41 protein-coding genes, 1 pseudogene and 1 riboswitch are annotated in these 57,671 nt (G+C 73.1%); of the genes and pseudogenes, 26 read left to right on the top strand and 16 right to left on the bottom strand.

Features of this window, described 5'->3' with window-relative positions; all coding sequences use genetic code 11:
- The first annotated feature begins 99 nt into the window (after positions 1–99).
- Together ACS04_RS21305 and ACS04_RS21310 are read left to right on the top strand one after the other, a co-directional pair.
- The gene (locus ACS04_RS21305; RefSeq protein ID WP_048478290.1) at positions 100–3,870 is read left to right on the top strand and encodes a S8 family peptidase; all 3,771 of its coding nucleotides are present in this window, start codon (positions 100–102) and stop codon (positions 3,868–3,870) included.
- A gap of 104 nt (positions 3,871–3,974) precedes the next feature.
- On the top strand, positions 3,975–5,651 hold the full coding sequence (locus ACS04_RS21310) for a protein phosphatase 2C domain-containing protein (protein ID WP_048478291.1): 1,677 nt from the start codon (positions 3,975–3,977) through the stop codon (positions 5,649–5,651).
- Between the two features lie 105 nt (positions 5,652–5,756).
- Here ACS04_RS21310 and ACS04_RS21315 read toward each other — a convergent pair whose 3' ends face one another.
- On the bottom strand, positions 5,757–5,978 hold the full coding sequence (locus ACS04_RS21315; protein WP_048478292.1) for a hypothetical protein: 222 nt from the start codon (positions 5,976–5,978) through the stop codon (positions 5,757–5,759).
- A gap of 18 nt (positions 5,979–5,996) precedes the next feature.
- On the opposite strand from ACS04_RS21315, the gene ACS04_RS39475 reads away from it, so the two are divergent.
- Positions 5,997–6,320 (top strand): thiamine pyrophosphate-dependent enzyme, encoded by a 324-nt coding sequence (locus ACS04_RS39475; RefSeq protein WP_107438661.1) that lies wholly within the window; start codon positions 5,997–5,999, stop codon positions 6,318–6,320.
- Between the two features lie 579 nt (positions 6,321–6,899).
- A complete protein-coding gene (locus ACS04_RS21325) occupies positions 6,900–7,250 on the top strand; it encodes an ATP-binding protein (protein WP_048478399.1) in 351 nt (116 codons plus the stop codon).
- Positions 7,251–7,286: 36 nt separating this feature from the next.
- On the opposite strand, the gene ACS04_RS21330 is transcribed toward ACS04_RS21325, so the two are convergent.
- Both ACS04_RS21330 and ACS04_RS21335 read right to left on the bottom strand, forming a co-directional pair.
- Positions 7,287–8,348 carry a DUF2637 domain-containing protein gene (locus ACS04_RS21330; protein ID WP_048478294.1) on the bottom strand — a complete coding sequence of 354 codons (1,062 nt, stop codon included), beginning with the start codon at positions 8,346–8,348 and terminating at the stop codon, positions 7,287–7,289.
- Positions 8,349–8,551: 203 nt separating this feature from the next.
- Positions 8,552–9,403 (bottom strand): (2Fe-2S)-binding protein, encoded by an 852-nt coding sequence (locus ACS04_RS21335; protein WP_048478295.1) that lies wholly within the window; start codon positions 9,401–9,403, stop codon positions 8,552–8,554.
- Positions 9,404–9,517: 114 nt separating this feature from the next.
- On the opposite strand from ACS04_RS21335, the gene ACS04_RS21340 reads away from it, so the two are divergent.
- On the top strand, positions 9,518–10,213 hold the full coding sequence (locus ACS04_RS21340; protein WP_398024744.1) for a GntR family transcriptional regulator: 696 nt from the start codon (positions 9,518–9,520) through the stop codon (positions 10,211–10,213).
- Between the two features lie 81 nt (positions 10,214–10,294).
- On the opposite strand, the gene ACS04_RS21345 is transcribed toward ACS04_RS21340, so the two are convergent.
- Together ACS04_RS21345 and ACS04_RS21350 are read right to left on the bottom strand one after the other, a co-directional pair.
- Positions 10,295–11,083: a hypothetical protein gene (locus ACS04_RS21345; protein WP_048478297.1), complete on the bottom strand. Its 789-nt coding sequence runs from the start codon at positions 11,081–11,083 to the stop codon at positions 10,295–10,297.
- A 176-nt stretch (positions 11,084–11,259) separates the two neighbouring features.
- Complete coding sequence (locus ACS04_RS21350; RefSeq protein ID WP_048478298.1) at positions 11,260–12,939, bottom strand: PucR family transcriptional regulator; 1,680 nt, start codon at positions 12,937–12,939, stop codon at positions 11,260–11,262.
- A 254-nt stretch (positions 12,940–13,193) separates the two neighbouring features.
- Between ACS04_RS21350 and ACS04_RS21355 the strand changes: the two genes are divergently transcribed.
- From ACS04_RS21355 to ACS04_RS21380, 6 genes are all read left to right on the top strand, one after another.
- Positions 13,194–14,090 (top strand): FAD binding domain-containing protein, encoded by an 897-nt coding sequence (locus ACS04_RS21355; RefSeq protein ID WP_048478299.1) that lies wholly within the window; start codon positions 13,194–13,196, stop codon positions 14,088–14,090.
- Between the two features lie 2 nt (positions 14,091–14,092).
- Positions 14,093–14,701 (top strand): (2Fe-2S)-binding protein, encoded by a 609-nt coding sequence (locus ACS04_RS21360; RefSeq protein WP_048478300.1) that lies wholly within the window; start codon positions 14,093–14,095, stop codon positions 14,699–14,701.
- A 2-nt stretch (positions 14,702–14,703) separates the two neighbouring features.
- Positions 14,704–17,109 (top strand): xanthine dehydrogenase subunit D, encoded by a 2,406-nt coding sequence (gene pucD, locus ACS04_RS21365; protein WP_048478301.1) that lies wholly within the window; start codon positions 14,704–14,706, stop codon positions 17,107–17,109.
- Between the two features lie 379 nt (positions 17,110–17,488).
- Entirely contained in the window at positions 17,489–18,952 is a 1,464-nt protein-coding gene (locus tag ACS04_RS21370; protein ID WP_048478302.1) for an NCS2 family permease, read from the top strand.
- Between the two features lie 74 nt (positions 18,953–19,026).
- On the top strand, positions 19,027–20,190 hold the full coding sequence (locus ACS04_RS21375; protein WP_048478303.1) for an XdhC family protein: 1,164 nt from the start codon (positions 19,027–19,029) through the stop codon (positions 20,188–20,190).
- A 104-nt stretch (positions 20,191–20,294) separates the two neighbouring features.
- Positions 20,295–21,593: a YncE family protein gene (locus tag ACS04_RS21380; protein ID WP_048478304.1), complete on the top strand. Its 1,299-nt coding sequence runs from the start codon at positions 20,295–20,297 to the stop codon at positions 21,591–21,593.
- Between the two features lie 113 nt (positions 21,594–21,706).
- Here the strand turns inward: ACS04_RS21380 and ACS04_RS21385 are convergent, their stop codons facing one another.
- Together ACS04_RS21385 and cobN are read right to left on the bottom strand one after the other, a co-directional pair.
- Complete coding sequence (locus ACS04_RS21385) at positions 21,707–23,938, bottom strand: terpene synthase family protein (RefSeq protein ID WP_048478305.1); 2,232 nt, start codon at positions 23,936–23,938, stop codon at positions 21,707–21,709.
- A 362-nt stretch (positions 23,939–24,300) separates the two neighbouring features.
- Complete coding sequence (gene cobN / locus ACS04_RS21390; RefSeq protein ID WP_048478306.1) at positions 24,301–27,909, bottom strand: cobaltochelatase subunit CobN; 3,609 nt, start codon at positions 27,907–27,909, stop codon at positions 24,301–24,303.
- Positions 27,910–27,962: 53 nt separating this feature from the next.
- Positions 27,963–28,040, bottom strand: a riboswitch (cobalamin riboswitch).
- A gap of 178 nt (positions 28,041–28,218) precedes the next feature.
- Between cobN and cobG the strand changes: the two genes are divergently transcribed.
- Genes cobG through ACS04_RS21405 form a run of 3 tightly spaced genes read left to right on the top strand, consistent with a single transcriptional unit; the run spans position 28,219 to position 31,729 of the window.
- Positions 28,219–29,571 (top strand): precorrin-3B synthase, encoded by a 1,353-nt coding sequence (gene cobG, locus ACS04_RS21395; protein WP_048478400.1) that lies wholly within the window; start codon positions 28,219–28,221, stop codon positions 29,569–29,571.
- Positions 29,568–30,215: a precorrin-8X methylmutase gene (locus ACS04_RS21400; RefSeq protein WP_048478307.1), complete on the top strand. Its 648-nt coding sequence runs from the start codon at positions 29,568–29,570 to the stop codon at positions 30,213–30,215. Before cobG ends, ACS04_RS21400 begins: the two co-directional genes overlap by 4 nt.
- Positions 30,212–31,729 (top strand): precorrin-2 C(20)-methyltransferase, encoded by a 1,518-nt coding sequence (locus ACS04_RS21405; RefSeq protein WP_048478308.1) that lies wholly within the window; start codon positions 30,212–30,214, stop codon positions 31,727–31,729. Before ACS04_RS21400 ends, ACS04_RS21405 begins: the two co-directional genes overlap by 4 nt.
- Positions 31,730–31,892: 163 nt before the next feature.
- Here the strand turns inward: ACS04_RS21405 and ACS04_RS21410 are convergent, their stop codons facing one another.
- The 3 genes from ACS04_RS21410 to ACS04_RS21420 are packed head-to-tail and all read right to left on the bottom strand — an operon-like array spanning position 31,893 to position 34,697.
- The gene (locus ACS04_RS21410; RefSeq protein WP_048478309.1) at positions 31,893–32,663 is read right to left on the bottom strand and encodes a cobalt-precorrin-6A reductase; all 771 of its coding nucleotides are present in this window, start codon (positions 32,661–32,663) and stop codon (positions 31,893–31,895) included.
- The gene (gene cobM, locus ACS04_RS21415) at positions 32,653–33,402 is read right to left on the bottom strand and encodes a precorrin-4 C(11)-methyltransferase (RefSeq protein WP_048478310.1); all 750 of its coding nucleotides are present in this window, start codon (positions 33,400–33,402) and stop codon (positions 32,653–32,655) included. The genes ACS04_RS21410 and cobM overlap by 11 nt, the downstream gene beginning before the upstream one ends.
- Positions 33,399–34,697 (bottom strand): bifunctional cobalt-precorrin-7 (C(5))-methyltransferase/cobalt-precorrin-6B (C(15))-methyltransferase, encoded by a 1,299-nt coding sequence (locus tag ACS04_RS21420; protein WP_048478311.1) that lies wholly within the window; start codon positions 34,695–34,697, stop codon positions 33,399–33,401. Before ACS04_RS21420 ends, cobM begins: the two co-directional genes overlap by 4 nt.
- Before the next feature lie 169 nt (positions 34,698–34,866).
- Between ACS04_RS21420 and ACS04_RS21425 the strand changes: the two genes are divergently transcribed.
- Both ACS04_RS21425 and ACS04_RS21430 read left to right on the top strand, forming a co-directional pair.
- A complete protein-coding gene (locus ACS04_RS21425; protein ID WP_048478312.1) occupies positions 34,867–35,799 on the top strand; it encodes an oxidoreductase in 933 nt (310 codons plus the stop codon).
- 130 nt (positions 35,800–35,929) lie between these two features.
- Positions 35,930–37,345 (top strand): NAD(P)/FAD-dependent oxidoreductase, encoded by a 1,416-nt coding sequence (locus ACS04_RS21430; RefSeq protein ID WP_063839287.1) that lies wholly within the window; start codon positions 35,930–35,932, stop codon positions 37,343–37,345.
- A gap of 52 nt (positions 37,346–37,397) precedes the next feature.
- Here the strand turns inward: ACS04_RS21430 and ACS04_RS21435 are convergent, their stop codons facing one another.
- Positions 37,398–38,477 carry a trypsin-like serine peptidase gene (locus tag ACS04_RS21435; RefSeq protein WP_048478313.1) on the bottom strand — a complete coding sequence of 360 codons (1,080 nt, stop codon included), beginning with the start codon at positions 38,475–38,477 and terminating at the stop codon, positions 37,398–37,400.
- A 226-nt stretch (positions 38,478–38,703) separates the two neighbouring features.
- Between ACS04_RS21435 and ACS04_RS21440 the strand changes: the two genes are divergently transcribed.
- The 10 genes from ACS04_RS21440 to ACS04_RS21485 all read left to right on the top strand — a co-directional run bounded on the left by ACS04_RS21440 (position 38,704) and on the right by ACS04_RS21485 (position 51,578).
- Positions 38,704–39,771, top strand: a complete 1,068-nt coding sequence (locus ACS04_RS21440) for a phosphatidylinositol-specific phospholipase C domain-containing protein (RefSeq protein ID WP_048478314.1) — start codon at positions 38,704–38,706, stop codon at positions 39,769–39,771.
- Positions 39,772–39,818: 47 nt separating this feature from the next.
- Positions 39,819–40,883 (top strand): tRNA (adenosine(37)-N6)-threonylcarbamoyltransferase complex transferase subunit TsaD, encoded by a 1,065-nt coding sequence (tsaD, locus tag ACS04_RS21445; protein WP_048478315.1) that lies wholly within the window; start codon positions 39,819–39,821, stop codon positions 40,881–40,883.
- 113 nt (positions 40,884–40,996) lie between these two features.
- The gene (locus tag ACS04_RS21450; protein ID WP_048478316.1) at positions 40,997–41,665 is read left to right on the top strand and encodes an O-methyltransferase; all 669 of its coding nucleotides are present in this window, start codon (positions 40,997–40,999) and stop codon (positions 41,663–41,665) included.
- A 49-nt stretch (positions 41,666–41,714) separates the two neighbouring features.
- Positions 41,715–42,500: a tyrosine-protein phosphatase gene (locus ACS04_RS21455; protein WP_048478317.1), complete on the top strand. Its 786-nt coding sequence runs from the start codon at positions 41,715–41,717 to the stop codon at positions 42,498–42,500.
- A gap of 129 nt (positions 42,501–42,629) precedes the next feature.
- Positions 42,630–43,466 carry a S1 family peptidase gene (locus ACS04_RS21460; RefSeq protein ID WP_048478318.1) on the top strand — a complete coding sequence of 279 codons (837 nt, stop codon included), beginning with the start codon at positions 42,630–42,632 and terminating at the stop codon, positions 43,464–43,466.
- Positions 43,467–43,629: 163 nt separating this feature from the next.
- Positions 43,630–44,229, top strand: a complete 600-nt coding sequence (locus ACS04_RS21465; protein WP_245236483.1) for a DUF421 domain-containing protein — start codon at positions 43,630–43,632, stop codon at positions 44,227–44,229.
- Between the two features lie 74 nt (positions 44,230–44,303).
- Positions 44,304–49,001 carry a HEAT repeat domain-containing protein gene (locus ACS04_RS21470; protein ID WP_048478319.1) on the top strand — a complete coding sequence of 1,566 codons (4,698 nt, stop codon included), beginning with the start codon at positions 44,304–44,306 and terminating at the stop codon, positions 48,999–49,001.
- 86 nt (positions 49,002–49,087) lie between these two features.
- Complete coding sequence (locus ACS04_RS21475) at positions 49,088–50,584, top strand: serine/threonine-protein kinase (protein ID WP_048478403.1); 1,497 nt, start codon at positions 49,088–49,090, stop codon at positions 50,582–50,584.
- A 35-nt stretch (positions 50,585–50,619) separates the two neighbouring features.
- Positions 50,620–50,853 (top strand): hypothetical protein, encoded by a 234-nt coding sequence (locus ACS04_RS21480; RefSeq protein WP_048478320.1) that lies wholly within the window; start codon positions 50,620–50,622, stop codon positions 50,851–50,853.
- Between the two features lie 89 nt (positions 50,854–50,942).
- Complete coding sequence (locus ACS04_RS21485; protein ID WP_048478321.1) at positions 50,943–51,578, top strand: VOC family protein; 636 nt, start codon at positions 50,943–50,945, stop codon at positions 51,576–51,578.
- Between the two features lie 211 nt (positions 51,579–51,789).
- Here ACS04_RS21485 and ACS04_RS21490 read toward each other — a convergent pair.
- The 5 genes and pseudogenes from ACS04_RS21490 to ACS04_RS21510 all read right to left on the bottom strand — a co-directional run.
- Positions 51,790–51,975: pseudogene (locus tag ACS04_RS21490) on the bottom strand (CorA family divalent cation transporter); the annotation flags it as partial.
- Positions 51,976–52,197: 222 nt separating this feature from the next.
- A complete protein-coding gene (locus tag ACS04_RS21495) occupies positions 52,198–53,403 on the bottom strand; it encodes a serine/threonine-protein kinase (RefSeq protein ID WP_053080875.1) in 1,206 nt (401 codons plus the stop codon).
- 113 nt (positions 53,404–53,516) lie between these two features.
- Complete coding sequence (locus tag ACS04_RS21500; protein WP_158977385.1) at positions 53,517–54,368, bottom strand: hypothetical protein; 852 nt, start codon at positions 54,366–54,368, stop codon at positions 53,517–53,519.
- A 116-nt stretch (positions 54,369–54,484) separates the two neighbouring features.
- Entirely contained in the window at positions 54,485–55,606 is a 1,122-nt protein-coding gene (locus tag ACS04_RS21505; RefSeq protein WP_048478323.1) for a DUF3696 domain-containing protein, read from the bottom strand.
- Complete coding sequence (locus tag ACS04_RS21510; protein WP_048478324.1) at positions 55,599–56,780, bottom strand: DUF262 domain-containing protein; 1,182 nt, start codon at positions 56,778–56,780, stop codon at positions 55,599–55,601. The genes ACS04_RS21505 and ACS04_RS21510 overlap by 8 nt, the downstream gene beginning before the upstream one ends.
- Positions 56,781–57,671 lie beyond the last annotated feature (891 nt).

Genomic DNA, 57,671 nt, shown 5'->3' on the forward strand with positions numbered 1-57,671 from the left:
TGACGCCACCGCAGCACCAACATCCGCCGGTCAGAAGCCACTTGTGGGCAACTTTGCCGTGCAATGAAGCAGTTGGCCGGAATTCACCTGGGGAGAGCGATGCGCCCGATATCGCGTACGGCGGTGGGAGCCGCCGCCGCGGCCGTCCTGGCCGCCACCGCCATCGGCCAGTCGGCGGCACAGCCGATCGACGGAGTGCCCGGTGGAGCCGGGAAGAGACCGATCGCGGGCAGCGAAGCTGCCGGGAGACAGCCCACGGCGCCGGTCACCGTGACCCTGGTCACCGGCGACCGGATCCTGGTCTCCACCGACCCGGCCGGGCGCACCGCCGCCACCGCCATGCCGCGCGAGGACGGCTCGCAGCCGCTCGTACAGACCCGCCAGAACGGGGGCGACCTCTACGTCTACCCGCAGAGCGCGGTCGAGGCCCTCGCCGCCGGCACGGTCGACCAGGAACTCTTCAACGTCACCGGCCTGATCCGGCAGGGCTACGACGACGCCCGCGCCAAGAAGCTCCCCCTCATCGCGGTCTACGACGGCTCCCCGGACCTGGCGCGCAGCGCGCCTCCCACCCCGCGCGGAGCCGAGCGCACCCTCGTGCTCGCTTCCGTCGGAGCCGTCGCCCTCGCCGCCGACAAACAGCAGGCCGCCTCCTTCTGGGCCGACGTCACCGCCACCCGCTCCCGCGCCGCCGGCGGGCTGAAGAAACTGTGGCTCGACGGCAAGGTCCGGGCGAACCTGGAGCGTTCGACGAAGCAGGTGAACGCGCCCGCCGCCTGGGCGGCCGGCTACGACGGCAAGGGCACCAAGGTCGCCGTCCTCGACACCGGCACCGACCTGGAGCACCCGGACCTCAAGGGCCGCGTCTCGGCGTCGAAGAACTTCACCGACTCCGACACCGACGCGGACCGCCAAGGCCACGGCACCCACACCATCTCCACCGTCGGCGGCTCCGGAGCCGAGAGCGGCGGCGCAAAGAAGGGCGTCGCGCCGGGCACCGCACTGCTCAGCGGCAAAGTGCTCAACGACCAGGGCTACGGCCTCGATTCGTGGATCATCGCCGGTATGGAGTGGGCCGTCGAGAGCAAGGCCGACGTGGTCTCCATGAGCCTCGGCGACCCCTCGCGGACCACCTGCGACGACCCGCTGTCGGCCGCCGCCGAGCGGCTCTCGCAGAGCAGCTCCACCCTCTTCGTGATCGCCGCCGGGAACACCGGCCCCGGCAACAACACCGTCTCCTCGCCCGGTTGCGCACCGAGCGTGCTCACCGTCGGCGCCGTCGACCGCGACGACACCACGGCCTCCTTCTCCAGCCGCGGCCCCGCCGGGCTCCACCACACCCTCAAGCCGGAGATCGCCGCCCCCGGGGTCGGGATCTCCGCCGCGGCCATGGGCGGCCGCGGGGTGTACGCCTACCAGTCCATGTCCGGCACCTCGATGGCCACCCCGCACGTCGCGGGCGCCGCCGCCATCGTCAAGCAGCGCCACCCCGACTGGACCGGCCGGCAGGTCAAGGCCGCCCTCGTCGGCTCGGCGAACCCCGGCGTCCCCGGGGACGTACGCCAGACCGGCGGCGGCCGCCTCGACGTCAAGGCGGCCGTCGACGCGACCGTGACGAGCGCCCCGGCCGTACAGGGCGGCTCGTACAGCTGGCCGCAGGACCGCAGCGACCGGACCAGCGCCGAGATCCCGTACACCAACACGGGCACCCGGCCCGTCACCCTGGACCTCGCCGTCGAGAAGGTCACCGGCAACGACGGTTCGGCCGTCCGCAGCCGGATCGCCGGCCTGGACCGCCGTACGGTGACCGTCCCGGCCGGCGCCACCGTCAAGGTGCCCCTCGCCCTCGACCCGGCGGCCCGGCTGGAACGCTCCCAGTACGGGGACGTCACCGGGCGCGTCATCGCCACGGCCGACGGAGTGCACCTCTCCACGCCCTTCTCGCTGTACGTGGAGCCCGAGACCGTCACCCTGCGGGTGAAACTGATCGACCGCGCGGGCAAGCCGGCCGCCGGACCCTCCTCCCTCGACGTCATCGGCACCGACGACGCCGGCGGGGAGCGCCGCTTCAACGACGGGGCCGCGGACCAGGTCTACCGGGTGCGCCCGGGCTCGTACTTCCTCTCCGCCTTCGTCGCCACCCCCGACGCCGGTGAGGGGGCCGTGCTGTACGACTCCCTCACCTACCTCGGCCGCCCCCAGACGGAGGTCAGGAAGGACACCGTGGTCGTGCTGGACGCCCGCAAGGCGGCCCGGCTCTCCCTCGCGACCGACCGGCCCACCGAGGCCCGCGACACCACCCTCGCCTTCTCCCGCTATTGGGACCGGTCCTGGCTGCACGCGGGCACGGCGATGGGAGGGCGGACGATCCGCGGGTACTACGCCTCGGTGGAAGGCCGGGCGCACGAGGGCGAGTTCGAGTTCGGCAGCTACTGGCGGGCGGCCGCTCCGCTGATCTCCGAACTGAAGGTCGCGGGCGGCCCGGCCCTGCACCCGATCACCGCCTCCACGGGCAGCGACAACCTCGACGGGTCGGGCAGCGCGCCCCTGGTCGACGCGGGTGCCGGTACGCCCGGGGAGCTCGCGGCCGCGGGCGTCAAGGGCGCGATCGTCCTGGTCAAGACGGTGGACGGCGCGCTGTACGAGGTCGCGGACCACGCCAGGGCGGCCGGCGCCAAGGCCGTGCTCGCCCACCGCGAAGCCCCCGGCCGCTTCACGGGCTTCACCGGCTACGCGGGCGGCTCCCTCCCGGCGCTGACCATCGAACGGGGGGAGGCGCAGGCACTGCTCGCCCGCCTCGCCGCGGGCAAGGTCACGCTGAACTGGACGGGCAGCGCGAAGAGCCCGTACGTCTACAACCTGGCCCAGGTGGAGAGGGGCGAGGTGCGGGGGGAGCGGACCTACCGGGTGCGCGACCGCGACCTCGGCTCGGTGGAGTCGGTCTACCACTCGATGGGCGTGGCCGCCGACTTCATCGACCTCACCGGCGCCTACCGGCCGCACGGCAACGCCGTGTACTTCGGCGGCATCGACACCGTCCCCGTCCCCGGCAAGCGCACCGAGTTCTACTCGGCCGGGGACACGGCCTGGGACCACGTGGTCTCCAGCAGCTTCCCCTGGGGCGAGTTCATGACCGACCACCAGCGCACCTACGCCAAGGGAACCCAGCGCACCGAGAGTTGGTACGACGGGGTCATCGGGCCGGTAGCCGGGCGGGACCTCACGGGTCGGCCGCAGTTGGCCGCCGAGCGGCAGGGCAACCTGATCGGCTTCGCCTCCGCGATGTGGGGGGACACCGGGCACTACGCGCAGCCGGGCTCCTTCGGGGACGCCGGCGCCCTGGTCCTGAAGCGGGACGGCGAGCAGATCGGGGACAGCTGGTACCCCTCCGGGGTCTTCGAGGTCCCGGCGGAGGAGGCCACGTACGAACTGACCCAGCAGATCGCGAAGTTCGGCCAGCCGGCGCACACGTGGCAGCGTTCGCAGGCAGTGACGACGACGTGGACCTTCCGGTCGAAGCAGGACCCGGCGCAGTTCTCCCAGTCCCTCCCGATCCTGTTCCCGTCGCTCGCGATCCCGGCGGACGGCATGAAGACGCTGCCGGCGGCGAACGGGCAGCGCATCGGGCTCGGGGTCACGGGGCACGCGGGATACGCGCCGGGGGCGTTGAAGTCGGCGAAGCTGGCGTACTCGTACGACGGTGAGCACTGGACGCAGGCGGCCGTCACCGAACGGAACGGGCGCTGGTCGGCGGTCGTCGACCACGCCGGGGCCGAGGCGGGCCGGCAGGTTTCGCTGAAGGTGGAGCTCACCGACGCGAACGGAGCGGCCGTCACCCAGACGGTCGTGCGGGCGTACGACATCCGTTAGGTCGTACGAGAGATACGAAAAGGGGTCCACCGGGCGGCGGCCCGGTGGACCCCTTTTCGCGTATTCGGCGTTTTCCCGCGCTGCCGGGGGCCAAGAATGAGCCCATGAGTCAGCAGGGCGCGGACGACTGGTGGCAGAAGCTGTACGGAACCCCGGACCCGGAACCGGCCCCCACCCCGGACCCGGCCGACACCCTGGAGTCCCGCTTCCGCTCGGCGTCGTCCCTCACGCACCGGGTTCCGCCCCAGGGCGCGCCGGGGCCGTCCGGTATGCCCCCGGGCCCGCCCGCGCCCCCGGTCGTACCGCCCGCGTGGGGGCCGGGTGGCGTTCCGCCGGTGCCGCCCCTGCCCGCCCCGCCGCCCCCGTACTCCGTGCTGCCCCGGCCGCGCCGGGAGGCCGATCCGGAGCCGGCGCCGCCGCCCAGGGACCCCCGGGGACCGGGCACGACGGGGTACGGCCTGGGCAGCGTGACGGTGCCGCCGGTTCTCCCGGAGGTACCGTCCGCCCCACCGGCCCCGCGCCGGGACGCCCCGCCCGAGCGGGCCCCGGACGGGGACACCGGCCCGGCCCCCGGCCCCGCGCGCCCCGAAGCCGCCGTCGCAGGCCCGGAGACCCGGCCCGGAGGCGAGCCAGCGCCCGGCCCCGGCCCGAGTCCCGCGCCCGACCCCGGCCCGGCGCCCGGTCCCGCCCCCGCATTCGATCCGCGCTCCGACGCGGAACCCCGGGCTCCGTGGGAGGTCCCCGGCCCCGGGCCCGTCTCCCGGCCTCCCGAGGCCCCGCCCGCGGCGGAGACCGCCGCTCACATCGGAGTCCAGCCGCTGGCCGGGGATCCCGTCGCCGGTGAGCCCTGGTCCGACTGCGACTCCGACTCCGACTTCGACTCCGGCGTCGGATCCGGTGCCGGCACCGGCACCAGTGGTGGGGGCGGGGAGCGGCCCGTCGTGGGGTTCCTCGGGGACCGGGCGCCCACGTACGCCGCCGAGCCGGGGGCCCTGCCCGTCGCCGACCCCGGGGCGCTGGAGGAGCTCGTGCCCGACACCGTGCTCGAAGGGGCCCGGCACGGGGCGTACACCCTGCGCGCCACCTCCGTGCGCGGGGACTCCGCCCGGTTCCGCGGCGAGGCGCGGCGGGACTTCCTGCTGACCGCCCGCTTCGGCACCGGCGACGACGCCCTCGTCCTGGCCGCCCTCGCCGGGGGCGACCGCTCCGCCCCCGGGGCCGCCGAGGCCGCCGCCGAGCTGTGCCGGTGGATCGCCTCCGCCGTCGGCCGCAGCCGGGAGCGCCTCGCCGACGACCTCCGCGCCGGCCGGCGCGACGCCCTGCGCTCCGGGCTCCAGCGGCTCACCGACCGCGGCTACGGCCGCCTGCGCGCCCGCGCCGCCGAACTCGGACTCCCGGAGGAGGCGTACCACGCCGGCCTGCGCGTCCTGCTGCTCCCGGTCGACCCCGAGTGCAAGACCCGCGTCTGCTTCGGCTCGGGTGCCGGTGGCCTGTTCCGGCTCCGGGACGGGACGTGGCAGGACCTGGAACCGGATCCCGCCGGGAGCGGCTCTGACGGGTTCCGGTTCCGCGCCGCCGTGGCCCGGCCCCGCGACACCCTGCTCCTGTGCTCCGGCGGGCTCGCCGATCCCATGCGCGAGGAGGGTCTCCTGCCGGCCGAACTCGCGGCCCGCTGGGCGGACCCCGAACCCCCGGGCCTCGCCGCCTTCCTCGCGGACACCCAGCTCCGCCTCAAGGGCTACGCCGACGACCGGACCGCCGCCGCCGTCTGGGAGGCGTGAGCGCGCGGCCGGCCGTCCGCCCCGGCGACGGGGTGGCGCCGCATGCCGGCACGGGAGCGGCCCCGCAGCGCGTGGCCGCGGGGCGCCCCTGGGGGTTCGGTGGGTTCAGTCGACCATGAGCCCGTCGCCCGTGCCGCCCTTGCACGTGTTGGTCGCCCAGTCGACCGTCCCGCCGCGGTCCTGGCACTCACCGGGGGTGAGGCTCTCGGTGTGGGCGGTGGCGGTGGCGTTGTGGGTGGCGGCGGTGGCGGTTGCGGCACCTGCGAGGCCGAGTCCGGCGAAGGATGCCGCGGCGGTGACGGCGACGAGAGTTCGTCGAATGCGCATGTGGGTCCCCTTTCGAGGATGGGCTTGGGTGGGCCACTGACCAGCCTGATCTTCACCCGTTCGGGTGGCGCGCTGGATTGCTCCATTCGGGTGAAGTCCGCTGAGGGCGAGGAGGCCGCCTTCGCTGTGGCACGGGCATGTGCAACGGGTGGACGGCGCGCTATCTTTCCCCGAACGGCAGGCGCCGCACCGGCCTCCGACCGCGGCCGTCAAGTGGCGTGGAGGGCGGGTGACGGCGGTTTCTCGATGCCGGTGGGAGATCTCCTCACCCTGGTGCAGTACGACCTGCCCCTCAAAGTGGTCCTCTCGAACAACTCAGCGCACGCGAGGGCCGAGCGGTAGGTGCCGGTTTCCGGCCTCCTCCCGTGCGCGGCGGCCCACCGTGATCAGGGTGTCGCGGCGACCGTCCGCGCGGCGGGCGCGTCCGGGGCCCGGCTGGACGAGCCCGAGCAGCTCGCGGGCGCTTGGAGAGGCGCGTTCCGGCACGAGGACCCGCCTTTCGGAAAGGCGCGGGCCGATCCCTGCCCCCTGTCGATTCCCACCAGGATCAGCGCCGAAATGGTGACCGGTTCCGCACTTTCCGCCGACGGGACCATGCTCGACGGTGGCGTGGGAAGCATGATCCGGATGGCTCGATCCCGCCTGCGTCACGTGCTGCTCACGTAAGCCCGCAGGAGTGCGGATTGCCCCGGCGGGCATGCATCCCCGTAGACCAGTTCGAGATCACGGGAACTTGCGGGGGAGGACATCGCCGTGCGGGTGGGGGCGAAGACCGGAAAGCAGTGGGGGAGAGGGCGGCCCGAACCGCGTGAACCGTCCGTCCAGGACGGGAGAGCGGTGGACGCGCTGGAGATCACGCGGAGCATACGCCGGGCGGATCACAAGGCCGTGAGCGAAGTGCGCCGGGCATTACGGGAGTTGATGCGCCATCGCTGTCCGTCCGATACCGCCGAGGTGGCCGAGCTGCTGATCACCGAGCTCGTCACCAACGCCCTCGTCCACACCGACCAGGGCGCCGAGGTCTCGGCGACGCTCGCCGCGGACCGGCTGAGGGTGGAGGTCCGGGACTACGCCTCGCGGCGGCCCCGGCCGTACGTACCGACCGCCGACGACGGTACGCACGGCCGGGGACTGATGCTGGTGCAGGCCCTCGCCGACGCCTGGGGCGTGGACGCGCCCGTCCAGGCGGGCGGCAAGGTGGTGTGGTTCGAGTTGGACGGCGCCCTCGGGAGCCGCGCCTACTCCGGAGCGTACGACGCGGGGCCCGCCTGACGGCGGGCCCCGCGGGGTCGTTCCGGCCTGCGGTTCTCAGCCGAACTGCTGCTCCAGATCCTTGAGTTTGCGTTCCAGGGAGTCGAGGCGGGGGATGGTCTGGGTGTCGTCCTCGGCGGTCAGGTCCACTGTCCGGGGCCCGGTCACCTCAGCGACCTCGGGTCCGTGTACGGCCTGCAGTGAGGGCCGGCGGCGCGGGGCGGGCAGCTGTCCCGTTTCCGGTATGGCCGGCTCCGCGCCGACCGGCGCGGAGCCCGAGCCGGGGGCCAGCCCCGGTACGTCGACCTGGCGGGCGCGGGAGCGCCCGAACGCCCGGTTCTGCCGGCCCAGGGCCTTGATGCGGGCCCGGTCCAGCCGGTTCTGGTCGCGCCGCCGGTGGCGGTCCTGCTCCCGCTCGCGCTTGTCCTCGCGTACCTCGTCGACGGCCTCGTCGAGGGTGCGGACGCCCTCCAGCAGCATGAGCGACCAGGCGCCGAAGGTCTCCCGGGGGGCCCGCAGCCAGCGGACCATCCGGATCTGCGGCAGCGGCCTCGGGATCAGGCCCTGCTCGCGCAGCGCGGCCCGGCGGGTCTGCTTGAGGGCGCGGTCGAAGAGGACGGCTGCCGAGAGCGACATGCCGGAGAAGAACTGCGGGGCCCCATCGTGCCCGATGCCCCGCGGCGCGTGCACCCAGTTGAACCAGGCGGCCGCGCCCGCGAAGAGCCAGACCAGCATGCGCGAGCCGAGGGCCGCGTCACCGTGGCTCGCCTCGCGGACGGCGAGCACCGAGCAGAACATGGCGGCGCCGTCGAGGCCGAAGGGGACCAGGTACTCCCAGCCCCCGGAGAGGTTCAGGTTCTGCCGGCCGAAGCCGACCAGTCCGTGGAACGAGAGCGCCGCGGCGACCGCCGCGCAGCAGAACAGCAGGACGTAGGAGGCGGTTCCGTAGACGGCTTCCTTGCGCCGCCGCCGTTCCTCGCTGCGCTCCCAGGTGTCCTCGGCCGCGGCCTTCTCGCCTTCCCGCTTGCCCCGGGCCAGTACCGCAACTGCCGCAAGTACGCCCAGGATCAGCAGGCTGCCGGGCAGCAGCCAGTCCAGCGATATGTCGGTCAGTCTCATGCGGATGTCCCTTGCCTCTGCCTCGCGTGTGCGGCCTTCGGGAGTCATGGTGACGCAGGAGATCGGCCCGGCACGCGGGTTTCGGGGCAAGTGGACGCCATCGGGGGGTGGGGCCCGCCGGATAGGGTGTTGTGGCTCGAACTGCCGCTCGCACGACCGGAGTCGAGTTCGATTACGGTCAGCCGTACGAGTGGGTTCAGAGGTCAGGCGGCGGCCGTGAGGCGGGCGATGCGGTCCGCGTCGCAGGTGCGGGGACAGGTGGTGCAGGTGTCCTCGGGCCGGATCGTGTAGAAGAGGCAGCAGCTGGCCCGGTCCCGGGTCGCCAGCCGTTCGCCGCGCGGGCCCGAGAGCGTACGGAACGCCGCGCCGGCGGTGTACGGGGCCGTCCGGCCGGGCAGCAGCGCCTCCAGCTCGGCCATGGCCCGGTGTTCCTCGTCCACGAGCTTGCCCAGGTGCCAGACGCCCGAGACGATCTCGTCGGTCACCATGCCCCACAGGGCGCGGTGGCCGCGCCGCATGCGCGGGCCGAAGCCGTCCAGCAGCGGTTCGAGGTGGTGGGCCACCGCGGCCCGTACCTCGGCGCGCAGCGCCTCCTCGTCGGGCACGACACGGGCCCCGGGGAGAGCGGCCGCCGGGTCGTCCGGCAGGCAGGAGAACGACTCGACGCGCACGCTCATGAGGCCCCGGGTCCGGTGGAACGCCACGTCCCGCGCCGACAGGCGGGGTACCCGGCGATCCAGGAACCAGGGGGCCGTGATCAGCAGGCAGGCGGGCCAGGCGTACCGGTGCAGCCCGAAGGTGGCCACGACGTCGGGGCGGGCCCGGCGGCCGTAGTCCCGCAGGACCTGGGCTTCGTCCCAGTCGAGGTAGGCGTCGGCCTCGGCCCCGCCGGCCGCGAGCGCGTCCGCGCCGATCCACCCCGCACCGCGGGGGGCGGGCTCGTGCGCCGCGCGTTCGACGACCTGGAGGCGGTCGTACGCCTTCGACAGGCGTGCGTACGCGTCCGCCACCGGAGAGCCGGCAGACGGCAGGGCGACGACGGAGCTGTCGGGCATGGCGGGACCACCGATTCGCACGGTCGGAAGCAAGGGAGGTAAGCCTTACCTTAGCTGATCTAGGGCGGCCGTACCAGCACCGGCCGGACCGGTTCGCCTATTCTCGGGAGGCACGTGTCAGGTCGAGACCCCGAGGAGGACCGAGTGCGCGAAGCGGCCCGCGTCGGGGTGGAGGCGCTGATTCCGGCCCAGAAGGTGGTGCGGCACTCGGTGCGCGGGCAGGTGCTCGACGCGCTGCGCGCGGCCCTCGCCGACGGGGAGCTGGCGCCGGGGGAGATCTACTCCGGGCCAGCCCTGGGGGAGCGCTACGGCGTCTCCGCGACGCCCGTGCGCGAGGCGATGCAGCAGCTGGCGCTGGAGGGGGCGGTGGAATGCCTCCCCAACCGCGGCTTCCGGGTGCTGGCGCGCACGCCCCGGGCGATGGCCGAGCTGGCGGAGGTACGGGCACTGCTGGAGGTGCCGGTGGTGCTGCGACTGGCCCGCGCGGTCCCGGCGCAGGCCTGGGCGGCGCTGCGCCCGGCGGCGGCCGGGGCCGCCGAGGCCGCCGAGGCCGGCGACCCGGCGGGGTACGCGGAGGCGGACCGGGCCTTCCACCGGGAGGTGCTTTCGCTGGGCGGCAACGAGCAGCTGGTCTCCGTGGCCCAAGACCTCCACCGGCGCTCCCAGTGGCCGCTGCCGGGGGCCCCGCGGGCCCGGCGCGCGGAACTCGTGGCGGACGCGGCGGAGCACACGGCCCTGCTGGAGGCCCTGATCGCGGGGGACCTGCCGCTGGCGGAGCAGGTGCTGCGCAGGCACTTCGGCGCGGGCTGAGCCGGGGCCCGCAGGGCTGCCACCCGCAGCCCCCCGGGTTCGCCGCGGCCTGGCCCTGGCTCGCCCCGCGGCCCCGGTGGCTCACACCCCCGCGGGGCTGGGCCTGTCCGGGTGGAGCTGGTCCGCCAGCCAGGTCGGGATGCCGCCCAGGAGGTGGAACAGGCGCCGGGCCTCGGCGCGCAGGCGGGCCGCCTCCGGCTCCGGCTCGGCTTCGGCCAGCGCCGCCAGCGCGGGGGCCGTACCGATCAGGAAGCCCAGGTCCTCCCGGATCCGAAGGGACTCCGCGAAGCCCTTGCGGGCCTCCGCCACCTCCCCGTCCCGCAGCGACAGCGCCGCCAGGTGGCGCCAGGTGAAGGACAGCAGCAGCGTGTCCCCGTGCGCCAGCGCCCCGGCATGGGCCCGGCGGTAGGCCGGACGCGCCGACTGCGGGGCGTCCGCGAGGTGCTCCGCGACCAGCCCCCGCCGGAAGTCCAGCAGCGGGCGGGTCCGGGACCCGGGGGAGAGCAGCGCCGCCGCCCGGCCCAGCGCCGAGCGGGCCTCGTCCGAGCGGTCGCGGACCCCGAGCACGGTCGCCGCGTACGCGAGCTGCCCGCGCTCGCACGCCGCCGCGCCCCGCTCGTCGTCGTCGTGGGCCACCGCCTCCGCGACCCGCAGGGCGTCCTCCGCCTCGGCCCAGCCCTGCCCGGTGAACAGGCAGCGCTCGACGAGCAGCGCGGTCCGCTGTACGGCCGCACCGGCGTCGTGCAGGTGGGGCGTCAGCAGGGCCGCCGCGTCGCTCCAACAACCGCGCGAGCGCAGCCGCCATATCGCCCGCTGGAGGGGATCGTCTCCCCCGGTAGATCCGGCACCGGACATGGCGGTATCCGCCACATTGCCCTCCCCAAAGCAACCAAGCAGCACGTCGTTGAGCCCTGGGGCGAAATGAGAGCACGGATCGGAGCCTTCGGCCAAGGGGTCGGGTGAACTCTTTCACAAAGTCCGGACGACGTGTCAGGGAGCCCGCGCCGCCCGCCCGCCGTCCGGGCTGCCGCCCCGGCCGGATCCGCTCAGCTCATCCGCAGTGCGAGGAAGAAGTCGAGCTTGTCCTCCAGCCGCGAGAGGTCACGCCCCGTCAACTGCTCGATTCGCCCGACCCGGTACCGCAGCGTGTTGACGTGCAGGTGCAGCCGCGTCGCGCAGCGCGTCCACGAGCCGTCGCAGTCCAGGAAGGCCTCCAGCGTCGGGATCAGTTCCGCCCGGTGGCGGCGGTCGTAGTCCCGCAGCGGGTCCAGCAGGCGCGCCGTGAAGGCGCGGCGCACGTCGTCCGGGACGAACGGCAGCAGCAGCACGTGCGAGGCCAGCTCGTGGTGGCCGGCCGCGCAGACCCGGCCCGGGCGCGCCGCGGCGACCCGGCGGGCGTGCCGGGCCTCCTCCAGCGCCCCGCGCAGCCCCTCGGCGGAATGCACGGCCGCGCTGACGCCCAGGGTGAGCCGGCCGTCGTCGGCGAGGCCCGCCTGCAGGGGCTCCCGTACGGCGGAGAGCAGCTCGTCGGCGTGCAGGGCACGGTCGGGGCCCTTCTCCTCGCCGGGCTCCGCGGGGAGCGCGGGCAGCGGTACGAGGGCGATGGCCTCGTCGCCGGCGTGGGCCACGGCGATGCGGTCCGAGGGCTCGGGGCCCGAGACGGACGGGTCGACGAGGATCTCCTCCAGCAGCGACTGGGCCACCGGGCCGCCGGGGATGTCCCCGCCGTCCCAGTCGACCCGCGCCACGACGACCTGCCAGTGCGGGGCGGTGCCCAGCCCGGGCAGCAGCACCGGGGCCGCGACCCGCAGGCGCGCGGCGATCTCGGCGGGCGGGGCACCCGTCTGGACCAGTTCCAGCACCTCCTGGGCGAGCCTGCGGCGCACCGTACGGGCGGCGTCGCGCCGGTCGCGCTCGACGGCGATCAGCTGGGTCACGCCCTGGAGCAGGTCGAGCCGCTCGGCCGGCCAGTCCCCGGCGTCCGCCTCGACGGCCAGCAGCCAGTCCGAGAGCACGCTTTCGCGCACGTCACGGGCCCCGGGGCCGCCCGGGCCCCGGCCCGCTCCCCTGATCGGGAAGAGGGAGTACGTCATACCCTGGAGGGAGATCCGGTGCGGGCCCCTGCGCCCGGTGCGGACCGCCGCCAGGTGCTCCGCGGCCAGGGCCGCGCAGACGCCCGGCGCCAGGGGTTCGCCCGCGCCGGCGATCTGCCGGCCGGTGGGGGACAGCACCCAGGCGCGCAGATCGAGGTCGGTGGTGAGCAGATCGAGCACCACATCGGGCCCACCGCCCGCGGGACCCGAGGTCATCAGGCGGCGGTGGCGGTCCACGACCGCCGCGAGATCGCCCGCGCGCTCGCCGGAGACCTGCCGCACCACGTACTCGGTGATCGTGGCGAATGCAACGTCTTCGTTCACCGCGAACAGCGGCAGCCGGTTGCGCCGACAGGCTGAAACGAGATCGTCGGGAATGTCCCCGAGCTCCGCCTCGCCGGCCGCGAGGCCCGCGACGCCCGCGCTCGCGAGGATTCGTACGAACGGCTCGGAGTCGGCCGAATTTCTTCGCCACGCCAGGCCGGTGAGGACGAGTTCGCCTCCGGTGAGGTATCGGCTGGGATCCCGTAGGTCGGTCGTCATGACGCCGCGGACCGTCCGGTCGAGTTCGTCCTCGCCGCCCAGCAGCCGCAGCCCCAGCGCCTCGGTTTCCAGCAGTGCGCGCAGCCGCATGGTGTCGCCGCCGATCTGTCTCGAATGTTGCCGTTGGAAATCGGGCAGGTCGTTGCATCCTGCCTTTCATACGAATCTACAAGACGAGGGAGGTCGCCAGCCAACTCCTTCATGGTTTCGGTGACTGCACCCGGAGGACGCACGGCTTGTGTACTGACTCCACACCGCGTTAACAGCACGTGAACGACCAGTCGAGGGCCCAAGGGCCTCCTGGCTTGAAGTGAACGACACGATGAAGAAGAAGAGAGCCGCACATGGACTTCCTTCGCCCCGCCAGCTGGGAGGAGGCACTCGCCGCTAAGGCCGAGTACCCCTCAGCTGTGCCGATTGCGGGTGGCACCGACATCATGGTCGAGATCAACTTCGACCACCGTCGGCCGGAGTACCTCCTGGACCTGAACCGCATCGGTCTGCTGCGGGAGTGGGAGGTCGGCGAGGACGTGGTCCGGCTGGGCGCCTCCGTTCCGTACACGCAGATCATGGAGAACCTCCGCACGGAGCTGCCGGGTCTCGCGCTCGCCTCGCACACGGTCGCGTCCCCGCAGATCCGCAACCGCGGCGGCGTCGGCGGCAACCTCGGTTGTGCCTCGCCGGCCGGCGACTCCCACCCCGCGCTGCTCGCGGCGGGCGCCGAGGTCGAGGTGGAGTCCGTACGCGGCTCCCGCCTGATCCCGATCGACGAGTTCTACACCGGCGTGAAGCGCAACGCGCTCGCCGCCGACGAGCTCATCAAGACCATCCACGTGAAGAAGGCGGACGGTCCCCAGCAGTACTCCAAGGTCGGCTCCCGCAACGCGATGGTCATCGCCGTCTGCGCGTTCGGCCTGGCGCTGCACCCCGAGACCCGTACGGTCCGCACCGGCATCGGATCGGCCGCGCCGACCCCGATCCGCGCGAAGGCCGCCGAGGAGTTCCTGAACGCCGCGCTCGAAGAGGGCGGTTTCTGGGAGTCCGGCAAGGTCATCACCCCGTCGATCGCCAAGCAGTTCGGTGACCTCGCCTCCGGCGCGGCCAACCCGATCGACGACGTCCGCGGCACGGCGAAGTACCGCCGTCACGCGGTAGGCATCATGGCTCGCCGCCAGCTCGTCTGGACCTGGGAGCAGTACCGCGGAACCGGCCACGGCCGCTCGCTCGAAGGGGCTGCGTAATCATGCGCGTCAATTTCACCGTCAACGGCCGTCAGCAGGAAGCAGACGACGTCTGGGAGGGCGAATCCCTCCTCTACGTGCTGCGCGAGCGGCTCGGCCTGCCGGGTTCGAAGAACGCCTGCGAGCAGGGCGAGTGCGGTTCCTGCACCGTCCGCCTCGACGGCGTGCCCGTCTGTTCCTGTCTGGTGGCCGCCGGCCAGGTCGAGGGTCGCGACGTCGTGACCGTCGAGGGCCTGGCGGAGTTCGCCAAGCAGCGCGAGCAGCACGGCCACGGCGGTGCCTGCGGCACCGGCGGCGGCTGCGGCTCCGAGGGCGGCGTCACCCTGGACGCGGCCAAGCAGTGGCAGGCCAAGCCCGCCGACTCGCAGACCGGTGAGGGCGTGGAGCTCTCCAACATCCAGCAGGCGTTCATCGACGCCGGCGCCGTGCAGTGCGGCTTCTGCACCCCCGGTCTGCTGGTGCAGGCCGACGCGCTGCTCGAAGAGAACAGCTCCCCGTCCGACCAGGACATCCGTGAGGCCCTGTCCGGCAACCTCTGCCGCTGCACGGGGTACGAGAAGATCCTCGACGCGGTCCGCCTGGCGGCCGCCCGTCAGGGAGAGGCGGTCTGACCATGGCTCAGAACACCCGCACGGTACCGGCCGGCACGCCGACCAACGTCACCCAGAAGCACAACAAGGGCGGCATCGGCGAGTCCACGCTCCGCCCCGACGGCACCCTCAAGGTCACCGGTGAGTTCGCGTACTCCTCGGACATGTGGCACGAGGACATGCTGTGGGGCCAGACGCTGCGCAGCACCGTCGCCCACGCCGAGATCGCCTCGATCGACATCTCCGAGGCGCTCGCGATGCCGGGCGTCTACTCGGTGCTCACGTACGACGACCTGCCGGCCGCGATGAAGAACTACGGCCTGGAGATCCAGGACACCCCGGTCCTCGCCAACGGCCGGGTGCGCCACCACGGTGAGCCGGTCGCCCTCGTGGCCGCCGACCACCCGGAGACCGCCCGCCGCGCGGCAGCCAAGATCAAGATCGACTACCGCGAGCTGCCGCTCGTCACGGACGAGGCCTCCGCCCTCGCCCCGGACGCGCCGCTGATCCACCCGGGCCGCGACGACCACCACTCCGGTCACGTCCCGCACCCGAACATCGTGCACCGCCAGCCGATCATCCGCGGCAACGTGGAGGAGGCCCGCAAGCGCGCCGACGTCATCGTCGAGGGCGAGTACACCTTCGGCATGCAGGACCAGGCCTTCCTCGGCCCGGAGTCCGGCCTCGCCGTGCCCTCCGAGGACGGCGGCGTCGACCTCTACGTCGCCACCCAGTGGCTGCACTCGGACCTCAAGCAGATCGCCCCGGTCCTCGGTCTCCCCGAGGAGAAGGTCCGCATGACGCTCTCGGGCGTCGGCGGTGCCTTCGGCGGCCGCGAGGACATCTCGATGCAGATCCACGCCTGCCTCCTGGCCCTCGCCACGAACAAGCCGGTCAAGATCGTCTACAACCGGTTCGAGTCCTTCTTCGGCCACGTGCACCGCCACCCGGCCAAGCTGTACTACGAGCACGGCGCCACCAAGGACGGCAAGCTCACGCACATGAAGTGCAAGATCGTCCTGGACGGCGGCGCGTACGCGTCGGCCTCCCCGGCGGTCGTGGGCAACGCCTCCTCCCTGTCGGTCGGTCCGTACGTCCTGGAGGACGTGGACATCGAGGCGATCGCGCTCTACACGAACAACCCGCCCTGCGGCGCGATGCGCGGCTTCGGCGCCGTCCAGGCCTGCTTCGCCTACGAGGCCCAGATGGACAAGCTCGCGGCGAAGCTGGGCATGGACCCGGTCGAGTTCCGTCAGCTGAACGCCATGGAGATGGGCACGATCATGCCCACCGGCCAGGTCGTGGACTCCCCGGCGCCCGTCGCCGAGCTGCTGCGCCGGGTCAAGTCCCGCCCGCTGCCGCCGGAGCGCCAGTGGGAGTCCGCCGGCGAGGGCGCGGACGTCCGCGCGCTGCCGGGCGGCCTGTCCAACACCACCCACGGCGAGGGCGTCGTCCGCGGCGTCGGCTACGCGGTCGGCATCAAGAACGTCGGCTTCTCCGAGGGCTTCGACGACTACTCCACCGCCCGCGTGCGCCTGGAGGTCATCAACGGCGAGCCCGTCGCGATGGTCCACACGGCCATGGCGGAGGTCGGCCAGGGCGGTGTCACCGTCCACGCGCAGATCGCCCGTACGGAGCTGGGCGTCACGCAGGTCACCATCCACCCGGCCGACACGCAGGTCGGCTCCGCCGGTTCCACGTCCGCCTCGCGGCAGACGTACATGACCGGTGGCGCCGTGAAGAACACCTGCGAGGCCGTCCGCGAGGCGGTCCTGGAGATCGGCCGCCGCAAGAACGGGTCCTACCACCCGGCCTGGGCGACCGCCGAGCTGCTCCTCGAAGGCGGCAAGATCGTCACCGACGGCGGCGAGGTCCTCGCGGACATCGCCGACGTGCTGGAGGGCGAGGACGCGATCGACCTGGAGCTGGAGTTCCGGCACCGGCCGACCGTCGCCTTCGACCTGAAGACCGGCCAGGGCGACGGCCACGTCCAGTACACCTTCGCCGCGCACCGCGCGGTGGTCGAGGTGGACACCGAGCTCGGCCTGGTCAAGGTCGTCGAGCTGGCGACCGCGCAGGACGTCGGCAAGGCCCTGAACATGCTCTCCGTGGTCGGCCAGATCCAGGGTGGCACCACCCAGGGCCTCGGCGTCGCGATCATGGAGGAGATCATCGTGGACCCGAAGACCGCGAAGGTGCGCAACCCCTCCTTCACGGACTACCTGATCCCGACCATCCTCGACACCCCGACCATCCCGGTCGACGTCCTGGAGCTCGCCGACCCGAACGCGCCGTACGGCCTTCGCGGTATGGGCGAGGCCCCCACCCTGTCGTCCACCCCGGCCGTCCTCGCGGCGATCCGGGCGGCGACCGGTCTGGAGCTCAACAAGACGCCGATCCGTCCGGAAGCCCTCACCGGCACCCTCTAGGACGGCGTGGTCCCGGGGGCCGCGCGGCCACGCCGCGCGGCCCCCGGACCCCTACAGACTCTCCGGGCGGTGTGACACCGGGAACGTCACACTTCCTGTCCCACCGCCCGGAGCCCGAAGTCCGGAGTACGAGAACCGCACCGCTCGCGGTCGTCCCACCGGCAGCACCCCCACGGAAACACCCGGTCGCCCCGGCACCCCGGAGCAGCCACCGGCACCACACCAGTACCGCAAACCCCCGCAGTACCCGCAGTACACGCAGTGCATTTCGCGTCGCCTCGGGCCGTCACCCCGGGTCGTGCAGCCAAACGGAGTTTCCCAAATCCCGCGTCTCCAATCTTCATGCGGGTGCCCCTTTGAACCTTGGGAGTTAGGCACCATGACCCAGTCGTCTGTGGAGCCCAAGACCAGCGCGGAAGAGGCCGGCGACGGCACTCGCAACCCCGCCGGGCGTTCTTGGCTCGACCGGTACTTTCACATCACGCACAGAGGCAGCAACGTCGGCAATGAGATTCGTGGCGGCGTCACGACCTTCATGGCCATGGCGTACATCCTCCTGCTCAACCCGCTGATCCTCTCCGGCAAGGACGTCGCCGGGGACACCATGAGCCAGAAGGCTCTCATCACCGCCACGGCCTTCGCCGCGGCCCTGACGACGCTCCTCATGGGCTTCGTCGGCAAGGTGCCGCTGGCCCTGGCCGCGGGCCTGTCCGTCTCCGGCGTGCTCTCCTCGCAGGTCGCGCCCCAGATGACCTGGCCGCAGGCCATGGGCATGTGCGTGATGTACGGCGTCGTGATCTGTCTCCTGGTCGTCACCGGCCTCCGCGAGATGATCATGAACGCGATCCCCCTCGCGCTCAAGCACGCGATCACCATGGGCATCGGCATGTTCGTCGCCCTGATCGGCCTCGTGAAGGCCGGCTTCGTCGGCAACGGCGGGGAGTTCTCCCCTCCGGTCCAGCTCGGCCCGGTGGGCCAGCTCGCCGGCTGGCCCGTCCTGATCTTCTGCATCACCCTGCTCGCGATCTTCATGCTCCAGGCCCGCAAGGTCCCCGGCGCGATCCTGATCGGCATCGTCGGCGGCACCGTGATCGCCGCGATCGTCAACGTCGTCGCCGATGTGGACCCGAAGGCCTGGAAGAACGGCGCGCCGACCCTGCACGGGTCCGCGGTCTCGATGCCGGACTTCTCGCTCTTCGGCCAGGTCTCCTTCGGCGGCTGGGGCGACGTCGGCGCCATGACGATCGGCATGATCGTCTTCACCCTCGTGCTCGCCGGCTTCTTCGACGCGATGGCCACCATCATCGGCGTCGGCACCGAGGCCAAGCTCGCCGACGACAAGGGCCGCATGCCGGGCCTGTCGAAGGCCCTGTTCATCGACGGCGCCGGCGGTGCCATCGGCGGCCTGACCGGCGGCTCCGGCCAGACGGTGTTCGTGGAGTCCGCGACCGGCGTCGGCGAGGGTGCCCGTACGGGCCTCGCCTCCGTCGTCACCGGCCTCTTCTTCGCCGCCTGCCTCTTCTTCACCCCGATCACGCAGATCGTCCCGGGTGAGGTCGCCTCCGCGGCCCTGGTGGTCATCGGCGCGATGATGATGCAGAACGCCCGCCACGTGGACTGGGCCGACACCGCGACCGCCATCCCGGTCTTCCTGACCGTGGTGCTCATGCCCTTCACGTACTCGATCACCGCGGGCGTCGCGGCCGGCGTGATCTCCTACGTGGCCATCAAGACCGCACAGGGCAAGGCCCGTGAGATCGGTGCCTTCATGTGGGCGCTGACGGTCATCTTCGTGGTGTTCTTCGCGGAGCACCCGATCGAGGCATGGCTCGGGGTGAAGTAAGGCGGGGCCGGTGATCCGGCCCCGGCCCTCCACGCATCCGATACTGGTAACCGAACCTCTTTGAGGAGGCCGCAATGCTGGACATCGCCGAAGAACTGAACCGGTGGGTCGAGCAGGGACGTGATTTCGCCGTGGCCACGGTGGTGGCGGTCGGCGGGAGCGCGCCCCGGCAGCCCGGAGCCGCGCTCGCCGTCGACAGCGAGGGCACGGCCATCGGATCGGTCTCCGGCGGGTGCGTGGAGGGCGCGGTGTACGAGCTGTGCCGGCAGGCGCTGGAGGACGGCGAGACCGTCCGGGAGCGCTTCGGGTACAGCGACGACGATGCCTTCGCCGTGGGCCTGACCTGCGGTGGGATCATCGACATCCTCATCACGCCGGTACCCGTGGGATCCCCGGCGCGGGAGGTGTTCGCGGCCGCCCTGGCGGCGGCCTCCCGCGGTGAGGCCGCCGCGGTGGCCCGGATCGCGGAAGGGCCGGCCGAGCTCCTGGGTCGCGCCGTGCTCGTCCGGGGCGAGGGCGGCCACGAGGGCGGTTTCGGGGGACACCCCGAGCTGGACCGCACCATCGCCGCGGAGGCCCGCGCCATGCTCGACGCCGGCCGCACCGGCGTCCTGGAGATCGGCGCCGACGGAAGGCTCTGCGGAGAGCCGCTCAAGGTGCTCGTGGAGTCCAGTGTCCCGCCGCCGCGGATGATCGTCTTCGGCGCGATCGACTTCGCCTCCGCCCTGGTGCGGATCGGCAAGTTCCTCGGCTACCACGTCACCCTCTGTGACGCCCGGCCCGTCTTCGCGACGAAGAACCGTTTCCCCGAGGCGGACGAGATCGTCGTGGAATGGCCGCACCGCTACCTTCGGGCCCAGTCCTCGGCGGGCGCGGTGGACGGCCGGACCGTCCTGTGCGTACTCACCCACGACGCCAAGTTCGACGTCCCGCTCCTCGAACTGGCCCTCCGGCTGCCCGTCGCCTACATCGGCGCCATGGGCTCCCGGCGTACCCACGAGGACCGCAACAAGCGGCTGCGGGACGTCGGCGTGAGCGAGCTGGAGCTGGCCCGCCTGCGCTCCCCGATCGGCCTGGACCTCGGCGCCCGCTCCCCGGAGGAGACCGCGCTGTCCATCGCCGCCGAGATCGTCGCGAACCGCCGCGGGGGCTCGGGCACGGCCCTCACGGGAGCGCACATACCGATCCACCCGGACACGTCGAAGCGCGTGATCGGTCGGATCGGTTCGGTTGCCTGAAGAGGAGAGGCGTAGGGCGCAACCCCCGTGAGGGTTGCGCCCTTTTGCTGTTCCGCCTATTTTACCGGCCGGTAACAGCGCCTTTCTGCAACGGAGTTGAGCGGATGTCCCGGACCGCACGCACCGCCCGTACGGCACGCACCACCCGCACCCCCGTCCGTACGCTCCTCGCAGGCTGCGCGCTGGTCGCGGCCTCGCTGGCGGGCGGGCCGGCCTCGGCGTCGGCGGCCGCCCCGGCTGCCGGCCCCGCCGCCGGTGCGGGCGTCCGGGAGGTGCTGTTCGTCGGCAACAACTGGGAGGGCACCGCCGATGTGCTCGCCTCCACCGGCGATCTCGCCAAGGTGGGCCGGATCAACATGATCCCCGACAAGGAGGAGCGGCTCCGGGAGATCTACCTCAACCCGGTCAAGCTCGCCTTCTTCCTCGGCATCCGCAGCGGGGCGGGCGAGGGCCACGACCAGTTCGTGGACGACATGTACACCACCGCCGACGGCTCCGCCGTGGTCGCCTCCCGGCCCAGCTTCGCCGACGTCGTCTCGATCGACGTGCGTACGGGCCGGATCAACTGGCGCTTCCCCGTCGCCGGCTTCCGCTCCGACCACATGGCGGTCTCGCCGGACGGCACCCGGGTCGCGGTCTCCGCCTCCACCGCCAACACCGTGCACGTCCTCGACATCGCCACCGGGCGCCAAGTCGGCTCCTTCTCGACCGGTGACAAGCCGCACGAGAACACCTTCAGCCGCGACGGCCGCTTCCTGTGGAACAGCTCCATCGGGGACGTGACCTCCGCCCTCGACGCGCCGTGGCTGGACTGGACGAAGGGCGACCGGAAGATCACCGTCGTCGACGCGCAGACCTTCCGCACGGTCCGGGTGATCGACATGCGTGAGCGGCTCGACGCCTTCGGCCGCCCGGACCTCTCCGACGCCGTCCGCCCGATGTCCTTCAGTCCCGACGAGTCGAAGCTCTACTTCCAGGTGTCCTTCTTCAACGGGGTCGTCGAGTACGACGTGGCCGCCGACCGGATCACCCGCGTCAAGGAGCTTCCCCGCAACCCCGCCACCAACGCGGACCGCACCACCTGGGTGAACGACTCGCGCCACCACGGCATGTCGATGAGCCCGGACGGGAGCAAGCTCTGCGTCGCGGGCACCATGGACGACTACGCCACCGTCGTGGACCGCGCCTCCCTCACCGAAGGGCCGCTGGTGCCCGCGAACAAGCCGTACTGGGCCACCGTCGACGGTGACGGCACGGCCTGCGTGATCTCCGAGAGCGGCGCGGACCAGGTCACCGCGATCGACTTCGCGACCGGCGCCAAGCGGGTGTCCGTCCCCGTCGGCGACCACCCCCAGCGCGTCCGGATCGGCCACGTCCCCACGGGCTGGACGGGCCCGCGGTAGCGGGGCGCGTTCCCAGACGTGCGGAGGCGGCGCGGCGAGCGGGCCGGAGCGGCGGTGCCGGGCGGCGGCGGGGGCGGGCGAGCGGACCGTCCCCGCCGCCGGGCCGGGCGGGATCAGGCGGGCAGCGAGATCCGGGCGGCCGCCATGCCGAACGAGGAACTCCGGCCGAGCGGCGCCCCCGGAGTCCGGCCGGGGGCCTTCGGGTGAAGGTCCTCGTCCCGGTAACGGCACACGCTCCGGTGCCAGTTGAGGACGGCGGCCATCCAGTCCTCCAACTCCCGCACGTACGCGTCGAGCGAGGCTCGCGCCCGCGCGTCGAGCCCGTAGTCCTCGTACAGCAGCGGCAGTTGGTGGTCGCGGATATGCTCGAACTCCTTGGTGCGCTGCACCATCAGGTCGGCGACGATCGCGAACGCCCGCGGGTAGTCGATGTCGAAGAAGTTCTGGGTGACCAGGACGTGGTTGTGGACCTCGCCCTCCACCTCGATCTCCTTCTGGTACGAGAAGAGGTCGTTGGTGATGCACCCGACGTCCGCCGCCGCGCTCTCCAGCGAGCGCATCACCCCGTCCCGGTGGACCTCGGGCGGCACGCCGTCGCCCTCGTGGCCGAGGCGGGCGAGGAACATCGTCATGTACGAGCCGAAGGTGAAACGCCGCATCTCGGCGTAGTCCACCGGGTCCGGGATCCGGTTCAGGACGGCGTTGCCGATCTCCCAGACCCAGCTGTCCAGCATCCCGACGACGTGCCCGCGGAACTCCGCCCGCACGGCGGGGCCCATCCCGTGGACGGTCCGCGCCCACAGGTCCTTCAGGCCGCGCTCCATGGCGGTGGCGGGCTCCGGGGCCTCGGCCGGGTCGACCGGGATCATGGAGATCAGCCGGTCGGTCGCCGCCCGGGCGGCCCCCGGGGACTTCGAGCCGGCGAACACCTTGGGGTAGTAGTCGTCCGCGTACGTCCCCCAGGTCAGCCACTGCGCGCTCAGGCACAGCGCCTCGGCGGTGGCGTCGGGGTCGATGCCCGCCGAGCACAGGGCGAAGTCCATGCCGACGAGCTTGTCCTCGTCCCAGATGTCGGAGCCCGGATCGCCGGGCTGCGGCTCCAGCAGGCCCATCTCCCGCGACCAGAGCACCAGTTCGCGGCGGGCCAGGTCCAGGTGGGGGCTGAGCGTGAGCGGGAACGGCATGTGGAAGTCGGGCAGCAGCGACGGCCCCACCTTCCGGAACGGCACGTGCGTGAAGCTGCGCCGGCGCAGCTCCATGGCGCGCGGGGTGAACAGCGAGCGCAGGTCGAGGGCGGCGGTGCCCGGCCCGGTGGGCAGGAACGGCAGGGTGAGCGGGGCCGCGGCCGCCCCCTTGGCCTCCTCGTTCATGTACCGGCTGGAGACCATGTGCCATTCGTGGCCGCCGGACTGCCAGTCCTGAAGCCCCTTCGCGTACGCGAGGACGGACGCCGTCTCGGCGGGGTCCAGCCCGTGCTGCGCGGCGAGGGCGGGGACCTCGGCGAGCGCCGTGTGCTCGAACTGCTGGAGCCTTGAGGTCAGCAGGTCGTTCGAGAGCTCGGCGGCCTCCTGGGTGGTGCAGTCCAGGAAGGTCTCCAGGACCAGGACGGCGTTGGAGAGTTCGCCCTCCTGCTCCACCTCGCGCTGGTAGGAGAAGAGGTCGTTGCGGATGTGCACCGCGTCGGAGAAGGCGTCGCGGAGCACTTGGAGCGGGCGCGCGTGCGCGACCCGGGCCGGGACCTCGGCGGACACGTACTCGACCAGCCCGGCGGACCAGGGGGCGCCGCCTACCTTGCGGCGCATCTCGATGTATTCGAGCGGGTTGGCCACCCGGCCGATGTTGATGTTGTGCAGCTCCCACATCGACTCGTTGAGGAGGTTCCTCGTCGACTCGGAGAACCGTTCCCTCCAGTCCATCGACATCGCGGGCACGGTCCGTGACCACAGGTCCCTCAGGCCCGCCTCCACGGGGTTCGCCGGCTCGGGGAACCCGTCGGCGAGGTCCATCGGCATGAAGGCCGCCAGCCCGTCGAGGTACTTCTTGGCGCCCGCGCGGTCCTGGGTGCGCTTGTAGACCTCCAGGAAGTGGTCGTCGAAGAAGAAGACCCACACGTACCAGTCGGTGACCAGGTTCAGGGCGTCGGCGCCGCAGTCGGGGTGGGTGTACGAGCACAGCAGCGCGTAGTCGTGCGCGTCGAGGTCCCGCTCGTCCCACACGCCCGACCCCTCCAGCATCCCGAAGCCGCGGGCCCACCGCTTGGTGTGCGCCCGCGCGGCCTCCAGGTGGGGGTTCAGGCGCGCCGGATACGGCACGTAGAAATCCGGCAGGTGAAACGGCTGCGTCACGGCGGGCTGGACCTTTCGTCCGAGGGCAGGGGGCTCCCTTGCCTGCGGCCCCCCGCACGAGATCAGCAGGGCCCTACCCGATCCGCCGCCCGTACAAGGAAGAGTTCACCGCTTCAGGTGACAGCCCCGCCGTTTTGCACCACCCGCACCCGCCGACGGCTACGGGCCGGCCTCCCGCCGCGCGCAGGCGGTCACCGGCCGAGGGGTGGGTCCTCGACTTTCGCCCGCGGTCCTGAAGAAGTACTCGCTGCCCGAACTTCTTCGCGCTCACCCGACCCGACACATCCCGCACCTGAGGTGGAAAACGGCGCTCGGCTCACGGGAAGTGAGCCGAGCGCCGTTGTGCGGGGTGCCGGAGCGGGCTACTCCGCCTCGGCCTCCAGGTTGCCCTCCGTGTCCAGGTAGACCTGGCGGAGGGATTCGAGGATCTGGGGGTCCGGCTTCTCCCACATGCCGCGGGACTCCGCCTCCAGCAGGCGTTCCGCGATGCCGTGCAGGGCCCAGGGGTTGGCCTCCTGGAGGAAGGCGCGGTTCGTCTCGTCCAGGACGTATGTCTGCGTGAGCTTGTCGTACATCCAGTCGGCCACCACGCCCGTCGTGGCGTCGTAGCCGAAGAGGTAGTCGACCGTCGCCGCCAGCTCGAAGGCGCCCTTGTAGCCGTGGCGGCGCATCGCCTCGATCCACTTTGGGTTCACCACGCGGGCGCGGAAGACGCGGGAGGTCTCCTCGACGAGCGTGCGCGTCTTGACCGTCTCCGGGCGGGTCGAGTCGCCGATGTACGCCTCCGGCGCCGTGCCCCGCAGCGCGCGGACCGTGGCCACCATGCCGCCGTGGTACTGGAAGTAGTCGTCCGAGTCGGCGATGTCGTGCTCGCGGGTGTCCGTGTTCTTCGCGGCCACCGTGATCCGCTTGTACGCGGTCTCCATCTCCTCGCGCGCCGCCCGGCCCTCCAGCCCGCGGCCGTACGCGTAGCCGCCCCAGACCGTGTAGACCTCCGCGAGGTCGGCGTCCGTACGCCAGTCGCGGGAGTCGATCAGCTGGAGGATGCCGGCGCCGTACGTGCCCGGGCGCGAGCCGAAGATACGGGTCGTCGCACGGCGCTCGTCACCGTGGACGGCCAGGTCCGCCTGGGCGTGGGCCCGGACGAAGTTGTCCGAGGCGCTCTCGTCCAGGCCGGCCGCCAGCCGTACCGCGTCGTCCAGCAGGCCGATGACGTGCGGGAACGCGTCCCGGAAGAAGCCCGAGATGCGCAAGGTCACGTCGATGCGGGGGCGGCCCAGCTCGTCGAGCGGGATCGGCTCCAGGCCCGTGACGCGGCGCGAGGCCTCGTCCCAGACCGGGCGGACGCCGAGCAGGGCGAGCGCCTCGGCGACGTCGTCGCCGGAGGTGCGCATCGCGCTCGTGCCCCACAGGGACAAGCCGACGGAGGCCGGCCACGCGCCGTTGTCCGTGCGGTAGCGGGTGAGCAGGGAGTCGGCCAGGGCCTGGCCCGTCTCCCACGCGAGGCGGGAGGGAACGGCCTTCGGGTCGACGGAGTAGAAGTTCCGGCCCGTGGGAAGGACGTTCACCAGGCCGCGCAGGGGGGAACCCGAGGGGCCCGCCGGGACGAAGCGGCCGTCGAGGGCCGCCACCACGTGCGCGATCTCGTCCGTCGTGCCCGCCAGGCGCGGGACGACCTCCCGCGCCGCGAAGTCCAGTACGGCCGCCACGTCGCCCGAGTACCCGGCCGCGACCGAAGCCACCGCCTCCGGCACCCAGTTCGCGTCCTCCATCGCCTGCACCAGCGCGCGGGCCCTCTCTTCCGCCTCGTCGGCGGTGGTACGGGTGGCGGCGGACTCGTCCAGGCCGAGCGCCTCGCGCAGGCCGGGCAGGGCCGTCGTACCGCCCCAGATCTGGCGGGCGCGCAGGATCGCGAGGACCAGGTTGACCCGGGCCTCACCGGTCGGCGCGCCGCCCAGGACGTGCAGTCCGTCGCGGATCTGGGCGTCCTTGACCTCGCACAGCCAGCCGTCGACGTGCAACAGGAAGTCGTCGAAGCCGTCGTCGTCCGGGCGCTCCTCCAGCCCCAGGTCGTGGTCCAGCTTCGCGGCCTGGATCAGCGTCCAGATCTGCGCGCGGATCGCCGGCAGCTTCGCCGGGTCCATCGCGGAGATCTGCGCGTACTCGTCGAGGTGCTGCTCCAGGCGCGCGATGTCCCCGTACGACTCCGCGCGCGCCATCGGCGGCACGAGGTGGTCGACCAGGGTGGCGTGCACGCGGCGCTTGGCCTGGGTGCCCTCGCCCGGGTCGTTGACCAGGAAGGGGTAGATCAGCGGCAGGTCGCCCAGCGCGGCGTCGGGCGCGCAGGCCGCCGACAGGCCGGCGTTCTTGCCCGGCAGCCACTCCAGGTTGCCGTGCTTGCCCAGGTGGATCATCGCGTCGGCGCCGAAGCCGCCGTCCTGCGCGCTCGCCTGGATCCAGCGGTAAGCGGCCAGGTAGTGGTGCGAGGGCGGCAGATCGGGGTCGTGGTAGATCGCGATCGGGTTCTCGCCGAAGCCGCGCGGCGGCTGGATCAGGATGAGCAGGTTCCCGCGGCGCAGCGCCGCCAGGACGATGTCGCCCTCCGGGTTCGCGGAGCGGTCCACGAACATGTTGCCCGGGGCCTCGCCCCAGTGCTCCTCGACGCTTTCGCGCAGCTCGGCGGGGAGCTGGGCGAACCACCGCTTGTAGTCGGCGGCCGGGATCCGGACCGGGTTGCGGGCCAGCTGCTCCTCGGTCAGCCAGTCCTGGTCGTGGCCGCCGGCCTCGATGAGGGCGCGGATCAGCTCGTCGCCGTCGCCCGAGACCAGTCCCGGGATGTCCTCGACGGGGCCGAAGTCGTAGCCGCCCGCGATGAGGGTGCGCAGCAGCTCCACGGCGCTGGCGGGGGTGTCGAGGCCGACCGCGTTGCCGATGCGGGAGTGCTTGGTCGGGTACGCGGACAGGACGAGCGCGACCTTCTTGTCGCGGCGCTCGATGTGCCGCAGCCGGGCGTGCCGGACGGCGATCCCGGCGACGCGGGCGGCGCGCTCGGGGTCGGCCACGTACGCCGGCAGCCCGTCCTCGTCGAGCTCCTTGAAGGAGAACGGGACGGTGATCAGGCGGCCGTCGAACTCCGGGACGGCGACCTGCGTGGCGGCGTCGAGCGGGGAGAGGCCCTCGTCGTTCTCCTCCCAGGCGCTGCGCGAGCCGGTCAGGCACAGGGCCTGGAGGATCGGCACGCCGAGTCCGGCGAGCGCGCCCGCGTCCCAGGACTCGTCGTCGCCGCCGGCGGAGGCGGTGGCGGGCTTGGTGCCGCCGGCCGCGAGCACCGTGGTCACGATCGCGTCCGCCGACTCCAGCTCGGCGATCAGCTCCGGCTCCGGCGCGCGCAGGGAGGACACGTACAGGGGTACGGGCGTGCCGCCGCTCTCCACGATCGCGTCGCACAGGGCGTGCACGAAGGCGGTGTTGCCGCTCATCTGGTGGGCGCGGTAGTACAGCACCGCGATGCGCGGCCCGTGCGGGCGCACCGGCGTGCGCTCCAGCGGGCCCCAGGTGGGCGCGGCGGCGGGCGGCTCGAAGCCGTGGCCGGTCAGCAGCACGGTGTCGGAGAGGAAGCGGGCCAGCTGGTCCAGGTTGGCCGGGCCGCCGTGCGCCAGGTATCCGTGCGCCTCCGCCGCGATGCCGATCGGGACCGTGGAGGCCTCCATCAGCTGGGCGTCCGGGGCCTGTTCGCCGGTGAGGACGACCACCGGGCGGGTCTGGGCCGGCGCCAGGAGCAGGTCGAGGCCCTCCTGCCAGGCGCGCAGCCCGCCCAGGAGCCGTACGACGACCAGGTCGACGCCGTCGAGCAGGGCGGGCAGGTCGTCGAGGGGAAGGCGGGCGGGGTTCGCGAACCGGTACGGCACGGGGCCGTCCGCGGCGCGGGCGCTGAGCAGATCGGTGTCGGACGTCGACAGCAGCAGGATCATGCGGCGGCATGCCTTCCTCGGGGTTTCCGCGCCCCGGGCAGTGTGGACAGCGGGAGTTCCTGACTCACCCGGCGGATCGCTCCGCGGGTTCACAGTGGCGGGACCGCGCCGGATTCGCACCGGGCTTCCTCCCGGCGGGCCACGTGGCTCCGCCGGTGGTCATATTAGGTGGCGTCCTTCCCGGCCGGGAGTGGGGGTGGTCGGCGCACGGGGAGCGGATCGGGGCAGGTCGGGCGGAGGGTGGGGCGCAGGGGGCGGGTGGTGACGGACACAGGTCGAGCTCGCGCAATCGTGGGTATGCTCGCCGCCATGCCGCCCCAGCCCCCTTCCGCCGCAGTGCGGGACGAACCGGTCATACGTGACCGCGGTGACGCCTGCCCCGGCGCGCTGCGGCTGCACGCGGCGGACGACGGGTACCTGGCCCGGATCCGGATCCCCGGCGGGATGCTCGACGCGGCCGCGGCCCTGCCGCTGGCCGACGCGGCGGACCGCCTCGGCGACGGGCACATCGACCTCACCTCACGCGGCAACGCGCAGTTGCGCGGGCTCGGCGCGAGCTGCGGCGGTGAGCTCCAGGCCGTGCTGGTGCGCGGCGGGCTGCTGCCGGCCCCCACCCACGAGCGGGTCCGCAACATCGTCGCATCGCCCCTGACCGGCCTGGACCGGCGCGGTCTGCCCGACGTGGCCCCCTGGGTGGCGGAGCTGGACCGGCTGCTGTGCGCGAGCACGACGGCGGCCGGGCTGTCGGGGCGCTTCCTGTTCGCCCTCGACGACGGCCGCGGGGACGTGACCGCCCTCGACGCCGACGTGAACCTGAGCGCCGTCCGGGACGGGGGCGGGGACCGGGCACTGCTGTGGACCGCCGGCCCGGCGGACGCGCTGCTCGTCGGTGCGGCCGAGGCGCCGAAGGCGGCGCTCGTGGCCGCGGAGTACTTCCTGGACGCCGCCCGCGAGGCCGGTACCCGGGCCTGGCGGGTGGCCGAGCTGCCCGCGGAACACGCAATGGATCCGGGCGAGTTGGGCCGCAGGCTGGGCGCCTCCGGGATCTCGGCGGCCGTCGTATGGGGCTCCGCGGCCCCCCGGCGCGGAGCGCCCCCCGAACCCGGCGTGGTCGAAGGCCCCGACGGGGCCGCCGCGCTCAGCGTGTTCGCGCCGCTGGGCCGCCTCGGCACCGCGCAGTGGCGCGTGCTGGCCGGGCTCACCGGCCGCCTCCGGCTGACCCCCTGGCGCGGGATCGTCGTCCCCGGCCTGGCCGCCGGCGCCGCCGAGGAGGCGCTCCGCGCCCTCGCCGAAGCCGGCCTCGTGACCGCCCCCGACGATCCCTGGCGGTCCGTCACCGCCTGTACGGGGCGGCCCGGTTGCGCGAAGTCCCGCGCGGACGTGCGCGCCGACGCGCGTGCCGTCGTAGCCCAGGCCCAGGCCCAGGCTCAAACGCAGGCGCACCCCGAGGGGACCCGCCCGCTGCCCGTGCACTGGTCCGGCTGCGAACGCCGGTGCGGGCACCCCCGGGGCACCGCCTGGGCCGACCTGGTCGCCACCGCCGACGGGTACGACCTCTCCGCGGCCGGACACGCCCCGCGCCGGGCCGTCCCGGCCCGTGAACTTCCCGCCGCCCTCGCGGCCGTACGCCGCACCACCTCCCACGACGCAGCGAAGAAATGAGCGAGTACACAGTGTTCGAGTACGAGAAGGACGGCGCGGCGATCTACCGCCAGTCCTTTGCCACGATCCGCGCCGAGGCGGACCTCTCCGGGCTGCCCGCCTCCGTCGCCCAGGTCGCGGTGCGCATGATCCACGCCTGCGGAATGACCGACCTGCCCCAGGACCTCGGCTACACCCCGGAGGTCGTCCTGCGCGCACGGGCCGCGCTGCGCGCCGGCGCGCCGATCCTCTGCGACGTGCAGATGGTCGCCAGCGGGGTCACCCGCAAGCGGCTGCCCGCCGACAACGAGGTGATCTGCACCCTCTCCGACCCCGCCGTGCCGGAACTCGCGGCGAAGATGGGCACGACGCGCAGCGCCGCGGCCCTCGAAGTCTGGCGGGACCGCGGCCTCCTGGAGGGCTCCGTGGTGGCCGTCGGCAACGCGCCGACCGCGCTGTTCCGGCTGCTGGAGATGATCGAGGAGGGCGCCCCGCGCCCCGCCGCCGTCATCGGCGTCCCGGTCGGCTTCATCGGCGCCGCCGAGTCCAAGGACGCGCTCGCCGCCCACGCCTCCGGCCTCGACCACCTGATCGTGCGCGGCCGGCGCGGCGGCAGCGCCATCGCGGCCGCCGCGGTCAACGCGATCGCGAGCGAGGAAGAATGAGCAGCGCAGCCGGCGACGCGGCCCGCCCCGGAAAGCTGTACGGCGTCGGGCTCGGCCCGGGCGACCCCTCCCTGATGACCCTGCGGGCCGTCGAGGTGATCGCCGAGGCGCAGGTCATCGCGTACCACAGTGCCCGCCACGGCCGCTCGATCGCCCGATCGATCGCCGCGAAGCACCTGCGCGCCGACCACGTCGAGGAGCCGCTGGTCTACCCGGTCACCACCGAGACCACCGACCACCCCGGCGGCTACCACGGCGCGATGGAGGAGTTCTACGAGGCCTCCGCCGCCCGCCTCGCCGCGCACCTGGACGCCGGCCGGACCGTCGCCGTGCTCGCCGAGGGCGACCCGCTCTTCTACGGCTCGTACATGCACATGCACAAGCGGCTCGCCGACCGGTACGAGGCCGAGGTGATCCCCGGCGTGACCTCGGTGAGCGCCGCCGCCGCCCGCCTCGGCACCCCGCTGGTCGAGGGCGAGGAGGTGCTGACGATCCTGCCCGGCACCCTGCCCGAGGAGGAGCTCACCGCCCGCCTCGCCGCCACCGACTCCGCGGTCGTGATGAAGCTCGGCCGCACCTTCCCCGCCGTACGCCGGGCCATGGAGGGCAGCGGCCGCCTCGCCGAGGCCCGGTACGTGGAGCGCGCCACCATGGAGGGTGAGCGGACCGGCGTCCTCGCCGACACCGACCCCGACACCGTCCCGTACTTCGCCGTCGCCGTGGTGCCCAGCCGCATCGGCAACCCGGGCAGCGTGCCGTCCGGGCCCGGCGAGGTCGCCGTCGTCGGCACCGGACCGGCCGGGCCGCTCTGGCTCACCCCCGAGACGCGGCGGGCGCTGGCCGACGCCGAGGTGCTCGTCGGGTACACCACGTACCTGGACCGCGTCCCCGCGAAGCCCGGCCAGGTCCGGCACGGCTCCGACAACAAGGTGGAGTCGGAGCGCGCCGAGTTCGCCCTCGACCTCGCCCGGCGCGGGAAGCGCGTGGCCGTGGTCTCCGGCGGGGACCCGGGCGTCTTCGCCATGGCCACCGCCGTCCTGGAGGTGGCCGGGCAGCCGGAGTACAAGGACGTGCCCGTACGGGTCCTGCCGGGGGTGACCGCCGCCAACGCGGCCGCCGCCGCGGCCGGGGCCCCGCTCGGCCACGACTACGCCACCATCTCCTTGTCCGACCGGCTCAAGCCCTGGGAGGTCATCGCGGAGCGGCTGCGCGCGGCCGCCGCGGCGGACCTGGTGCTCGCCCTGTACAACCCGGGCTCGCGCAGCCGGACCTGGCAGGTGGCCCAGGCCAAGGAGCTGCTGCTGGAGCTGCGTCCGGAGCGGACCCCGGTGGTCGTCGCGCGGGACGTCGGCGGCCCCGAGCAGTCGGTCCGCGTCCTCACGCTCGGTGAACTGGAGCCGTCAGAGGTGGACATGCGCACGATCCTGCTGATCGGCTCCTCGCAGACCCAGGTCACCGAGCGGCCGGACGGCTCCCGCGTGACGTGGACCCCGCGCCGCTACCCGGAGGCCTGACCGGCCTGGCGGGCCGGTCCCGGGCGTGACGGCACGTCCGGGGGCGGCCCCCTCGGCACGGCCGGAGGAGGGCCGCCGGCCGCTCGTCGCCCGCGCGGGTGGGGGCGCGAGCAGGGGTAATCGGCACCGGCCCCGCCGGCGGGAGCCCCGACGGCCGGACGGCTCAGGCCCGGGCCGCCCCGAGCCATTCCAGGGCCGCGTCCGTGTCCTCCGCCTGCGCGACGCCCTCAGGGATCCGGGGCCTGCGCACCACCAGGACCGGGATCCCGGCCTCGCGGGCCGCGGTCAGTTTGGGGGCGGTCGCGCTGCCGCCGCTGTCCTTGGTGACCAGGACGTCGATCCGGTGCCGCGCGATCAGCTCCCGCTCGCCCTCCAGCGTGAACGGGCCCCGGTCGAGCAGGACTTCGAGCCTTGGCGGGACCGGCTCGTCCGGCGGGTCCACCGAACGCACCAGGAACCAGGTGTCGGTGAGGTGCGCGAAGGTGTGCAGGCCCATGCGGCCGGTGGTCAGGAACGCGCGGGAGCCGAGGCCGGGCAGCCGTGCGGCCGCCTCGTCCAGCGAGTCCGCGAAGGTCCAGTCGTCGCCCGGCCGCGGTGTCCAGCCGGGGCGTCGCAGCGCCAGCAGCGGCACCCCCGTCAGGGCCTGCGCCTCGGCGGCGTGGAAGCTCATCCGCTCCGCGAACGGATGGGTGGCGTCCACGACGCTGGTGACCTCGTGGGCGACGATCCAGGCGGCCAGGCCCGTGGCGCCGCCGAAGCCGCCGATCCGCGTGTCGCCCGGCGGGAGCACCGGCGAGGCGACCCGGCCCGCGAGCGAGGTGGTCACCTGACAGGACGGGTCGCCGGCCAGGACCTCCGCGAGGCGGCGCGCTTCCGTGGTGCCGCCCAGGATCAGGACGTGCCGCCCCGGGAGGGGGGCCGGTTCAGCAGACATGCCGGTCGCGCTCGGGGGAGTACAGGTGGCTGTCGCGGAACTGCTCGGCGCCGAGCGTACGTCCGACCACGATGACCGCCGTGCGGACCAGGCCCGCCTCCTTCACCTGCGCGGCGATGTCGGCCAGCGTGCCGCGCAGGATCAGCTCGTCGGGACGGCTGGCCATCGCCACCACCGCCACCGGGCACTCGGCCCCGTAGTGCGGCAGCAGTTCGGCGACGACCCGGTCCGCGTAGCGCGTGGCCAGGTGCAGCACCAGCAGCGCCCCACTGCGGCCGAGCGTGGCAAGGTCCTCGCCGGGCGGCATCGGCGTGGCCTGCTGGGCGATCCGGGTCAAGATCACGGTCTGGCCGACGGTGGGCACCGTCAGCTCCCGCTTCAGCGCGGCCGCCGCCGCGGCGAACGCCGGGACGCCGGGCACCACTTCGTACGGGATCCCGGCCGCGTCGAGCCGCCGCATCTGCTCCGCGACCGCGCTGAAGATGGAGGGGTCGCCGGAGTGCAGCCGCGCGACGTCCTGGCCCGCCGCATGGGCCCGTACGCACTCGGCGACGATCTCGTCCAGGTTCAGCTGCGAGGTGTCGACCAGGCGGGCGTCCGGCGGGCACTCGGCCAGCAGTTCGCGCGGGACCAGGCTGCCCGCGTACAGGCAGACCGGGGCGGCGGCGAGCCGTCGGGCACCGCGCACCGTGATCAGGTCGGCGGCGCCGGGGCCCGCACCGATGAAGTACACGGTCATGTCGTCTGGTCCTCTTCCTCGTTCAAGTCCTGCGCTGTGCGATCGTCCGGCCGAGGCCAGGGCTTGGTCACGGTCCACTGGGTGACCGGCATCGCCTGCCGCCAGCCCGTGAAACCGCCGACCGCCGCCGCGTGCGCGACGGCCAGTTTGACCAGGTCGCCGCCGTGGCGCCGGTAGCGCTCGGTGAGGACCGCCTCCGACTCCAGGGTCACGGTGTTGACCACGAGCCGGCCGCCGGGGGCCAGCGCCTCCCAGGCCGCGTCCAGCAGGCCCGGAGCCGTCAGCCCGCCGCCGATGAACACCGCGTCGGGGGCCGGGAGTCCGGCGAGGGCGCCGGGCGCGGCGCCGGTGACCACCCGCAGTCCCGGGACGCCGAGCGCCGCCGCGTTGCGGGTGATGCGGGCCGCGCGCTCCGGGACGCGCTCCACGGCCACCGCCCGGCAGGAGGGGTGCGTGCGCATCCACTCGATGCCGATCGAGCCGGAGCCGCCGCCGATGTCCCACAGCAGCTCGCCGGGTGCCGGGGCGAGGGCGCACAGGGTGGCGGCCCGGACATGGCGCTTGGTGAGCTGGCCGTCGTGCTCGTACGCGGTGTCGGGCAGGCCAGGGGTCGCGCCGAGCCGCGGAACGGCGCTGTCGCGGTCCCGGCGGCACTCCACGGCCACCACGTTGAGGGGGTCGCCCGGCGCGTGGTCCCAGCTCTCGGCCCGCCCCTCGTACGCGTCCTCGCGCTCGGAGCCGAGCTGTTCCAGCACCCGCATCCGGCTCGGGCCGAAGCCCCGCTCCCGCAGCAGAGCGGCGATCTCGCCCGGGGTCACCGCTCCGGCGCTGAGCACCAGCACCCGCCGCCCCTCGTACAGCGCGGCCGCGAGCCGGGCCACCGGGCGGCCGACCACCGTCACCACCTCGGTGTCCTCCACCGGCCAGCCCAGGCGGGCGCAGGCGTACGAGACCGAGGAGGGGTGCGGGTGGACCCGCAGGCGGTCCGGCCCGAGCTCCTCGGCCAGGGCCCGCCCGATCCCGTAGAACATGGGGTCACCACTGGCCAGTACGGCGATCCGGCGGCCCGCGTGCTCCGCCATCAGCTTCGGGACGGCGGGCCGCAGCGGGCTCGGCCAGGCGACCCGCTCACCGGCGCAGTCGGCGGCCGGCAGCAGGTCCAGCTGGCGCGGCCCGCCGATCAGCACCTCGGCCCCGGTCAGCGCGGACCGCGCGGCGGCGGTGAGCCCGGCCCAGCCGTCGGCGCCGAGGCCGACGACCGACACGGGCAGGGGGAGCGGCGGTGCGGAGCTCACTGCGCGGTACCTCGGGAACGAGAAGGGGAGCGGGCGGACGGACCCGCAGCCTACTGGCCCCGGGGAGCGGCCCCCGGGGCCGCCCCCGCGACAAGGGAGGTCTACCCTCGGTAACCCCGAGGTGACCGCACCGTGCACCCCACCGTCCCACCGTCGCGAGGGAGCTCACATGCCTGGCTGGAACGCCGAGAACATCCCCGACCAGAGCGGCCGCACCGCCGTCGTCACGGGTGCCAACAGCGGGATCGGCTACGCCGCCGCCCGCGAGCTCGCCCGCCGCGGGGCCGACGTGGTGCTGGCCTGCCGCAGCGCGGCGCGCGGCCGGGCCGCGGTGGTCCGGCTGCGCGCCGAGGTCCCGGGGGCGAAGGCGGACTTCCTCCCGCTGGACCTGGCCGACCTGGCCTCCGTACGGGAGTTCGCGCACGTCCACGGGCAGCGCAGGCGCTCCCTCGACCTGCTCGTGAACAACGCGGGCGTCATGGCCCTGCCGTACGGGAAGACCGCGGACGGGTTCGAGACCCAGTTCGGCGTCAACCACCTGGGCCACTTCGCGCTCACCGGACTGCTCCTGCCCCAGCTGCTGTCCGCCGCCCCCGGAGCCCGGATCGTCACCGTCGCCAGCGGGTTCCACGCGCTCGGCGACGTCGACTTCGACGACCTGAACGGCGAGCGCGGCTACCGGCGCTGGATCGCGTACGGCCGCTCCAAGACCGCGGGACTCCTCTTCACGCACGAGCTGGCCCGGCGCCTCGCGGCCGCGGGCTCCGGGATCGTCGCGGCCGCCGCGCACCCCGGCTACGCCTCGACCAACCTGCACGCCGGGGCCTCGCTCCAGGAGGGCCACCGGCCCATGTCGCGGCTGCTGGGCCTCGGCGCCGCCGTCCTCGCCCAGTCGGCGGCCTCCGGCGCGCTGCCCACGCTGTACGCGGCCACCGCCCCGGACGTGGCGCCCGACGCCTTCTACGGGCCGCCGCTGGGCTGGCGCGGGGCGCCCGCCCGTTCCTGGCGGGCGAAGTGGACCTTGGACGACGCCTCCGGCGAACGGCTCTGGGCCGCCTCGGAGAAGCTGACGGGCGTCGCCTACGGGTTCCCGGCGCGCTGAGCGGGCGGGGGCGGCGGTACGGGTCCACCGGAGCGCCCCCGCGTGAGCCCCCCGTCCGCCCCCGGGGTGCCTCGGGGCGCCCCGGACGGGACCTGATCAGCCGGGCGGCCGGCACGCCAGACTCGGCGCCATGGACGACGACACGGACAACCACCCAGAAGCCCACGAAGCCCACGATCACGCGGTGGTCCTCGGCGCAGGCCTGGCGGGGCTGCTGGCGGCGCGGGCGCTCGCCCAGCGGTTCGCGCGCGTGACCGTGGTGGAACGGGACGAACTGGCCGACACCGGGCCGGCCTTCAGGCCCGGTGTGCCGCAGTCCCGGCACGTGCACGTGCTGTGGTCGCGGGGGCTGGACCTGATGGAGGGGCTGCTGCCCGGGGTCACCCGCGAGCTGCTGGCGGCCGGGGCGGCGCTGATGGAGTCGCCGCGCGACTTCCTGTGGCTGAGCCCGGCCGACTGGTTCCAGCCCGTCCCGGGCTCCCGGATCCTGATCGGGAGCCGGGAGCTGCTCGACTGGACGGTCCGCCGGGAGGTGCTGCGGGACGAGCGCATCCGGGTCCGCTCCGGCGCCACGGTGACCGGGCTCGTCGCCGGACCCGACGGCCGCTCCGTCACCGGCGTACGGCTGCGCGAGGGCGATCCGCTGCCGGCCCGTTTCGTGGTCGACGCCACCGGGCGGACCTCCCGGGCCCCGGCCTGGCTCGCCGCCCTCGGCCACCCGGCCCCGGCGACCACCCGCTACGACTCCCACCTCGCCTACTCCAGCCGCTACTACGAGATCCCGCCGGATCCCGCGCGCCGCTGGCAGGGGATCTACGTCCAGGGCCGCCCCGAGAACCCGCGCGGCGGCGTGCTGGTGCCCCTCGACGACGGCCGCTGGCTGGTGACGCTGACCGGCAACGGCGAACACGCGCCGCCCACGGGGGAGGAGGAGTTCCTCGACTTCACCCGGACCCTGCGCTCCCCGGTGCTCCACGACGCCCTCCGTGACGCCAAACCGCTCTCCGCGCCGACGGGCTACCGCAACACCGCCAACGAATGGCGCCACTTCGAGCGCCTCGACCGCTGGCCGGCCGGTTTCGTCGTGATCGGCGACGCCGTCTGCCGGGTCAATCCCGTGTACGGGCAGGGGATGACGGTGGCCGCCCTCGCGGCGGACGCGCTGGCCGGCGCCATCCGGGGCCTGGCGCCCCGGGAGATCGCCGCGGCCTCCCGGCGCATCCAGCGGCGTACGGCCGCCGCCTCCGACGTGGCCTGGCAGATCGCCACCAGCGAGGACATGCGGTACCCGGAGACCGACGGGCCGCCGCCCGACCGGGCCACCAAGGTCCTCCAGGCCTACATGTCCCGGGTGATCGTGGGCGCCAACGCCGACCCGGAGATCTCCCGGCCCTTCTTCGGCGTGCTGTCGCTGTCACTCTCGCCGAACGTCCTGCTCAGCCCCGCCACCGTGGTACGGGTCCTGTCCAAATGGCGGCTGCCGACCGCCCCGGAGACCGCCGACTACCCCTCGCACCACAAGGCCCCGGCGGGCTCGGGGCCGTAGCGGGGACGGCGCCGGGCGCCGCCTCCCGGATCCCGGCGGGCCCGGGCCGTGTCTAGCCCGTGTCTTTCGGATCATGGGGGGCCGCCGCGGCGCGCTCGTACAGGGCCCGCACACCGTCGCCGAACAGGCTGCTGTACGAGGTCTCCTCGTCGCCGCCCCCGTCGCGGCCGCCGACCACCCCGATCAGGGTGTGCGCGTCGGTCAGCACCGGACCACCGCTCGTGCCGTCGGGTACGTCCGCGCAATCCAGCCGCAGTTGCGCGGGCCCCTCGGCACGGGCGGTGTTGAAGCACTCCACCGGGTACTCGGTGGCGTTCGGATAGCCCACCACCCGTGCGGGCGCGGGCAGTTCGGGCCCGAACCGGATCGTCTGGGCCCCGGTGGCCTCCTCCAGCCGCTCGCCGGGGTGCCCGGGGCGGCGCACGCGCAGGAAGGCCACGTCGAAGTCGGGGTCCTGGTCCTCGATCCAGCGGGGGTCTACGTCGACCCGGGTGGGCACCCAGACCCCGTACGGGGCCGCGCCGTCGCGGTATCCGGGCACGAAGGCCAGGTTCGTACGGAAGCCGAGGAACCCGCGGTACACGCAGTGGGCGGCGGTGGCGACGAGGTCGCCACCGGGGGAGTGGACCACGCTCGCCGAGCAGTGGTGGTCCTGGTCGGCGTCCTCGCCGGGGGAGAACAGCGCCCCGATCGCGGGCTCCGCGGCGGCGGGCCGCGCGACCAGGGGGTCGGAGGGCCGCCACCCGCCCGACCGCCAGGGCACGACGGTCGGCGGGCCGCCCGTGGCCCGCGCGGCCGGGCCCGAGCCGCCCGCGTCCCGCGCGCCCGTGTCCGGCGCGCCCGTCTCCCGCGCGCCCGTCTCCGGCGTGCTCGTGTCCCGCGTGCCGGTGTCCCCCGCGGCCGGCCCCGCCGGCGGGACCTCCCGCGCCGGGCCGGCCAGTACGGCCGCCGCCGCGCGGTCGGCCGACTCGGCGTCCTGGACGTAGCCGCCCTGCGCGGGATCCCCGTCCGCGACGTACGCCGCCATGCCGTACAGCCTCCACAGCAGCCCGGCGCACCCGATCAGCACGGCGCAGCCCACGCCGACGAGCAAGGTGACCCGTACGGCCCGCCCGCGAACCCTCGTGAACATGCCGTACCACTTTCCGCCGGGACGCGCCGGCCGGCGTCCCGGCCCGCTGCCTGTTCGACGGACGGCGCGGCGACGCCGGTTCCGGCTCGGAACGTGTCCGTCCTCACAGCGGGGGCGCCCGGCCGGAACCCGTCATCCGGCGTCCTTCCGCCCTTCACCCGACTCGCCTAATCTCCGGGCGGGTTGAGACACGGGCGCACCGACTGGACGGACAGGAGCCGACAGCATGAGATTACGGAACCGGATGGCGGGCGCGGTGGCGGCGGGCCTCGCGGCCCTGACGGCGGCCCTCGTACTGGGCACGGCCCCGGCGGGGGCGGCCCCCGCCAAGGCGGCAAGGGCCGCCGCCGACCTCCCGTACGCGGGATCGACGGGCGTCGGCGTGCACAACGCGTACGAGAAGGCCAAGTACCCGTACTTCGCGGACGCCCTCGACTCGGGCGCGGCCATGCTGGAACTCGACGTGTGGACCAACTTCTTCGGCAGCTCCTGGCGCGTCTCCCACGACAACCCCTTCGGCAACGACAACAACTGCGAGAACGCCACCACCCCCGCCCAGCTGCGCACCAAGTCCCGCAACCAGAACCTCGCGGGCTGCCTCTCCGACATCCGCAGCTGGCACGACGCCCACCCCGGGCACCGCCCGGTCGTCCTCAAGTTGGAGCTCAAGGACGGGTTCGCCGCCAACCTGGGCCGCGGTCCGGCCGAGCTCGACGCGCTGCTGAACTCCAAGCTCGGCGACGCCGTGTACCGCCCCGGCCAGCTCGCCGCCGGCCACCGGGACCTGGACACCGCGGCCCGGGCCGGCGCCTGGCCGAGCCGCGCCGCGATGGCCGGGAAGTTCCTGGTGGAGCTGATCCCCGGCACGCTGGAGGAGGGCAACGCGAACGACACGCTGTGGACCGACCGCGAGTACGCCCAGTACCTGAGCGCCCTCGCGGCCGCGGGCCGCCTCGGCCAGGCCGCCGCCTTCCCGGCCGTGCACCGGGCCGAGGCCGGCGATCCGCGCACGCGGTACGCGGACGCGACGCTCCGCCCCTGGTTCGTGGTCTTCGACGGGGACGCGAGCGCGTACGCGGGCGGCTCGATCGACACCGCCTGGTACGACCGCAACCACTACCTGCTGATCGCCACCGACGCCCAGGGCGTGGCCCCCGCCATCGACGGGGTGCACCCGACCGAGGCCCAGGCGCGGGACCGGGTCGCCCTGATGGCCGCGCACCACGCGTCCATCGCCTCCGCGGACTGGTACCCCCTGCCATCGGTCCTGGCCACGGTCATCCCGCGCGGCTAGTACCCTTATTGCGAACTGTTCGCAATAAGGGTACGGGTGCGGGTCTGATGGCGGCTTCTCCGGTGGTGCTCGGCATCGAGTCCTCGTGCGACGAGACGGGCGCGGGCATCGTGCGCGACGGCCGCCTCCTCGCGCACGTCGTCGCGTCGAGCATGGACGAGCACGCCCGCTTCGGCGGGGTCGTCCCCGAGATCGCGGCCCGCGCCCACCTGCACGCCTTCGGCCCGGTGGTCCGGCAGGCCCTGGAGCAGGCCGGACTGCGGGCCGCCCAGCTCGACGCGGTGGCCGTCACCACCGGGCCCGGCCTCTCCGGCGCGCTCCAGGTCGGACTGGCCGGGGCCAAGGCCCTCGCGTACGGGCTGGGCCTGCCGCTGTACGGGGTCCACCACCTGGCCGGGCACGTGGCCGCCGACACCCTGGAGCACGGACCGCTGCCCGAGCCCTGCGTGGTGCTGATCGTCTCCGGCGGGCACACCTCGCTGCTGCTCGTACGGGACCTCGTGCGCGAGCCGATCCTGCACCTCGGGGACACCCTGGACGACGCGGCGGGGGAGTGCTTCGACAAGGTGGCCCGGGTGTTCGGCCTGCCGTACCCGGGAGGGCCGGCCATCGACCGGGCGGCGCGGGGCGGCGACCCGAAGGCGGTCCCGTTCCCGCGTCCGCTGACCGGCGGCCCGCGCGGGCGGGACCCGTACGCGTACTCCTTCTCCTTCTCGGGGCTGAAGACGGCCGCCGCCCGCTGGGCCGAGGGCCACCGGCAGCGCGGGGAGCGGCTGCCGGTCGCCGACGGGGCGGCCTCGCTCCAGGAGGCGGTGGCCGACGTACTGACCCGCAAGGCGGTCGCGGCCTGCCGGGAGCACGGGGTGCGGACGCTGGTGGTGGTCGGCGGGGTGGCCGCCAACTCGCGCGTGCGGGCGCTGGCGGAACGGCGCTGCGCCTCGGCGGGGATCGAACTGCGGGTGCCGCCGATGACGCTGTGCACGGACAACGGCGCCATGATCGCGGCGATCGGAGACCTGCTCGTCCGCGCGGACGCGCCCCCGGCCCCGCTCAGCCTCACGATCGACCCGTCCGCCCCGCTGGAGTACGCGGCCCTCCAGCCGGTCGCCTGACGGCCCCGAGGCGGGCGGCCGGCGGCCCCGGGGCCGGGCCGTTGCCGGTCGGGGGCGGTGTCGTTGGGCAGTCCCGAAGGCGCACACGCGCGACTCGCGAAGGGACGTACGACATGGACAGGGACGTCGACGAAGTGAAGACGGTGCACCTCACCCCCGAGGTGTACGCGTACCTGGTCGCGCAGGCCGGCCCGCGCAGCCGCGTCCAGGAGGAGCTGGTCGAGCGAACCCGCGAGCTCGGCCGCGAGGCGCAGATGCAGGTCCCGCACGAGCAGGGGGTGTTCCTGACCTTGATGGGCAAGATGCTCGGCGCCCGCCGCATCGTCGAGGTCGGCACGTTCACCGGCTATGCGACGCTGGCCCTGGCGGCGGGCCTGGTCCCCGGCGGGCGGGTCCTGACCTGCGACGTCTCCGAGGAGTGGACATCGATCGCCCAGGAGGCCTGGAAGGCGGCCGGGGTCGGCGACCGGATCGAGCTGGTGGTCGCCCCGGCGCTCGCGACGCTCCGCGCGCTCCCGCAGGAGCCGGTGATCGACCTGGTCTTCCTGGACGCGGACAAGCCGGGCTACCGCGCGTACTGGGAGGAGCTCGTGCCGCGCCTGCGCCCGGGCGGGGTGATCCTCGCCGACAACGTCCTGTACGGGGGAGAGGCCGTCGACGCCGGCGCGGAGGGGAACGCCCTGGCCATCCGGGAGTTCAACGCGCACGTGTGCGCCGACGAGCGCATGGAGTCGGTGATGCTGCCGATCGCGGACGGGCTCACGCTCGCGCGCAAGCGCTGAGGGGCCGATCGGGCATCCTGGGGCTCAACCGCACACGGAGGAGCCCCAGTTGTCCGACCAGAATGCCGGAACGCGTACGACCCCGCACCGCCGCCACATCGACTTCGAGCGCCTGCACAACTTCCGCGACCTGGGCGGCTACCGCTCCGCGGACGGCCGTACGGTGGTCTGGGGCGCGCTGTACCGGTCCGATTCCCTGGGCAAACTCGCCGGGGCCGGCGGGGCCACCGGGCCCGGGGCCGACTGGGACCGCTTCCTCGGCCTCGGCATGCGTACGGTCATCGACCTGCGCTACCCCTGGGAGATCGAGGCGAAGGGCCGCGTCCCCGAGGTCGAGCGGTTCACGTACGCCAACCTCAGCATCGAGCACCGCCCGTACGACCAGGCCGCGATCGACCCCGGCATCGATCCCTGGCGCTACCTCGCCGACCGGTTCGCCGAGGTGGCCGAGGACGGCGCCGACGAGATCCGCCGGACCATCGAGCTCATCGCGGCCGGTCCCGGACCGGCGGTCTTCCACTGCACCTCCGGCAAGGACCGCACCGGCCTGATCGCCGCGTTCGTGCTGACCCTGCTCGGCGTGTCCGAGGAGGAGATCCTGGCCGATTTCGCGCTGACCGAGCTGGCCACCGCCCGCCTCACGGCCGACTGGCACGCAACCAACCCGGGGCGCGTCATGCGCTGGCCCTCGTACGGTCGCGCCCCGGCGCAGATCATGTCCCTCGTCCTGGCCGACCTGGCCACAGGCTACGGATCTCCCGCCGAGTACCTCGCCTCGCGCGTCGGGATCACGCCGCGGACCACGGCCCGGCTCAGGGACCGCCTGCTGTGCTGAGCAGCGGCCAAGGAACCAGAAACCCGCCAACTCGCGCCACGTACTTGTCAGTTGGCGTGGGGTATCCCAACAATGCACATGACAACCGGAGGATCTTCGGTTGCATCGTCATCAGAGGGGAACCCCCACATGCGCAAGCCTCTCGTCGGCGCCGTGCTCTCGCTGCTCCTGATAGGAGCGGCGGCAGCACCGGCCGTGGCGTCAACACCCCAGGACAAGGCGGCGGCGGCCGTCACCGTGAACTATGCGGGCACGGTCGCGCTCAGCAACTGTTCCGGCTCCGTCGTCCGCGTCCCCGGCTCCCAGCCGAACGACCCCGCGCTCGTCCTCTCCAACGGGCACTGCCTCGAGACCGGCTTCCCCGGGCCGGGCGAGGTCGTCAAGGACCGGTCGTCCAGCCGCTCGTTCTCGCTGCTCAACGCCTCGGGCTCGCGCGTCGCGACGCTGCGGGCGAGCAAGATCGCGTACGCGACGATGACCGACACGGACATCTCGATCTACCAGCTGACCAAGACGTACGCGCAGATCCAGAGCCAGTACGGCATCGCCGCGCTCACCCTGAACGACGCCCGCCCGGTGCAGGGTACGGCGATCAAGGTCGTCTCGGGCTACTGGAAGCGGATCTACAGCTGCAACGTGGACGGGTTCGCGTACCGCCTCAAGGAGGGTGACTGGACCTGGAAGGACTCGGTCCGCTACACCTCGTCCTGCAACACGATCGGCGGCACCTCGGGCTCACCGGTGATCGACACGACGACCGGCAAGGTCGTCGCGGTCAACAACACGGGCAACGAGGACGGGCAGCGCTGCACGGAGAACAACCCGTGCGAGGTGGACGAGACCGGCAAGGTCACCGTCCGCCAGGGCATCAACTACGCCCAGGAGACGTACATCATCGTCCCGTGCATCGGCGCGGGCAGCACCATCGACCTGACCCGCCCGGGCTGCACCCTGCCGAGGCCGTGACGCACGGAGCCGCCCGCCCCCGGCGGGGCGGGCGGCCGCCGTCCGGGAAACCGGCGGAGGCCGGACCGGACCTGGCCAAACCTGGCCGGGCTGAGCGCGGCCGAGGTCCTGCTCGGGCCGCATCCGGCGGGTCGCGGACGCCGGCGGTGCCGGGTATGCCAGCGTGAACGGGGTGCATGCCGCCCACGACGCCCTCACGCCCTTCCTGCACAGCGACATCCCGTACCTGGAGAAGGCCCTGCGCACCGTCGGGGTCTACGTACTGATCCTGCTGCTGCTGCGGATCGTCGGCAAGCGCCAGCTGGCGCAGCTCAGCAGCTTCGACCTGGTGGTCATGCTGCTGCTGGCCAACGTCGTGCAGAACGCCGTGATCGGCCCGGACAACTCGGTCCTCGGCGCTGCCTTCGGAGCCGCCGTCCTGCTCGCCGTGAACACCGTGGTGGTCCGGGCTGCGGCGCGCCACGAATGGCTGGGCCGCCTCCTGGAGGGCACCCCCACGACCCTGGCCCGTGACGGCCACTGGCTCACCGAGGTGATCCGCCGCAACGGCCTGCGCCGCGCCGACCTGGACGCGGCGGTCCGCCACCAGGGCGGCGACGACGTCGCGGAGACCACGGAGGTCACCCTGGAACCGGGCGGAGCCCTCGTGGTCCAGCTGGCGCAGCCCAACCAGTCGGCGGACAAGTCCGACATCGAGGCCCTCAAGGCCGCCCTGGCCGCCCTTGACGAAAAGGTGGACGCCCTGCGCAGCCGGTCCCCCTAACCGGTGTCCGGCGGCGGTCCGGACCGGGCGGAACCCGCTGGTGGGCCGGAGGGCGGCCCCGTTAGCATCCGACGATGATCACGCCGGCGCTCCAACCGTTCCACGACGTCCTGCGGCGGGCCGACATCGGCCGGCCGGCCGAGCTTCCGGACGCGCGGCACTGCCCGCCGCCGGTCTTCGCAGCACTCGTCCGCAGCGACGACCCCCGCCTGCGGCACCTGGGACTGGTCCTCCTGAACGAGCGCGTCACGTCGGGCCGGACGGACGACGAGGAGGAGACGGCCGAGCTCGCGGCGCTGCTGCCGGCCGTGGTGGAGGGACCGCCGGAGTCGGCGCTCGTCCTGGCGCGGCTCCACGAACGCCTGGGCCCGTACCGCCGCGGGCTGCGCCGGCCGTCGTGGCGCACGGCCGAGCTGCCGGCACGGGTACGGATCGCCTGGCTGCGCGCCGAGCTGCTGAACGAGCCGACGGTGATCCGGACGGAGCCCCGGGGCGAACTGCTGTACCAGGCCGTACGGGAACTGACCGTCGCCCGCGCGCACCGGCCCGAACAGCTCGTGAGCGAGCTGGCGGCCGGCGGTGACCCGGTGTTGCAGGCGGCGGCACTGCGGCTGGCCCGGGAGGGGCTGCACGCCGCTCTGCTGGCTCCCGCACGGGTTCGCGGGTACCTCATCGGCCTGACCGGCGTCGACAGCGCTGCCGTGAGCGCCGCCGCACTGGCCGAACTCGCCGAGCCGTGGGCCGCGTCGGCGCCCCTGCCGCCGGGCCGTCTTTCGCCCTGCCTCGCCGCCGACGCGGTGATCACCAGGCCCGAGGCGGCCGACGCGGCCCTCGCGGCCGCGGCCCGTCACGGGCACCGCGGCCTGCTCCGGCAGGTCCTCCAAGACCCGGACCTGCCGCCGGGACTTCGCCGGCGCGCAATGGAACTGCTCGGTGACCTCGCGGACCGCGAGGACATCGGCGCGCTGACAGCCGTCGCCGCAGGCGATCCGCTGCTGTTCGGCGGACCGGCGGTGGCCTGCCTGCGCGGCCTCCACCGGCGCGGGCACTTCCCGCGGGACGCACACGTCCCCGCCGTCATCGGCCTGGCCCTGACCGATCACTCGATCCCGCCCCACGAGATCGCCACCGTCCTGTTCACCTGCCGGCAGACGATGCTGCGCGTCCTGCTCGACGCGGACCCCGGCGATCCGAGCTGGCCGCGGCGGCTCGCACTGCTGGTCGCCCTCGCCGGGCAGGGGACGGGGGAGCTGCCGATCGGCGACGCGATCACCGGGGCCCTGCCCTCGGCCCCCGCCCCCGGGCCGTTCCTCGACGCGATCCGCGCACTGCGCCACGCGGACGCCGAGGAAGCCGTGATCGCTCTCCTGCCGGCCGCTCCCGCAGCGGCCCTGGAGGCCCTGGAGGCCATCGGCGGACGCCGTACCACGACGGCCTTGAGGGAAGGGCTCGGCCTGGCCGCGGCGGAGGGCGCGGGCGTGATCGCGCCGCATCTGCGCGCGGTGCGCGGCCGCGCCCTCGAGGTGCTGTGGCACCTCACCGACGATCCGGCGCGGCGGCGTGCCCTCCTCGGCCGTCTCGACCCCGCCGATCTGCCGGCCCGCATCGCGACGGACCTCGGCGGCCCGGACGAGCGGGAACTGGCCCTCCTGAGCTCCCACTTGGACCCGGACGAGCCGGTTGCGGCCCTGTGCACACTGGCCGCCCACGGCGCCGCCGGCACCCTGCCTGCCCTCTCGGACCTGCTCCTGCGCATCGTGGCCGAGCTGGCGGCGTCCCGGGAACCGGGCGCGGACGCCCCGCGCCCCGAAGGCAGCCGGGCCGCCGGCGAGCCCGCGGTACCCCAGGAGGTCCTGGCAGCCCTCGAAGGCCTGGGCCGCCGCCTGTACGAGCGGGGCCGGATCAGGCCGTCCTGCCTGCTCGACGCAGCGACCGGTCGGGAGGCCGGGCAGGCGCTCGCCGCGACCGTGGTCCTGGATCTGCTGGACCGCCCAGGACTGTCGGACGCCGAGCAGGCGATCCTGCTCGAACTCCTGCTCCGAGCCCCTTACGCGGGTACCCGCGCGCGGGCGCACCGCCTGCTGCGCCACCGCGACCGGCACGTGCGCAAGCACGTCATCGCGCTGCTCGCGCGCGATGCCGACGGGGACGATGCGCAGGCGCTGTCGGCGACGCTGATCGCGCTGACCGCCGCCGAGGACGTCCAGAGCGTCCGGCAGGCGCTGCTCGCCCTCGGCCACGCCCGGGCCCGCTGGGCCGCCACCGCGATCGCCGCATGTCTCGACCATCCGAACATGAACATCAAGAAGACCGCCGCGCAGGTGCTGGTCCGGGCGGGTACGCCCGCGGCGGTACCGGCACTGCTCCGCCGGCTGGGGCGCCACGACAACCCGGGCCTGCGGGCCCTGCTCGTCGAGGCGCTGCGGGCCGTGCTCGGCGACGCGTACCCGGCGACCGTTCTCGCGGCCGCCGAGCACGGCGAGGACCGGCGCACCCGCGAACTGCTGCTGGCAGGCCTCGACGGCGCACTGTCGGCGCGCTCGGTCCGCGCACTGGACGACCAGGCATCACCGGTCGCACCGACCCTGCTGGCCCTGGTCGCGGCCGGCCGGGTCGGCCTGGCCGCCGGGACGGCCGGGGAACTGTCGACGGCCATGGCCCGGCACGGGATCACCCCGCCCGCCGCGTCGGGGCCGGGGCCGGACGGCGGGGCGGACCCTGACGTCAGGTCGCTGGCGGCGCGGGGCTGGGATCCGGCGGTCGCGCTGCGCATCGCCGGGAGGCACGAGCAGCCGAGCCCCGCCCGACTGCGGGAACTGCGGGAGCTGCGGCCCATGCTGGGGGAGTGGCTCGGCCTGGCCGCATCCGAACCCGCCGCGCGGGGCCGCGTACTGCGCCTGGTCCTGCGGCTGTGCCCCGCGCCGTGGACGGCCGGGGAGCTGAGGGTCTTCGCCCGGTCGACGGGGGTCCTGCTCGACGGGCTCGAAGGGGCTGCGGCCGAGGACCTGCACGGGCTCCTCGTGGTACTCGAAGCGCTCGCGCCGACTCTGCCGGCCGCTCAGAGGCAGGTGGTCGCCGAAGCGGTGCGCGCGCTGCCCCCCGAACCGGGGAGCCGGTCCGTGCCGAAGCTGCTGCGCGCGCTCGGCGCGGTGCTGGTCCGGGCCGATCTGGAGCGGGCTCTCGCGGCGGCCCGGCTGGGCGCCGACCCCTGGCAGGCCGAGACGGACGTGCTCAGGGAGGCGTTCGCAGCCACCTGGCAGGCGGGGGCGGGGGAAGCGGGGGCCGAGGCGGGAGCCGGTGCGGGGGCCGGCGCCGGGGCGGATGCGGGGGCCGAGGCCGCCGCCTGGCGAGCCGCGCTGGACGCCGCGGTGCGTACGCCGAGCGCCCTGGAGCGATTGCGCCGGCTCCACCGGACGCAGCAGGGCGTACCGGCCGTGCCGGGCTCCCGGGTCCGCCTGAGCACCCTGATCGACGTCTACGCCTCGGCCGGCGCCGACGTCCGCCCCGCCCTCATCGACTGGATGACCGACCTCCAGCCGCTCGACGCCCCGCCGTGGACCATCGCCGAGACCACGTACGCGACGGCGCCGCGCCCGCGGACGGTACACGCCGACGACCTCGACCAGCCCCGTTCGACCGCACTGCGCGAACGCCTGCTCGCCATGCTGCGGGCACCCGCTCCGGATCACCGCCGCACCGCGGCCCTGGCGCTCCTCACATGCCCCGAGCCCGAAGCCGTACTGCCCGTGCTCCGCGCGTTCCTGCACGGCAGCGTCGACGTACCCGTCGACGCCGGCCTGGCCCGCATGCTGCGCGCCATCGGCGAGAGGGAACTGCGCGCGGACGGCATCCTGCACGACAGGGTCGCCCTCGCGGCGAGCCGGCTCGACGAGCAGGAACTGGAGCCGCTGGTCCCGCTCCTGCTCGACTGGTGGGAACACGACCCGCCGCAGACCAGCTCCGCAGCCGGGCGGGCGCTGCGCCGCGTCCCCGCCGACGTGCTGGCGCAGCACCTCGGCGGGCGGCTCGACGCCGGCGCCTGGGGGTTCCTCGACCTGCTCCGCGGGCGTCCCCTGCTGCGTACCCCCGCGCTCACGCAGACCTGTGCGAGGCTGCGCGCCGAAGGACGCGACGACCTCGCGGACGGGCTGCTCCTCGTCGAGGGCCCGCTGCGCCGCCCGGACGCCGCGCGGCAGGACGCCGCCGCGCTGGCGGCGCTGCGCGAGCGCACCCCGCCCGCGACGACGGCAGCGTCCCGACCCCCGTCCCGGCAGCAGCTCCTGGAGCAGGCCCGTACCGGCGACCCGATGCGGATACGCCAGGCACTCGCGCGACTGGCCGAGCGACACCGCGGTCCCGAACCGGATCGGGACCCGGCGCTGCGGGACCTGATCGAAGAGCTGCTGCACCACCCGAGGCCCAAGGTCCGCCTGCACGCCCACCGGACCTCACGGGCCGTGCTGGACCGGCAGACCTACCTCCACCACACGTCGGTCCTGCTGCACGACCCGCAGCCGGAGGTGGTGCGCACGGCGATCCGGACTCTCTCGCACGCGCGTTGGGCGCCCGCGATCCCGGCCCTGACCGGGCTGCTGGAACACCCCCACCCCACCGTCCGCGGGGCTGCGGCCGAGGGCCTCACCGTCATGGGACCGCCCTCCGTCCCCGCCCTCAGACACGCCGCCGCCCACGCCCGCCCCGACAGACGCTCCCCGTACACGAAACTCCTCGAACAGATCGCGAGGGGCGCCGACGACGGCCAGGGACCTTGACGATCACGCGACGATCACGCCTCTACACTCGAATCCCATCAGGCCGCCGACGGACGGCCGGTGAGGAAACGGAGCGTGCGGTGCCGGTGCCATCAGGGCAAGCGCGAGACGGCTACCTGGTCGGCAAGGTGCTCGCGGGGCGCTACCGGGTGACCGAGGTGATCGGTCGCGGCGGCATGGGAGTGGTCGCGCGGGCGGTCGACGAGGCGCTCGGCCGGGAGGTCGCCGTCAAGGTGCTGCGGGCCTACACCGACGCGAGCCCCGCCGAACTGGCCCACATGCGGAACCGGATGCAGCGCGAGGCGCGGGCCGCCGCGCGCATCCGGCACGACGGCGTGGTCACGGTGCACGACGTGACCGAGGAACAGGGGCTGCCGGTCATCGTGATGGAGCTCGTCGACGGGCCCTCGCTCGACGAGGTGGTGGGCGAGCGCGGCCCGCTGGACCCGTACGAGGCTGCCGCGATCGGCGCGAAGCTGATGGGCGCGCTCGACGCCGCGCACCGGGCCGGCATCCTGCACCGGGACGTGAAGCCGGGCAACGTGCTGCTGGAGCGGGGCGGCCGGGTCGTACTGACCGACTTCGGCATAGCCACCATGCAGGCTGCCGGCGACGAGGAGATGGCGAAGCTGACCCGCAGCGGCCAGCTCGTCGGCTCGCTGGACTACCTTCCGCCGGAGCGCGCGCAGGGCAGGGAGCCCGGCCCGGCCTCGGACATCTGGTCCCTCGGGATGACCCTGTACGCCGCGGTGGAGGGCGTCTCGCCGTTCCGCCGCACCTCCGTGTGGTCCACGCTGGCCGCGATCGTCGCCGAACCGCTGCCCGCGCCCCGCCGGGCGGGACCGCTCGGGCCGGTGCTGCCGGCGCTGATGGCGAAGGCGCCGGAGAGCCGCCCCAGCGCCGACCAGGCCCGCGCGATGCTGGAGGCGGTGGCGGGGAGCGGGACGGCTCCCGCGGCCGGGGCCCGCGCCCCCGCGCCGATCCCCGCCCCGCCGTCCGTACGCTCGCCCGCTCCGGTTCCCGGCTTCGGCCCCCCGCCGCCGTTCGGCGACGCATCGTTCCCCCCGCTCAGGCCCCCGCCGGGTCAGCCCGTCACGGCCCCGCAGGCCGGCTCGTCGGCCACGGGCCGGGCCGGGCGCCGCGCTCGCGTCGCGATGGCCGTCGCGGTCGTCGCCGTACTCGGCGCGGGCGGTGTCACGTACGCCGTGGTCCCGGGCGGCGACGACCGGGTGCGGGCCGCAACCCCGAAGCCGCCGACGGCCGACGCGCAGCCGGACGGGACACCGGCCGCCCCGGCGCGGCCGGGCCCCGCACCGACGGGCTGCGCGGGCTGGACGCACAGCGACCCGAAGCCGGGCACCTACGGCTACATCTCGGGCGACCACCACCTCCTGGCCGCCCCGTACCAGCCGTGCCCCGCCGGCGCGCTGGTGAAGGACGGCACGAAGCTCTGGTACCAGTGCTATGTCGTCAACTCGTACGGAAACCAGTGGACGTACGTCCGCGTGGACGGAACGAACACGACGGGCTGGCTGTACAACCGCGACCTCACCCGCCAGAAGGGCTCGTCCCCGCCCTGCTGAGCCAACCCCCGACGCCCGCCGAAGAGGAGTGCCGGATGGCCGCGATGGCGTATTTCCGCAAGGTCTCGGAGACGGAGGAAGCCGTGGAGTACGCATTCGGCGACGACCCGGACCGTCTTGAACGCCGATTGACCATGGACAAGGCGTCCGGCACCTCGACGGCCCAGGACGCGCGGATCGACCACACGTTCCTGAAGGCGTCGAGAAAACTCAACGCGCTGCACACGGAGCGGGGTGTGTGGCCGGAGCGGGGGATGAGCGTCAGCTGACGTGGCCCGCGGCGGCTGATCGAGCGGGGCGGTCGGGGCGGCGGGCGTGGCGTCGCGAGGTATGCGGGCTGTCGGGTGATGATGCCGCAGTGCGACTTGATCACGTGTCCTATGCGGTGGCCCGCGACAGCTTCGTCTCGACCGTCCAGTGGATCGGATCGGCCCTCGGCGGCGGGTTCGTCGACGGAGGGGTGCACCCGCGGTTCGGCACCCGCAATTTCGTTCTTCCGCTGAGCGGCGGCACCTATGTCGAGGTCGTCACGACCCTCGACCACCCCGCCGCCGACCGCGCACCCTTCGGCCAGGCGGTGGCGCGCCGCGCCGCCGAGGGCGGCGGCTGGCTCGGTTGGGTGGTCTCCGTCGACGACATCGCCCCGGTCGAGGCCCGCCTCGGCCGCACTTCGGCCGAGGGCCACCGTGTCCGCCCCGACGGGTTCGACCTGAGGTGGAAGCAGATCGGCCTGCTGGAACTGATGGAAGACCCGCAACTGCCTTACTTCCTGCAGTGGTTGGTCCCCACCGAGGAACGACCGAGCGCCGACCCGCGTACCCCGACCACCATCCGCGGCGTATCCATCGCCGGCGAGGCATCCTCCATCGCCGAATTCCTGGGCGAACCGGCCGACCACCCCCTCGACCAGATCGACGTCACCTGGGTCGAGGACGAGGAACCGGGCCTGGTCTCGGTGGAGTTCGCCACCGCCCGCGGCCCGGTCACCATCTGACCGGGGCGGACCTCCCCGACGATCCGCTCGTCGCCCACCGTCCACAAGCGGCAAAGATCGCCGACGGTGCGGGCAGGGCAGTCCAAGGTACGGGGAGGGGCCGGCGTGGGCGGTCCGGTGATGCCCCCGCAACTCCCCATTGAGAAGACGCGGGCGGGCCACTCCCAGGACTTCGCAAAAGCTGGGCTGATCCACGGTGCCGACGTGCCGCCTACAGCCAATCGCGCTTCTTGAAGATCACGTACAGGCTCGTGCAGACCACCGCCATCAGCAGGATCGCGAAGGGGTAGCCCGCCGCCCAGTGCAGTTCGGGCATCGTCTCGAAGTTCATGCCGTAGATCGTGCCGACCAGGGTGGGGGCGAAGAGGATGGCCGCCCACGAGGAGATCTTCTTGAAGTCGTCACCCTCACGCCGCTGACCTGCGGAAGGTACCCCAGAGAGGTCCTGACCTGCGACGTTGCACCTTTCCGACCCTTTCGCGGTGCTGCCCGTGTATGCGGTCGATACTCCCCAGGTACTCCCCAACGGGCATTCATTCTCCCCAGTTTCTCCCCAGCCGACGCCGAGACCGTCGCCGACGAGAGTGCAATTCAGTCGTCGAGACAACGCGCGTCAGAGCTACAGAGCCCACAAGGGGGCGTACCGCAAGAGAAGTCTCTTGCTGCCGCGGCGGTCGAAGTTCACGACCAGCTGAGTCTCATCGCCTGATCCGCGCAGTCCGACAACCGTTCCCCTGCCAAAGTCGTCGTGCTCGACACGGTCGCCAATACTCACCGTGCCCGACCGAACAGGCACCTTCGGCAGGGGGAGGCCCTCCCATTCCAGCAGCTGCGGGATCTCCGGGAGCTGGCTGCCGTCTCGTGGCCGGACGGACCACCAGTCGACAGGCGGCTTCGTGTCGCTGTCTGCGGGATTGTCGTACTCGGGCGCTCCACCGAGGAGTGGGTACGGGGCAGGCGCCATTTGCGGTGCGGCACGAGTTTCCTCTTGCCGTATCGGCAACTGCACCTCGGTCGGTGTAGGGGCGGTCAACAGCTTGAGACATTGCTTCACCGAAGGACGCTGTTCGCGACTTTTTTGCAGGCAGTGGGTGAGTAAGAGCCGAAGGCCTGCAGGTACAGCCGCCAGATCGGGCTCCTCGTGAACGACCCGGTACAGCAAGGCGTGTGCCGAATCTGCGATCCCGAAGGGGCCGTGCCCAGTTGCGGCGAAGGCCAGTACCGACCCGAGGGAGAAGACATCGCTCTCCGTTCCCGTCCCCGCGCCGACAACCTGCTCCGGTGACATGAAGGCAGGGGTGCCCATCGCGGCGCCCGTGCCCGTGAGTGCCGTACCACCCTCAAGGGCCTTGGCGATGCCGAAGTCGATGACACGGGGCCCGTCGTCGGTCACGAGGATGTTGGAGGGTTTCAGGTCCCTGTGTACCAAGCCGGCCCGGTGGATGTCCCGAAGCGCCTCTGCAAGTCCCGCCCCCAGTCTGCGGACCTGTGGCTCGGGCAGCGGTCCCTGGGCAGCCACCAAGCTGCCCAGGTCGGGCGCATCGACATGGGCGGTCGCGACCCACGGCACCTGGGCATCCGGATCTGCGTCGACGACGGCAGCCGTCCAGAAACCACCGACTCTCTGGGCCGCCTCGATCTCGCGCCGAAAGCGGCGGCGGAACTCGGGTACCTCCGCTAATTCAGGACGGACGACTTTGACGGCCACCGGCCGACCACTGGGCGACCGCGCCAGATTGACCTTCCCCATTCCGCCTGCGCCCAGCCTGCCGACCAACCGGTAAGGCCCCACGTCAGTCGGGTCACCTTCGAGAAGCGTGTCCACCGTTCCCCAAGCTCCTAGATTTTCTTGAAGTCGTCACCCTAGGCTGGTTGACCCGCGGAAATTGATCGGAGAGGTGTTCTGACCGTGACGCGCCGGGGCCGGGCCCGGTACGCCTACGAGCCGATCTTGCGCCCGATATAGGCGATCTCCAGTGCCCCCTCGTTCGGCATGAGCCGGAAGTGCAGTCGGCCGGCGCCGGGAGTGAAGCGGCCGTGCAAGTCGTAGCAGTGCTCCTCGCCGCCCTCGTCCGTGAAAAGACACAGGCGCCTGCGCTGCTCGTGCTCCGAGCTGACGTTTGCCCCCTGCCAGGCGGGGACGGCTGCCACGGTCGGCTCCCACCGCGCGGCCGACTCCTCCAGCCGCGCCAGCAGCCCGCGCACCTGGACGAATGCCGGCGGCTGGAGGGCATCCAGATCCTGCCGGACCCGGGGAAGGAACCGCAGCGAGGGGAAGAAGTCGGCCCGCTCCTCCCACAACCGCGCCGGGGAGTCGACGGCGTCGAGCCCGCTGGACCTGCCCCACTGCTCGTGCGGCTTGAGGTCGACGGGACGGGAACCGTGGCGCACGGACTCCTTGGTCTCGGCCATCACCAGTTCGCCCCCGGTGTCCTCGACCAACGTGCGGACAGTGACCTCCAGCCATGACCGATGCCAGGCGGTCGACACCGGCAGGCTGACGCAGAGGCTCTCCATGAGATGGGCGGCACCGATCCCCTCGACTCGTGCGCCGGCGTACTCGTACTCGATCTCGCCGGCTGTCGTGTCTTGAGGCAGGACATCGGTGAAGGGGGCCCGGTTGCGCAGGGCCTTGATGTACTGGCGCTGAGTGCGATGGCGGTTGTCGGCTGCCCACTGCTGGTAGAAGTACCCCCGGGCCAGCTCGGAGGAGGGCAGCGGAGTCTGGGTGACGAGAGCAATCTCGCGCCACGACCGGGCTTCGCGAAGTACCCGGATCAGCTCGTCCATCGCCTCGCCGACCTCTGTCGGCGAGGCGTTCGAAGTGCAGGATCGCTCGTTGAGAAACAGCAGAAGTGGCACGCCCGCCCCCAGGTGTGATGACCACGAATCCTTGCAGGTTCTGCTCAGTCGAGCAGCTGATCGAGAGAGTTCTCCCACTCGTCGAAGAACCCCTGCGGCCACTCGGACAGCATGCCGTCGTCGCCCATCCGGGGACTGACGACCTCACCGCTCTGGCCGCTGCGGCGGAAGAAGTGCACGGCGATGTCGGACGCGGCGATGCGGTCGTTCTTGACCGTGATGCGCAGGCCGTTGAGGACGTGGTCGGAGTGTGTCTCCACGATGAGCTGAGCGCCGGCCGCGACCGCCGCCGCCGCGAGGTAGGCCAGGGAGGTCTGGCCCTGGGGGTGGAGATGAGCCTCCGGGTTCTCCAGCAGGATGAGCGAACCAGGCCGGGCAGTGAGGCACGCGACGACGATGGGCAGCGCGTAGGTGAGACCGAAGCCGACGTTGGTGGGCCGGTACCGGTTGGAGGCGTTGACGCCCGATCCGAAGCCATAGCTCAGCCGCACGGTGTCCGTGCCGTCGATCCCTACGGCCTGGAGATTCACTCCCGGACAGAGCTGTTGCATCCACGCGTCGGTCTGCGCGAGCAGCGTCCCCGAGGCGGCGGACGGATGGCGCAGCGCAGCGGCCTCGACGGGGTCGTCTTGGTGGACACGCAGGTAGTTGACCGTGTGCTCGCCACCGGCTCCGAGGAACCCGCGCCGTACGACCGCGTGGTGCGAGCGCGGGTAGCTGATGGCGGGGACGATGCGGTCGGCCTTCAGGTACTGGAACCCCTGACCGAAGAGTACGGGAAGCGAACCGAGGAGAGGTTGCCGCGGGCTGGCGACCAGTTTGAGAAGGTCGTCCTCGGGCCCGTAGGAGGCGCGCCAGGTGAAGGGAGTCTCGGGAATGCCGGCTGATACGACGGTGAAGCCGATGTCGGGATCGTCTTTCGTGTAGGCCTCGTGCCGGACGTCCTGACCGGTGCCCAGCTGGACGAACTCACCGTTGAGGAGGAGCCCGGACTCACTGCCGTCCTCTAGGACCCCCGCTTCGTACGACTGGCGCAACAGGGCCAGGGCCTGGAGGACCGTGCTCTTGCCGGAGGAGTTCAGGCCGGTGAGGAGGGTGAAGGGCGCCAGCACGACCTCCTGGTGGCCGAACGCCTTGAAATTGGTGATGCCGATGCGCTCAAGCATCCAGGACCTCCCGGAACATGTCGTCCAGCATGCTGAAACGGAGTTTGACCTTGTTGACGTCGCCGGTTCCCGAAGACACGGCGTTGAAGAACTCGGCGTCCTCCATCAGGCCGAGGAAGCCTTCGTCGACGAGATGGCGGCGCTCGGAGAGCAGGTCGATCATGGGTTTGGTGTATCCGGACAGGGTGACCGATTGCGACTCGAAGAGCGCCTTGTTCACCGGGGAGCGGCGTGAGGTGTCGCGGAAGCGTTTACGGAAGGCGTGCTCACCGAAGACGGCGAAGCCCGCTTCCATCGCGTCGCAGAAGCGTTCACGCAAGAAGTCGCGCCCGGCGGAGTCCAAGCGGTTCACAAAGTGCATTGCCTCGCGGAGGAACCCGTCGAAGTCCCCGACCGCATAGGAGTCGGGGGGAGTCAGGGAGAAGGCGAGGAAGCGCAGGCACATCTCCCGGTCGGACATGCGTTCGGCAGACACGCTCCCGCCGGTCGCTCGCCTGAACGCGTCAGAGAGCGCTAGCTCCTCAAGGAATCCCCGGGCCGGGCCGGGAATCAGGGCGTGCCGGAGTTCCTGGCGGGTGAGCGCCCGGCCGCCCGTGTTGATGCGGGCGAAGATGTTGAACTTAACCTTCTCCGGCGTACCCCGCCGGATGAGGAGAACGACGAGTTCGGTTTCCTCAATCCGGGTCTGGAGGCGGCCGGGCAGGTCGCCGAAGGCGCAGCCGTTGAAATCTGTGAGGTATTCCAGTCCGGTCAGCCGCAGAGGCTCGGCACCGATATCGTCGGGCGCGACGAAACGGGCGATCGTGGAGAGACGCTGCACTCCGTCCACGATCGCCCAGACGTCCTCCTCGCCCTCGGCGGCGTAGAGGGTCGGCAGGGTGATGCGAAGGAGCAGTGACTCAATGAGGCGACTCTGAGCTTTCAGGGTCCAAATCCCGGCACGGCGCTGAAAGTCGGGAGCGAGGTCGATCGTGCCGCGCCGGATGCGGTTGAGCAACAGGGCGACCGTGGGGTTACGGGTCTGCACCTCGATCAGATCCGGATCGAATGGACTGTCGATCCGCTCACCGACGTCCTCTCTCTCCACGTCCGTGCTGAAGCCCGTCTCGTCCAGCTCGACGGGAATCCTGTCCTGTGCGGAACCGGCCTCGGGAGCGGTCAGGCCATCACTCATGGGTTCTCCGAACCGCCTCTCCGCAGTCATGCTCCGTCGTCCTCGCAAGTGCATCGTAAGCGTGCTCGGGTAAGCAGCGTGGGCGGTCAGGCATGATCGGGTGGATTCCTCTGCCCCAGCGGCCGATCAACGGCGAGGGCGGGAGCCGGTGCCCGCACTTCTGGGAGGGGGCGACAGCTACGCCCACACCGTCCTTCCCGGGCCGTTCCCGTCCGCTCACGCAGACCTGACCAATACAAACGGCCGGGCTCCACGCCGGCATCGTCGCGTACACGGGCACCGATCGGAGCGAGGAGAACAGTACGCTCGGGTATGGCGCTGGTGCCATCCTGTACTGGTGGACGTAACCCTGCCCGGCCAGCTGGGCGCAGTCGAAAGAGAGTCCTGCTCCGCAGCGCCAGCGGTGATCCGCAAGTTGAATCTCTCCCCGCCTCCAGCGCACTTGACGGGGCGGCAGGACGTGGCCTTTGTTCCTGTGACCCGCGCGCAATGGAAGTCAGTGTTGAGGGACGCCGACCTACCCGGGCTTCAGCGGGAGACCGACGAGACGGTCGCGGAGATCCTGCGATTACGGTCCGCTTCCGGCCGGATCGTGGGGAAGGAGCTTCCGGAGCCGTTGCGGCGTCTCCGCGCGTCGGTGGTCGCCTTGGGCACTGTCGCAGAAGAGGTCTCCCGGTTCAGTCCGTCCCGGACCAGCGCGGCAGAGCGCCGGTTAGCGACCGACTTGGCGCAAGCGAATCGGGGCGAGGCTCGAGAGCTGTTCGCCTGCCTGGAACAGGGGTGGGGGGAGTTCGCTTGGTCTGAGGTCCGGAGGCATGCTCTCGTGGCCCAAGCAGCCGGACGAACTCTAGAGGCTGCCGCCAGGACTGATCACGCCAGCCTTCCCGACGA

This window comes from Streptomyces roseus (genome assembly GCF_001044425.1).
GTDB classification, from domain to species: Bacteria; Actinomycetota; Actinomycetes; order Streptomycetales; family Streptomycetaceae; genus Streptomyces; species Streptomyces roseus.

Excerpts from the sequence above, each read along its gene's own strand:
- ACS04_RS21305 (WP_048478290.1), top strand. The coding sequence starts at position 100 with ATGCGCCCGATATCGCGTACGGCGGTGGGAGCCGCCGCCGCGGCCGTC.
- ACS04_RS21310 (WP_048478291.1), top strand. The coding sequence starts at position 3,975 with ATGAGTCAGCAGGGCGCGGACGACTGGTGGCAGAAGCTGTACGGAACC.
- ACS04_RS21315 (WP_048478292.1), bottom strand. The coding sequence starts at position 5,978 with ATGCGCATTCGACGAACTCTCGTCGCCGTCACCGCCGCGGCATCCTTC.
- ACS04_RS39475 (WP_107438661.1), top strand. The coding sequence starts at position 5,997 with ATGGGCTTGGGTGGGCCACTGACCAGCCTGATCTTCACCCGTTCGGGT.
- ACS04_RS21325 (WP_048478399.1), top strand. The coding sequence starts at position 6,900 with ATGCGCCATCGCTGTCCGTCCGATACCGCCGAGGTGGCCGAGCTGCTG.
- ACS04_RS21330 (WP_048478294.1), bottom strand. The coding sequence starts at position 8,348 with ATGAGACTGACCGACATATCGCTGGACTGGCTGCTGCCCGGCAGCCTG.
- ACS04_RS21335 (WP_048478295.1), bottom strand. The coding sequence starts at position 9,403 with ATGCCCGACAGCTCCGTCGTCGCCCTGCCGTCTGCCGGCTCTCCGGTG.
- ACS04_RS21350 (WP_048478298.1), bottom strand. The coding sequence starts at position 12,939 with ATGCGGCTGCGCGCACTGCTGGAAACCGAGGCGCTGGGGCTGCGGCTG.
- ACS04_RS21355 (WP_048478299.1), top strand. The coding sequence starts at position 13,194 with ATGGACTTCCTTCGCCCCGCCAGCTGGGAGGAGGCACTCGCCGCTAAG.
- ACS04_RS21360 (WP_048478300.1), top strand. The coding sequence starts at position 14,093 with ATGCGCGTCAATTTCACCGTCAACGGCCGTCAGCAGGAAGCAGACGAC.
- pucD (WP_048478301.1), top strand. The coding sequence starts at position 14,704 with ATGGCTCAGAACACCCGCACGGTACCGGCCGGCACGCCGACCAACGTC.
- ACS04_RS21370 (WP_048478302.1), top strand. The coding sequence starts at position 17,489 with ATGACCCAGTCGTCTGTGGAGCCCAAGACCAGCGCGGAAGAGGCCGGC.
- ACS04_RS21375 (WP_048478303.1), top strand. The coding sequence starts at position 19,027 with ATGCTGGACATCGCCGAAGAACTGAACCGGTGGGTCGAGCAGGGACGT.
- ACS04_RS21380 (WP_048478304.1), top strand. The coding sequence starts at position 20,295 with ATGTCCCGGACCGCACGCACCGCCCGTACGGCACGCACCACCCGCACC.
- cobN (WP_048478306.1), bottom strand. The coding sequence starts at position 27,909 with ATGATCCTGCTGCTGTCGACGTCCGACACCGATCTGCTCAGCGCCCGC.
- cobG (WP_048478400.1), top strand. The coding sequence starts at position 28,219 with ATGCCGCCCCAGCCCCCTTCCGCCGCAGTGCGGGACGAACCGGTCATA.
- ACS04_RS21400 (WP_048478307.1), top strand. The coding sequence starts at position 29,568 with ATGAGCGAGTACACAGTGTTCGAGTACGAGAAGGACGGCGCGGCGATC.
- ACS04_RS21405 (WP_048478308.1), top strand. The coding sequence starts at position 30,212 with ATGAGCAGCGCAGCCGGCGACGCGGCCCGCCCCGGAAAGCTGTACGGC.
- ACS04_RS21410 (WP_048478309.1), bottom strand. The coding sequence starts at position 32,663 with ATGTCTGCTGAACCGGCCCCCCTCCCGGGGCGGCACGTCCTGATCCTG.
- cobM (WP_048478310.1), bottom strand. The coding sequence starts at position 33,402 with ATGACCGTGTACTTCATCGGTGCGGGCCCCGGCGCCGCCGACCTGATC.
- ACS04_RS21425 (WP_048478312.1), top strand. The coding sequence starts at position 34,867 with ATGCCTGGCTGGAACGCCGAGAACATCCCCGACCAGAGCGGCCGCACC.
- ACS04_RS21430 (WP_063839287.1), top strand. The coding sequence starts at position 35,930 with ATGGACGACGACACGGACAACCACCCAGAAGCCCACGAAGCCCACGAT.
- ACS04_RS21435 (WP_048478313.1), bottom strand. The coding sequence starts at position 38,477 with ATGTTCACGAGGGTTCGCGGGCGGGCCGTACGGGTCACCTTGCTCGTC.
- ACS04_RS21440 (WP_048478314.1), top strand. The coding sequence starts at position 38,704 with ATGAGATTACGGAACCGGATGGCGGGCGCGGTGGCGGCGGGCCTCGCG.
- tsaD (WP_048478315.1), top strand. The coding sequence starts at position 39,819 with ATGGCGGCTTCTCCGGTGGTGCTCGGCATCGAGTCCTCGTGCGACGAG.
- ACS04_RS21450 (WP_048478316.1), top strand. The coding sequence starts at position 40,997 with ATGGACAGGGACGTCGACGAAGTGAAGACGGTGCACCTCACCCCCGAG.
- ACS04_RS21460 (WP_048478318.1), top strand. The coding sequence starts at position 42,630 with ATGCGCAAGCCTCTCGTCGGCGCCGTGCTCTCGCTGCTCCTGATAGGA.
- ACS04_RS21470 (WP_048478319.1), top strand. The coding sequence starts at position 44,304 with ATGATCACGCCGGCGCTCCAACCGTTCCACGACGTCCTGCGGCGGGCC.
- ACS04_RS21480 (WP_048478320.1), top strand. The coding sequence starts at position 50,620 with ATGGCCGCGATGGCGTATTTCCGCAAGGTCTCGGAGACGGAGGAAGCC.
- ACS04_RS21500 (WP_158977385.1), bottom strand. The coding sequence starts at position 54,368 with ATGGACGAGCTGATCCGGGTACTTCGCGAAGCCCGGTCGTGGCGCGAG.
- ACS04_RS21505 (WP_048478323.1), bottom strand. The coding sequence starts at position 55,606 with ATGCTTGAGCGCATCGGCATCACCAATTTCAAGGCGTTCGGCCACCAG.
- ACS04_RS21510 (WP_048478324.1), bottom strand. The coding sequence starts at position 56,780 with ATGAGTGATGGCCTGACCGCTCCCGAGGCCGGTTCCGCACAGGACAGG.